Here is a 56,292-nt window from a genome sequence, read left to right as displayed (position 1 = left end):
TCGCCGTTTGGGCATTTATTAGCTCAGGACAACAGATACGCCTGCACACCAATCCCCGGGAAAACCCGAGCAGCATCTGGCGCAATCTTGCCTACATTGCTTGTATGCAAGATTACTGACTGCTTGCATGCAACCAATCACGGAGACTCCCATGCCCCGTTTCGCCAAATCGCTCTTCGGTCAGGTGGTCATCGCGCTGGTGCTCGGCGTGGTGGCGGGCCTGTTCTTTCCCGAGTTCGCCGCCAAGCTCAAGCCGCTGGGCGACGGCTTCATCAAGCTGATCAAGATGATCATCCCGGTGCTGGTCTTCTGCGTGGTGGTGCACGGGATCGCCGGCGCGGGCGACCTGAAGCGCGTGGGCCGGGTCGGCGTCAAGTCGCTGATCTACTTCGAGGTGCTGACCACCATCGCGCTGGCCATGGGCTTGGTGCTGGGCTTCGTGTTCAAGCCGGGCGTGGGCATGAATGTGGACCCCGGCGCGCTCGACGCCGCGGCCATGAGCGCCTATGCCTCGAACGCCGACAAGCTCACCAGCGGCGGCACGGTGGACTTCCTCATGAAGCTGATCCCGACCACGGTGGTCAACGCCTTCGCCACCGGCGACGTGCTGCAGGTGCTGCTGTTCGCGGTGCTGTTCGGTTGCGCGCTGGCGCTCCTGGGCCCGCGCGGCAAGCCGGTCGGCGATTTCGTCGAGACGCTCTCGCAGGTGCTGTTCAAGATCATGGGCATCATCATCAAGCTGGCGCCGCTGGGCGTGCTGGGCGCCATCGCCTTCACCGTGGGCAAGTACGGCGTCGGCTCGCTCAAGCAACTGGGCATGCTGGTCGCGCTGTTCTACGCGTCCGTCATCGTCTTCGTGTTCGTGGTGCTGGGCTTTGTGATGCGGCTCTCGGGCTTCAGCCTGATCAAGCTGCTGCGCTACCTGCGCGAGGAGCTGACCATCGTGTTCGCCACCACCTCGTCGGACAGCGTGCTGCCGCAGATCATGGCCAAGCTGCGCCACATGGGCATCCGCGACTCGACGGTGGGCCTGGTGATCCCGACCGGCTACTCCTTCAACCTCGACGCCTTCTCGATCTACATCACGCTGGCGGCCGTGTTCATCGCGCAGGCGACCAACACGCCGATCTCGACGGCCGACCTGCTGACCATCCTGGCGATCGCGCTGGTCACTTCCAAGGGTGCGCACGGCGTGCCGGGTTCGGCGATCGTGGTGCTGGCCGCCACCCTGCATGCTATTCCCGCGATCCCGGCGATCGGGCTGGTGCTGGTGCTCTCGGTCGACTGGTTCATGGGCATTGCGCGCGCCCTGGGCAACCTGATCGGCAACTGCGTCGCCACCGTCGCGATCGCGGCCTGGGAAGGCGACATCGACCGCGAGCGCGCCCACGCCGTGCTGAACGGCACCCACTCGCCCGAGGACGAGCCGCTGGCCGAGCCCGGCTCCCCGGTCGCCGCGGCGCATGCCGCCCACGCGGCACACTAGGGCTCCTCCACAAGCCCTCGCCATGACCGACGTCACGCCCACCAACATCGCCGAGCGCGTGGTCGAAGCCATCCTGGCGCAGAAGCTCGCCCCCGGCGATCGCCTCGGCGAGCAGGACCTGGCGGAGAACTTCGGCGTCAGCCGAACGATGGTGCGCGAGGCGCTGATGCAGCTGCAGGCGCGCGGCTTCGTCGAGGTGCAGTCGAGGCGCGGGTGGTACGTGGTGCAGCCTTCGGCCGAAGAGGCGCGCGACGCCTTCGCCGCGCGCCGCATCGTCGAGGCCGGCATCCTGGCCGAGGCGGGGCGGCCGCTCGCGAAGGTGATCCGCAAGCTGCGCGAGCACATCGCCGACGAGAAGCGTGCCATCGCCGGGGCCGACGCCGCGACGCGCGCCTTCCTCCTGGCCGACTTCCACGTCTGCCTGGCCGACCAGATGGGCCACCGCCTGCTGGTCGACGTGCTGCGCGACCTCACGGCCCGCACCACGCTCGCGGCCACGCTGTTCCAGTCGAAGCACGAGGCCGGGCAATCGTGCGCCGAGCATGCGGCCATCGTTGCCGCGCTGGAGGCCGGCGACACGAAGCGTGCGCGGCAGCTGATGCTCGACCACATCGGCAACGTCGAGGAGGCGCTGCAGGTCGAGGCTGAGGCCGCACCGGGCGCCGACGAGCGCCTGCGCGCCACGCTGGCGCCGGTCGCGTTGCCGCGCGCATCGCGCTGAGGGAACGCAAAAGCCGGTCGGCTACAGTAGCCGGCGTATGAATTCACCCGAACTCCAGCGCGGCGTCTTCCTGTTTCTGCTGGCCGTCGTCACGGCCGCCTTTCTCTTGGTCCTGGCGCCCTTCTCCGGCGCCGTGCTCTGGGGCGTGGCGCTCGCCATCCTGTTCACGCCGCTCTACAAGCGGCTGCTTCGCAAGATGCCCAAGCGGCGCAACCTCGCGGCGCTCGCCACGCTCGCGATCTGCCTGGTGATCGTGATCATCCCGCTGTCGATGGTCACCGTCTCGCTGGTGCAGGAGATCTCGGTGGTGACGCAGAAGATCCGCTCGGGCGAAATCAGCTTCGTGCGCTACTTCCAGCAGATCGTGGCCGCTCTGCCGCAATGGCTGCTCAACCTGCTGGACCGCTTCGGCCTCGGCAACATGGAGGCGCTGCTCGGCAGGCTTTCGCAGGGGGCGGCCCAGACCAGCCAGATGATCGCCACCCAGGCCGTCAACATCGGGCAGAACACTTTCGAGTTCTTGGTCAGCTTCGCGGTCATGCTGTATCTGCTGTACTTCCTCTTGCGCGACGGTACCGAGCTGTCGAAGACGGTGCGCGAGGCGCTGCCGATGGCGCGGCCGCACACGCACTACCTGCTCAACAAGTTCACCACCGTGATCCGCGCCACCATCAAGGGCAACGTGGCGGTCGCGGTCGTGCAGGGCGCGCTGGGCGGCATCGCCTTCTGGTTCCTCGACGTGCAGGGGGCGCTGCTCTGGGCCGTGCTGATGGCTTTTCTCTCGCTGCTGCCTGCCGTGGGCGCAGCGCTGATCTGGCTGCCGGTGGCGCTCTATTTCCTGGCCACCGGCGCGATCTGGCAAGGCGTGTTCCTGATCGGCTTCGGCGTGGTCGTGATCGGGCTGGTCGACAACGTCCTGCGCCCGGTGCTGGTCGGCAAGGACACGCAGATGCCGGACTACATCGTGCTGATGTCCACCATCGGCGGCATGGCGCTGTTCGGCGTCAACGGCTTCGTGATCGGGCCGGTGATCGCCGCGCTGTTCATGGCCTCCTGGGACCTGTTCGCCTCGTCGAACAAGGAGCAGGACGAGCCGCCGGCCTGATCCGGGGCCGGTGCGCTTCGCCCGGCGGCGGCTAGCGCGCCCACCACCCCTCCCCGAAGCGCCCCTGCAGAAAGGCCACGAAGCTCGAGACCTTCCCCGGCACCAGCTTGGGCGAAGGGAACACGGCGTGGATCTCCTGCTCGGGCAGCGCATGGCCCGGCAGCACTTCCACCACCTTGCCCGCGGCCAGCGAATCGCTCGCCACGTAGCGCGGCATCAGCGCGATGCCGAGACCCTCGCGCGCCGCGGCGAGCACGGCCGAAAGGTTGTTGGAGCGCAGCCGGCCCGTGACCGGCACCGTGACCGGTTCCCCCTTGGGCGTGTGCATACGCCAGACGTCGTCGCCCACCACGCTGCTGTAGATCAGCGCCACGTGTCCGCTCAGGTCCTGCGCGCGCTTCGGCGTGCCGTGCTTCTTGAGGTAGCCCGGCGCCGCCACCATGACCCACGGGTTCATGCCGAGGAAGCGCGCGCCCAGCGATGAATCGGCCAGCTTGCCCATGCGCACCGCGACGTCGATGCCCTGCGCGATCAGGTCGACATAGCGGTCCTCGAAGCTGAGGTCCACCTGCACCTGCGGGTTGCGCGCCATGTATTCCAGCGCCAGCGGCACCACCACGCGCCGGCCGAAGGCGACCGAGGTGCCGACGCGCAGCAGCCCCTGCGCCTGCGACTCGCGCCGCCGCACCACGTTCTCGGCCTCCTCGGTCTCGCGCACGATGCTCTTGCACTTCTCGTAGTAGAGCGCGCCCGATTCGGTGAGGCTAACGCCGCGCGTGTTGCGGTTGAGCAGGCGCACCTTGAGCCGCGCCTCGGTGGCCGCGACCTGCTTGGTCACGGTGGGCTGGGTGGTGTTGAACTCGCGCGCCGCCTTGGAGAAGCTGCCGGTCTCCACCACGCGCACGAACATCTCCATCGCAAGCAATCGGTCCATGCCCCTGATCGTAGCCAGTTATTCCCCCATGGAATAGCTTTTATAGCCCCGCGCCGCCTTCTGCCCGAGGCCTCGAATTCCTACAGTCGAGGCCTCTGAAGGAGACAACCAACATGGCAAAGATGACCGCGGCCCAGGCCGCCGTTCTGGTGATGGAGAAAGAAGGCGTCACGCAGGCCTTCGGCGTGCCCGGCGCCGCCATCAATCCGCTCTACTCGGCGCTGCGCAAGCACGGCAGCATCGCCCACATCCTGGCGCGCCACGTCGAGGGCGCCTCGCACATGGCCGAGGGCTACACCCGCGCCATCGCCGGCAACATCGGCGTGTGCATCGGCACCTCGGGGCCGGCCGGCACCGACATGATCACCGGGCTCTACTCGGCCTGGGCCGATTCGATCCCGATCCTGTGCATCACCGGCCAGGCGCCGCGCGCACGGCTCTACAAGGAAGACTTCCAGGCGGTGGACATCGAATCGATCTCCAAGCCGGTCACCAAGTGGTCGGTCACGGTGCGCGAGCCGGGCCAGGTGCCGCAGGTGTTCCAGCAGGCCTTCCACCTCATGCGCTCGGGCCGCCCCGGCCCGGTGCTGATCGACCTGCCCTTCGACGTGCAGATGGCGCAGATCGAATTCGACATCGACACCTACCAGCCGCTCACGCCCTACAAGCCGGCGGCCACGCGCGCGCAGATCGAGAAGGCGATCGCGATGCTCAACGCCGCCGAGCGCCCGCTGATCGTGGCCGGCGGCGGCATCATCAACGCCGACGCCAGCGACTTGCTGGTGCGCTTCGCCGAGGCCACCGGCGTGCCGGTGATCCCGACGCTGATGGGCTGGGGCACGATCCCCGACGACCATCCGCTGATGGCCGGCATGTGCGGCCTGCAGACCAGCCACCGCTACGGCAACGCGACCATGCTCGCCTCCGACTTCGTGCTCGGCATCGGCAACCGCTGGGCCAACCGCCACACCGGCTCGGTCGATGTCTACACCAAGGGCCGCACCTTCGTGCACATCGACATCGAGCCGACGCAGATCGGCCGCGTGTTCACGCCCGACTTCGGCATCGTGTCGGACGCCAAGGCCGCGCTCGAGCTCTTCGTCGAAGTGGCCGAGGAGATGAAGGCCAAGGGCCAGCTGCCGAACCGCGGCCAATGGGCCGGCGAGTGCCTCGAGCGCAAGAAGACGATGCTGCGCAAGACCAACTTCGGCGACGTGCCGATGAAGCCGCAGCGCGTCTACCAGTGCATGAACCGCAACTTCAGCCGCGACACCTGCTACGTGAGCACGATCGGGCTGTCGCAGATCGCCGGCGCGCAGTTCCTGCACGTCTACAACCCGCGCAACTGGATCAACTGCGGCCAGGCCGGCCCGCTGGGCTGGACCATTCCCGCCGCGCTCGGCGTGCGCGCCGCGGACCCGACGCGCAAGATCGTCGCGCTCTCGGGCGACTACGACTTCCAGTTCATGATCGAGGAGCTGGCCGTGGGCGCGCAGTTCAAGCTGCCGTACATCCACATCGTGGTCAACAACTCCTATCTCGGCCTGATCCGCCAGGCGCAGCGCGGCTTCGAGATGGACTACTGCGTGCAGCTCGGCTTCGAGAACATCAACGCGGGCGAAGACAGCGGCGTCGAGCGCAGCTACGGCGTGGACCATCTCAAGGTGATCGAGGGCCTGGGCTGCAAGGCGATCCGCGTCTACAAGCAGGAAGAGATGAAGCCCGCCATCCAGCGCGCCGAAGAGCTCATGGCCGAGTTCAGCGTGCCGGTGGTGATCGAGGTGATGCTGGAACGCGTGACCAACATCTCGATGGGCACCGAGATCGACGCCATCAACGAATTCGAGCCGCTGGCCGAAAGCCGCGAAGACGCACCGACCGCAGTCGCCGTCGCAATGCTGGATTGAACCCACCCCCAGGCTTCGCGCACTTCGTGTCGCGCGCGCCTTCCCCCTCACCGGGGGCGACACCAGCGGCCCGGCGAAGCCGGTTCCGCGGTGTCCCCCGAACAGACATAAGGAAACCCGCATGCCCAGATTCGCAGCGAATCTCACGATGCTCTTCACCGAGCTGCCTTTCATGGAACGCTTCGAGGCCGCCGCCAAGGTCGGCTTCAAGGCCGTCGAATACCTGTTCCCCTATGCCTACGACAAGAAGGAGCTGACCGCCGCCCTGCGCGCCAACGGCCTGCAGCAGGTGCTGCACAACCTGCCCGCCGGCAACTGGGACGGCGGCGAGCGCGGCATCGCCTGCCATCCCGACCGGGTGAGCGAGTTCCGCGAAGGCGTGGGCATGGCCATCGACTACGCGACGGCGCTGGGTTGCCCCAAGCTCAACTGCCTGCTCGGCAAGCTGCCGCAAGGCGTGAGCGCCGAAGAAGCACGCAAGGTCGCGGTCGAGAACCTGCGTTTCGCGGCCCGCGAACTGCAGGCGGCCGGCATCATGCTGCTGATCGAGCCGATCAACCACTTCGACATTCCCGGCTTCTTCCTGACCCGCACCGACCAGGCGCTCGCGCTGATCGAGGAGGTCGGCTCCACCAACCTGCTGCTGCAGTACGACATCTATCACGCGCAGCGCATGGAAGGCGAGCTCGGCGCGACGATCGCGAAGAACATGGCCAGGATCGGCCACATCCAGCTGGCCGACAACCCCGGCCGCGGCGAGCCCGGCACCGGCGAGATCAACTATCCGTGGCTCTTCAAGCACATCGATGCGGCCGGCTACACGGGCTGGATCGGCTGCGAATACAAGCCGAAGAGCGACACCGTCAACGGCCTCGGCTGGCGCGCCGCCCTCACCCAATAACGACCTACAGACAAGACATCAAGGAACTCGACGCATGTCCAACACGGCACCCCAGAGAATCGGTTTCATCGGCCTCGGCATCATGGGCGCGCCCATGGCCGGCCACCTGCTCGACGCCGGCCATCAGCTCTTCGTCAACACCCAAGGCCCGGTGCCGGAGCTCTTCGTCGCCAAGGCCACGGTGTGCGCCTCGGCGGCCGAGGTGACGAGGCAGGCCGACATCGTCTTCATCATGGTGCCGGACACGCCCGACGTGGAGAAGGTGCTGTTCGGCGAGAACGGCGTGGCTTCGGCGTTGACCAAGGGCAAGACGGTGGTCGACTGCAGCTCGATCGATCCGATCGCGACCAAGGGCTTCGCGCAAAAGATCACCGACCTCGGCTGCGGCTGGATCGACGCGCCGGTCTCCGGCGGCGAGGTGGGCGCCAAGGCGGCGAGCCTTACCATCATGTGCGGCGGCGACGAAGGCACCTTCGGCCGCGTGCGGCCGCTGCTCGAGAAGATGGGCAAGAACGTCACGCTGGTCGGCGCAGCGGGCGACGGCCAGGTCTGCAAGGTGGCCAACCAGATCATCGTCGCGCTCAACATCGCGGCCGTCGGCGAGGCGCTGGTGTTCGCCAGCAAGGCCGGCGCCGATCCGGCCAAGGTGCGGCAGGCGCTGATGGGCGGGTTCGCCTCCTCGCGCATTCTCGAAGTGCATGGCGAGCGCATGATCAAGCGCACCTTCGCGCCGGGCTTCCGCATCGCGCTGCACCAGAAGGATCTGAACCTGGCGATGCAGAGCGCGCGTTCGCTTGGTGTCGCGCTGCCGCAGACTGCTGGCGCGGCTCAGCTGATGAACGCCTGCGCCGCCTTAGGCCACGGCCAGTCCGACCATTCGGCGCTCGTGAAGGCGCTGGAGGCGCTGGCGCAGCATCCCGTTCAGCCCGACTGATACCAATCTGCGTTCGAACGTGGCGCGCTGCAAAGGCGCCCACGGGTCCGGCGCGGGCGCCTTTGCGGGATGCGTTGTGGCGGTTTCCGGCTTCCCCAAACCACCCCCGACGCCTCCTCCGCGGAAGGTGATCTGCGGACCGGGCGACTTCTGGGGCGGCGAGGAGCGCAGCCTGGGGACGGGCGCGTGCGCAGCACGCGCTTCGTGACTGACTCGCCGCGGCTGTTTGAGCGCAGCGCCCCGCAGGGGCGCGTAGCGAGTTCCGCGGCGCCGTCCCCAAGCGAGCACCGCAGCGGAGTCGGCGCAACGCGCCGACCGCCCCAGCAGGAGCCCGGGCCGCAGACCGCCTTGCGCGGCGCGCAGACTTGCATCACGGCCTTCCGCGGCGCGCAGCGACACCGACGCAGCTTTCGTCCCTCGTGGTTCCACTACACGAAGTGCCCGCGCTTTTGGAGTAGCCTCGTTGGTCGTCAGAAACAAAGGAGACTTCCATGGCCGCCTCCCTGTCACCGGCAGAAGAAGCATTGCGCGACGCCGCGCGCGAATACCACCGCTCCCCGGCCAAAGGCAAGATCTCGATATCCCCGACCAAGCCGCTCCTGAACCAGCGCGACCTCTCGCTGGCCTACTCGCCCGGCGTGGCCTATCCCTGCCTCGACATCGAAGCCGACCCGTCGATGGCGGCCGAGTTCACCTCGCGCGGCAACCTGGTCGGCGTGGTCACCAACGGCACCGCGGTGCTGGGCCTGGGCAACATCGGGCCGCTGGCCGCCAAACCGGTGATGGAAGGCAAGGGCTGCCTGTTCAAGAAGTTCGCCGGCATCGACGTGTTCGACATCGAGCTCGCCGAGACCGACCCCGACAAGCTGGTCGAGATCATCGCCGCGCTCGAGCCGACGCTGGGCGGCATCAACCTCGAGGACATCAAGGCGCCCGAGTGCTTCTACATCGAGCGCAAGCTGCGCGAGCGCATGAACATCCCGGTGTTCCATGACGACCAGCACGGCACGGCCATCATCTCGGCCGCGGCGCTGATGAACGGGCTCGAACTGGTCGGCAAGAAGATCGAGGAGGTGAAGATCGCCGTCTCGGGCGCCGGGGCGGCCGCGATCGCTTGCCTGGATGTGATGATCGGCCTCGGCGCGAAGCCGGCCAACATCTACGCGGTCGACTCCAAGGGCCTGATCTACATCGGCCGCCCGGGCGGCTTCGACGATTCGAAATCGCGCTACGCGCAGAAGGACACCGGCGACCGCACCCTGGCCGACGTGATGAAGAACGCCGACGTGTTCCTCGGCTGCTCGGCGCCCGGGGTGGTCACGCAGGACATGGTCAAGAGCATGGCGAGCCAGCCGATCATCCTGGCGCTGGCCAACCCCGAGCCGGAGATCCGGCCCGAACTCGCCAAGGCAGTCCGCCCCGACTGCATCATCGCGACGGGCCGCTCGGACTACCCGAACCAGGTCAACAACGTCCTCTGCTTTCCCTACATCTTCCGCGGCGCGCTCGACTGCGGCGCGAGCAAGATCACGGAAGAGATGAAGCTGGCCTGCGTGCGCGAGATCGCGGATCTCACCAAGGCCGACATCAGCGAGGAAGTGGCCAACGCCTATGCCGGCCAGGAGCTCGCCTTCGGCCCCGACTACATCATCCCCAAGCCCTTCGACTCGCGCCTGATCCTGCGCATCGCTCCGGCGGTGGCCAAGGCCGCGGCCGACTCGGGCGTGGCCGCGCGGCCGATCGAGGACCTCGAGACCTACCGCCAGAACCTGGCGCGCTTCGTCTACCAGACCGGCATGTTCATGCGCCCGGTGTTCAGCGCCGCCAAGCTCGCGAGCGCCAAGCGCGTGGCCTACTGCGAGGGCGAGGACGACCGCGTGCTGCGCGCCGCGCAACTGGCGGTGGACGAAGGCCTGGCCAAGCCCATCCTGATCGGACGCCCGGCGGTGATCGAGACGCGCATCAAGAAGGCGGGCCTGCGCATCAAGCTCGGCGCGGACGTGGACGTCGTCGACCCCGAGGACGACCCGCGCTTCCGTACCTACTGGGAGAGTTATCACAAGATCATGGGACGCCGCGGCATCACGCCCGAGGCCTCGAAGGCGATGGTGCGGCGCTCCAACACCACCATCGGCTCGCTGATGGTGCACCTGGGCGACGCCGACGCGATGCTGTGCGGGCTGGTGGGCCGCTTCGACAGCCATCTGCGCATCCTGCACAACGTGCTGGGTCTGAAGCGCGGCGCGCCGGGCTTCGCGACCCTCAATGCGCTGACGCTCGAGAAGTACACGCTCTTCATCGCCGATACCAACGTGCACGAAGACCCGAGCGCCGAGACGCTGGCCGAGATCGCGCTCATGGCGGCAGAGGAAGTGCGCCGTTTCGGCCTGCCGCCCAAGGTGGCCTTCCTGTCGCACTCCAACTTCGGCTCCTCCGAGCGCGCTTCGGCGCGCAAGATGCGGCTGGCGCGCGAGCTGTTCGCAAAGATGGCGCCCGATATCGAGTGCGACGGCGAGATGCACGGCGATGCGGCGCTGTCGGACACCGTGCGGCACAACGCCTTGCCCGAGACTTCGCTGACCGGCGAGGCCAACCTCCTGATCTGCCCCAACCTCGATGCCGCCAACATCCTGTTCAACGTGCTGAAGATGACCGGCGGCAACGGCGTGACGGTCGGCCCCATCCTCATGGGCGCGGCCGGCTCGGCCCACATCCTGACGCCCTCGGCCACCGTGCGCCGCGTGCTCAACATGACGGCACTCGCCGTGGCCAATGCCACCTCCCCCAAGTAGGCCGTGCACCAGGATCGACGCCCCGCCGCAGTGCATGCGGCGGGGCGTTTTTCCCGCCCCTCCCGAATGGCGACCGCCATTGACCATGCACTCCATTGGCTCATCGGGAGGGTTCGCACCAAGTGCGTGCCGGCACCGTTTTTGCTTGAATCCCGTGCATTCACCCTCTTACGGAATCTCATGAACAAGCGCCAACTGATCCAGTCCTTTCTTGCCGCCTCGGCGCTCAGCTTCGGCCTCGGCGCCGCCCACGCCCAGGCGCTCACGCCGATCAAGTTCCAGCTCGACTGGCGCTTCGAAGGTCCCGGCGCCTTCTTCACCCATCCGGCCGCCAAAGGCTATTTCAAGGCCAGCGGCCTCGACGTCACGGTCGATGCGGGCAACGGCTCCGGCGGCGCGGTCACGCGTGTCGCCTCCGGTGCCTACGACATGGGCTTCGCCGACCTCGCGGCGCTGATGGAATTCCACGCCAACAATCCTGACAGCCCGAACAAGCCGATCGCGGTGATGATGGTCTACAACAACACGCCGGCCTCGGTCATGACACTCAAGAAGAGCGGCATCGCCAAGCCCGCCGACCTGACCGGCAAGAAGCTCGGCGCACCCGTGTTCGACGCCGGCCGCCGCGCCTTCCCGATCTTCGCCAAGGCCAACAATATCGGCGCGGTCAACTGGACCGCGATGGACCCGACGCTGCGCGAGACCATGCTGATCCGCGGCGACATCGACGCCATCACCGGCTTCACCTTCACTTCGCTGCTCAACCTCGAGGCGCGCGGCGCCAAGGCGGCCGACATCGTGGTGCTGCCCTACCCCGACTACGGCGTGAAGCTCTACGGCAACGCGATCATCGCGTCGCCCAAGCTCGTCAAGGAGAACCCGGCCGCGGTGAAGGCCTTCCTCTCGGCTTTCGCCAAGGGCGCCCGCGAAGTGATCGCCAATCCCGCCGTCGCCATCGAATCGATCAAGGCACGCGATGGCATCGTCAACAGCCAGCTCGAAACGCGCCGCCTCAAGCTCGCGATCGACACCGTGATCAACACGCCCGATGCGCATGCCGAAGGCTTCGGCCAGATCAATGCCGGCCGCCTGGCGCTCATGGCTTCGCAGGTGTCGGACGCCTTCGCAACCAAGACGCGCGTCAACCCCGACGCGATCTGGAACGGCTCCATGCTGCCGCCTGCGGCAGAGCTCAACATCCTGAAGAAATAGGCTCACCCCAGGCTCCCCACTTCGTGGGGTCGCGCGCCCCCTTCGAGGGGGCAATGCCAGCCGACCGGCAAAGCCGGATCGGCGGCCTTCCTGGCGGCGCGTCCCTGCCGCCTTTGCATTGAATCGAACCGCCCGCATGTCGGATACCCACACATCTACCACAGCGCCCTTCGTCGACTTCCAGGACGTCTGGCTCGCCTACAACGAGGAACTGCTCGCAGCCAACCACTTCGCGGTCGAAGCCATCGACCTGAAGGTGAAGCAGGGCGAATTCATCGCCATCGTCGGGCCCTCGGGCTGCGGCAAGTCGACCTTCATGAAGCTCACCACGGGCCTGAAGATGCCCTCGATGGGCAAGATCCGCATCGACGGCCAGCCCGTGACAGGGCCGGTCAAGATCTCGGGCATGGCCTTCCAGGCGCCCTCGCTCCTGCCCTGGCGCACCACGGTCGACAACGTGCTCTTGCCGCTGGAGATCGTCGAGCCCTACCGCTCCACCTTCAAGTCGAAGCGCAAGGAATACGTCGAACGCGCGCGCAAGCTGCTGCAGAAGGTGGGCCTCGGCGGCTATGAAGACAAGTTCCCGTGGCAGCTCTCGGGCGGGATGCAGCAGCGCGCCAGCATCTGCCGCGCGCTGATCCACGAGCCCAAGATGCTGCTGCTCGACGAGCCTTTCGGCGCGCTCGACGCCTTCACGCGCGAGGAGCTCTGGTGCATCCTGCGCGACCTGTGGACCGAGCAGCGCTTCAACGTGATTCTGGTCACGCACGACCTGCGCGAATCGGTGTTCCTGGCCGACACGGTGTACGTGATGAGCAAGAGCCCGGGCCGCTTCGTGGTCAGGCGCGAGATCGAGCTGCCGCGCCCGCGCGAGCTGGAACTGACCTACACCAAGGAATTCACCGACATCGTGCTGGAGCTGCGCGGCCACATCGGCGCCATCCGGAGCAATGCCATCGCGGCCGCCGCCGCAGCGAGCCACGCATGAAGAACGGCAAGCAGATCGAACGCTGGTCGCCCTGGCTGCTGCTCATCGCAGTGATCGTGCTGTGGCAGATCATCTGCGCAGGCTTCGGCGTCTCGGAGTTCATCTTTCCGAGCCCGTGGCGCATCTGGACCCAGTTCTGGGAATTCAAGGAGATCATCGCGGGCCACGCCTGGCGCACCTTCTGGGTGACGATGGCAGGCTTCGGCCTCGCGATCGTGGTCGGCGTGCTGCTGGGCTTCGTGATCGGCAGTTCGCGGCTGGCCTACGCGGCCGTGTATCCGCTGATGACGGCTTTCAACGCGCTGCCCAAGGCCGCCTTCGTGCCCATCCTCGTAGTGTGGTTCGGCATCGGCATCGGCCCGGCGATCCTCACGGCTTTCCTGATCAGCTTCTTCCCGATCATGGTCAACATCGCGACCGGCCTGGCCACGCTCGAGCCCGAGCTGGAGGATGTGCTGCGCGTGCTGGGCGCCAAGCGCTGGGACGTGCTGGTGAAGATCGGCCTGCCGCGCTCCATGCCCTACTTCTACGGCTCGCTCAAGGTCGCGATCACGCTGGCTTTCGTCGGCACCACGGTGAGCGAGATGACGGCCGCCAACGAAGGCATCGGCTACCTGCTGATCTCCGCCGGCTCGGCCATGCAGATGGGCCTGGCCTTCGCGGGCCTGATGGTGGTGGGCGCGATGGCGATGGGGATGTACGAGCTCTTCAGCGCGATCGAGAAGCACACGACGGGCTGGGCGCACCGCGGATCGCAAAATGAATAGGGAGCAGGTCCTTCGCGCCCTGCGCCGCGCGAACGAGGTGGCGCGGCGCGCGATGGCGATGGGCCGCCATCCTTTCGGCGCGCTGCTCGTCGCGCCCGACGGCGAAACGGTGCTCACCGAGCAGGGCAACATCGACACCGTGCAGCACGCCGAGGCCACGCTGGCGCGCAACGCCTCGCTCACCTACCCGGCCGAGTACCTCGCGCAGTGCACGCTCGTCACCACCTTCGAGCCCTGCGCGATGTGCGCCGGCACCATCTACTGGGCGAACATCGGGCGCGTGGCGTACGGCGCCGAAGAGAGTGCGCTTCTCGCGCTCACCGGGGCCCATCCCGAGAACCCGACGCTCTCGCTGGGCTGCCGCGAAGTCTTCGCACGCGGGCAAAAGAAGATCGAGGTCATCGGGCCGGTGCCGGAAGTGGCGGACGAGATGATCGCCACGCACCGCGGCTTCTGGGAAAGCCGGGGGCCACGCGCGGCGGGCGGGTAGCAGGCCATACAGCCGGGTTGTTTCCCGCCGCGCCTTCTCCTATGCTGGCGACCCCCCAACAAGGAGATAAGCAATGATCAAGGTCAGCGTGATGTACCCCCACACGCCCGGAGCGCGATTCGACCACGACTACTACCGCGACAAGCACATGCCGCTGCTCAAGAGCAGGATGGGCGACGCCTGCAAGTCCTACACGATCGACAAGGGGCTGGCCGGCGGCGCACCGGGCGAGCCGCCTACCTATGTCGCGTCCTGCCACATCTTCTGCGACTCGGTGGAAGCTTTCCAGGCGGCCTTCGGCCCGCACGCCAAGGAAATCCTCGGCGACATCCGCAACTACACCGACCTGAAGCCGGTGATGCAGACCAGCGAGGTGGTGGTGGGCTGAGGCGCGCCCATCACGCGCCGCCGATGCCGGCGGTGATCTTGCCGGTGCCGCCGCACTCCGGACATGGCTTGCCGTCGTCGCTGCGGCCGGTGCCGCCGCAGCTGCGGCACAGGGTTTCGCCGGTTCCGGGCGTGCCGGCAGGCGCCTCGTCGCCGGGCTGCATGGGCGGAACCTCGACGGCGGCGCCGGGATCCTCTTCGCCCGCGACCGATTGGTTAGAGAGCTCCGGCGGCTCCGGCTTCGGCCCGGTCTGGGAAGAGGCTGTGTTCTCTTGCGGCTTCATGGCGTACTCCTTCTGCATGGAGAAGCCAGCTTTGCCGTCGCCGAGAGGACTTGGGGCGGGTTGCGTTCTCGATCCGGGGTCGGACGGCGCCTCTTGCCGCCGCCTCAAGCCAGCCGCGTCTCGATCTCCGTCTTGACCTCGGTCATCAGCCGATGCAGCGGGCACTTGCCCGCCACGCGCAGCAGCTCGGCGCGCTGTTCGTCGCTGAGCGGGCCGGTGACGCGCAAGGTGGAATCCAGCCGGTAGACGCCCTTGCGTTCCTCGCTGTCGTCGCGGTTCACCACGACTTCGATGTCTTCCACCGGGATGCCCTTGCGCTTGGCGTAGACCAGCACGGTCAGTGCCTTGCAGGCGGCCAGCGCGGAATCGTAGAGGTCGTGCGGCGTGGGGCCCGCATCCTGGCCGCCCGCATCGGGCGACGGGTCGACCGCGATCTCGTGAGCGCGGACCTTGAGGATGTGACGGGTGCCGGTGGTGCCGTCGCGTCTGACCGCGATGCTCATGGAATTTCCTTTGAAAGCCAGGGATTCAATCGGCGCCGCCGTAGCGCCCGGTGCGGGCGTCGTCCTGTGAATCCACGCGTTGCCATCGGGCGCTCCTGCTGGCGAGAGCGCCCGATGGTGTCACATCTCGAAGGCCTCGACCTGGCGACCGTCGATGTCGGTGAAGCCGTATTCGCGCGCCAGGTCTGCGACGCGGTGCACCGCGCCGCTCTTGTCCAGCATCTTCGGGTCGCCCGCCAGTGCCGCGACTGCGCGGCCCAGGTAGCGCGGCGATTCGGTGCGCGCCAATGCCGGGCGCTCGGTCCAGTGCGCCTCGTCGGTCTTGTGGCCGGTCAGGACGAATTCGGTGCGCATCCAGCCCGGCGACACGGCCAGCGAAGCGACGCCGTGCGGACGCAGCTCCTGCGCCATGCCGAAGGCCAGGCGGTTCATCGCGGCCTTGGCCAGATCGTAGAAAAGGTTGCCGCGCAGGTAGCGATCGCGGTCCCAGAAGGTGGTGGTCACGATCAGCCCGCGGCCCTGCGCGACCATCATCGGTGCGGCAAAGCGGCTGGCCAGCAGGTGGTTGCGCACGCCGCGGTCGAACATCGAATCCCATTGCGCGAGCGAATGCTCCCAGAACGGCGCCTCGAACACGCCGTTGAAGGTCTCGTGGCCGCCCCAGGCGTTGTTCACGAGCAGGTCGAGATGGCCCTCGTCGCGCTGCACCTGCGCGAAGAGCGCAGCCACGTCGTCTTCGCGCGTGTGATCGCAGCGCACCGCGATGCCGCGGCCGCCGGCCCGCGTGACCTCCTCGGCGGTCGCATCGATGCTGCCCGGCACCGCGTCGAGCCCGGAGAGCGCGAGGATGTCGCCATAGGTGTCGGCGGGCTGCGCGCGCGTGCTGCGCCCGGTGACATACACCGTGGCCCCCGCCGCGCCCAACTCGACGGCGATGCCGCGCCCGGCGCCTCGGCTGGCGCCCGTGACCACGGCGATGCAGTTCTTCAGCGTCGGGGCCATTCGTCTCCTTTCGTTCTCTTCAGCCGATGCCCGAAGCTAGCGCCCGCTCAGCCCGCCGTCTTGAAGAAACCGAAACGCAGTGGCGTCTCGCGGCACAGTCGTCGGGCGGAGATAGAGGCGCTCGCCCATCTGCCAATGCTAAGCGTTCGAGATCGAGCCAGAGCGAGGCGCGGGAAGCTCGCACTTGAGTTTTTCGCAATCGAGGCTAGGCTGGCGGCATGGACCGCCTGCCCCCGCTGAATGCGTTGCGCGCCTTCGAGGCCGCAGCGCGGCACCTGAGCATCACCGTCGCTGCGGGCGAACTGCATGTCACGCCCGGCGCGGTGAGCCGCCAGATCAAGCTGCTGGAGGACACGCTGGGCCTGCAGCTGCTGCACCGCGGGCACCGCCAGATCTCGCTGACGCGGGCCGGCGCGGATTACTTCCGTGCCGTGACCAAGGCCGTCGATGCGCTGCGCGAGGCCACCAGGCGCCTCACGCGACGCACGCAGCGCAAGCAGCTCAAGGTGCGTTCGTACACGACCTTCGCGATGCGCTGGCTCATCCCGCGGCTTTCCGGATTCCACCAAGCCCATCCCGACATCGAGGTCCTCCTGACCGCCTCGCTGGACGAAGTCGACTTCCGCAAGGAGGACCTCGACGCGGCGATCCGCCTTGGCGACGGCAAGTGGCCCGGCGCGAACAGCCATATGCTGGTCGCCAACATCCTCGCGCCCGTGTGCAGCCCCGCACTCCTGAAAGGCCGCACCAAGCTGCGCAAGCCGGCAGACCTGCGCCACTTCACCTTGCTGCACTCGATCGCCCGTCCTGACGACTGGGCTTACTGGCTGGACGCCAACGGCGTGGCGCAGCAGGTCGACAGCGCCGCGGGCATGACCTACCAAAGCTCCGCGATGGCCTACGCCGCCGCGATCGAAGGGCAAGGGCTGGCCATGGCGCAGCTCTTCCTGGTCGAGGACGACCTGCGCGACGGCAAGCTCGTCATGCCCTTCAAGAAGACGCTCGACATGGGCAGCCATACCTACTACCTGCTGACGCCGGCCGGGCGGCCGGAGAGCGCATCGATGAAGCAGTTCCGGACCTGGATGCTCGCGCAGTTCGCGCTGCGGCCATAGTCGCTTTCGGCAGGGCAGGAACGAAGATCTATTCAACCTTCGACGAGGAAGCTCGGCAGCAACCTGGCTGCACCCTGCAGAAGCTCGAACTCGTCATCGGAGAGCGGCAGGGGTGCCGTGTCGAAATGGCTCAGCGTGCCCCAAAGCTCGCCGGCATTGCTCACCAGCGGAACGCTGTGATACGAGACGACCACGCCTCGGTAAGGGTGACCTTCAAGCCTTGGGTCAGCCGCCGAGTCGTCGGTACGGAACGAACTATCCCGAAGAACGAACTGACAGAAGCTCTTGTCGAAGGGCACTGCCGCAAGGTATTCGGGCCGCATCTCTCCCGCCTTGTCGTGCAGCAGGACGTTTCGCAGCATGGGGCCGGCGAAGCGATAGACGGCGCTGAACCGGTGCGGGACGCCTTCGTTCAGATAGGCAAGTGCCGCAGCCGTGCCCTCGGCATGCAGGATGGCCGAGAGCGTCTCCAGATTGCGGGGCAATGCCATCCCTCGATTTTTTCGCCTCGAGGGAGGTGGCGGACATGATGGATACCCGAAGTCCAGCGCCCTGCCGCTGAGGCTTGGCAGTTCCGGCAGGACGACTTCGCGCGCGTCTACTGCCCCACGACCGACCAGCCCGCTTGCTGGTTCGTCTTGTCGTTCTCGTATTCCCACCGCGTACCGCAGGCGTCGCACCTGTAGCTGGTGACATTGACGGTGCGGCCGCCGCGGTCGCCATCGCTGCGCTCGGCCTTGCGGCTGGACACCTGCACGAGTTCGGCGTGCCCGGCTGCGCGGCGCCAGTTCCTCTGGATGCCCGCGCACGAGGCGCACAGCGTCATCCTCTTCAATTCGTCTCTTCGGTTGGACTCGTTCGCCATGCGGCTTCTGCTCCCTATCGATTGGCTTTCAGCCGGGCATGTTAGCAATACGGGCCTCCTCGGAGGACACGACGCGCTCCGCGAGCAGGCGCTCGATGTGCATCGCGTCGTAGCCCGCCGCCGCCAGGATCTCGCGCGTGTGCTGCCCTCGGCGCGGCGCCGGCGCGTGCGGCAGGCGGTTGGTTTCGGCGCTGTTGATCGGGAAGCCCGGCGTCCGGACCGCGCCTGCGGCCGGATCGTCGAGCGTGGCGATCATCTGGTTGGCAGCCACCTGCGGATGCCGCTCGACATCGCCGTAGTCGGCGACGCGCGCACACAGGATGTCGGCGGCGTTGAGCTCGGCGAGCCAATGGTCGGTCGAGCGGGCGCGGAATGCCCCGGCCAGGACGTCACGCATCGCTCCCCGGTGGACCACGCGCAGGGGCGAGCTGGCGAAGCGTTCGTCGCCGATCAACTGCGGGAGTGCCAGCGCTTCGCACAGCCGGTCCCAGCGCCCGCCGTTGTACGCGGCCACCATGATCCAGCCGTCGGCGGTTTCGAAAGCCTCGTTGGGCGCGGAGTACGGCGCCGCACTGCCCATGCGCTGCGGGAGCTCGCCATCCGAGAGGTAGCTGGTGAACGAAGACTGCTGCAACGCCAGCGCCGCGTTCATCAGGTTCACATCGAGATAGCCGCCCTGCCCGCTTTGCGTGCGCTGCTGCAGCTGCGCCAGCACGCCCACGCAGGCGACGTAGCCGGTGACGACATCGACCACCGGCGCCTGCACCTTGCCCGGCTCGGCGCCCGGCGATCCGATCAGGCTCATCAGTCCGCTGTCGGCCTGCAGGATGCCGTCGACGCCGGCGCGATCGGCATACGGGCCGTTCTGCCCGTAGGCGGAGATGGAGCAGTACACCAGGCGCGGATGGTCGACCGCGAGCTGTGCATAGCCGAGGCCGAGCCGCTCCATGACGCCGGGCCGCATGCTTTCGATCACGACGTCGGCTTGCGCGATCAGGGTGCGAGCGACGGCCATGCCTTCGGGGGCCTTGAGGTCCAGGCACAGCCCGAGCTTGTTGCGGTTGAAGGCGTGGAACAGCGCGCTGTCGTCGCCGATCCACGGCGGGCCGAGCGTTCGTCCGAGTTCGCCCTCGGGGGCCTCGACCTTGATCACGCGGGCGCCCATGTCGGCCAGCAGCATCGAGCAGGTGGGCCCGGCGCCGATCTGCGTGAAGTCGACGACCTTCAGGTTCTCGAGTGCAGTGCGCAGCATGGCGATGTCTCCTTCATGGTTCAGTTCGACTGGCGCCTGAAAGCCCCTTGGGCCGTGGCGATGACGGCGCCGTCGTCGTCGACCAGCTCGGCGCTAGCGAAGTAGACGCGTCTGCCGCCGCCCGTCACCCGCCCGCGCGCCTGGACTTCGCCCCGGCTGGCCCGAGCGAGATAGCTGACCGACAGCGTCAAGGTCAGCGCATTGACCGGCGCCTCATCACCCTGCGTCATCAGTCCGGCGTAGCCGCAGGCGGCATCGAGCAGCGTGGCGGTCACGCCGCCCTGAAGGCTGGCCTGGCGGTTGAGATGCCGGGCTTCGAGCGCAAGCGCCAGGGCGCATCGGCCGGGGCGCCATTCGACAAGCCGGATGCCCAGGTGCTCGAGCAGCGGGTTATCGAGCCGCAACGCAGGACCGGCGCTCATTGCTCGATCTTCAACTTGAGTTCGCTGACCAGGCGCGCCCAGCGAAGCAGGTCTTTGTCGAGCAGCTGCCTGGCCTCTGCGGGACTGGAAGAGCGGGTCTCGAAACCCTGCTTGGCCAGGCGCGCCTGGACCTCGGGGTTCTTGAGCGCTTCCACCACCGCGGCATTGAGCTTGTCGATGACCGGCTTCGGCGTCTGCGCCGGGGCGAGCAGGCTGTACCAGAGCGAGGCTTCGTAGTTCTTGAAACCGACCTCGCCGAAGGTCGGAAGCTGCGGCAAGGCCGCCGATTTGGCCTGTCCCGCGATGCCGAGCGCGCGCAGCTTGCCGCTCTCGATGAAGGGGAGCACCGAGGCCATGGTGCCGAAGGCCAGCTGCACCTGCCCGCCGATCACGTCGGCGATGGCGGGCGCGGTACCGCGGTAAGGCACGTGAACCAGCTGCGTCTTCGCCATGTTGGCGAACACCTCGCCTGCCAGGTGCTGCGGCGTGCCGTTGCCGGGGCTGCTGTACGTCAGCTTGCCGCTGTGGGCCTTGGCGTACTGCACGAACTCGGCAAGCGTCCGATAGGGCTCGGCCGGATGGGCCACCAGCACGATCGGCACCGAAGCCAGCAGGCTGATCGGCGCGAAGTCTTTTTCCAGCTTGAAGGGCGTCTTGACGCCGATGGCCGGATTGATCGTCACCTGGTTGGAAGCCAGCAGCAAGGTATAGCCATCGGCCGGCGCACGCGCCACGATGTCGGTGCCGAGGTTGCCGCCGGCTCCCGGCCGGTTGTCGACCACCACGGTCTGGCCGAGGATTTCCGCGATGCGCGGGCCGATGGCGCGCGCCAGGATGTCGTTGCCGCCGCCGGGCGCGAACGGCACCACGAGCGTGATCGCCTTCGCCGGATACGCAGGCTGCTGCGCATGGGCGAGCGGCCAGCTGCAGAGCGCGGCGGCCGCAAGCGCCAGCAACGAACGGCGGTGGGTGGAATGGGTGTTCATGCGTGTCTCCTTGGATCGATGTTCAGCGGCCCGCATAGCAGGGCGTGCGTTTCTCGGCGAAAGCCCTGCGGCCCTCGATGCGGTCTTGCGTATCCCGCAGCACGCCCCAGTACAGCTCGGTGAGCTGCTGCGCGTCGGCTTCGCCGAGGTGCGCCGTCTGGCGCGACAGCTTCTTCACGGCCTGCACCGCCAGCGGCGCGTTGCCGGCGATGCGCCGCGCCAGGGCCAAGGCGCGGTCGAGCAGCGCGGCGGGTTCTTCCACCAGCTCCGACACCAGACCGATGCGCTGGGCGGTGCTCGCATCGATGCGCTGCGCCGTCAGCACCATCTGCATCGCATGCGCCGACGGCACGGCCTTGAGCAGGCGGTGCAGGCCGGACACGGCGGGAATCGAGCCGACGGCCGTCTCCGGCAAGCCGAAGCTTGCATTCGCCGAGGCGATGCGCAGGTCGCACTGGAGCGCCAGCTCCAGCCCGGCGCCGAGGCAATGGCCATTGACGGCCGCGATGAGCGGCTTGAACAGGCAGAGCTCGCCCAGGTCCATGAGCCGGATGTACAGGCCCATGTCGGCTGCCGGCGCGGACGCGCGGAACAATGCTTCGGCATAAGGTGCAGGCGACATCTGCGTGCCCTTGAGATCGGCGCCGGCGCAGAAGGCCTTGTTCCCTGCGCCGGTGAGGACGGCCACGCGCAGGTCGTCGCGGTCGCGCACCTCGACCAGGCAGCGGCGCAGTTCGCGCAGCGCCGAAAGGTCCAGCGCATTCAGCGCTTCGGGACGGTCCAGCGTGATCAGCGCCACCTGGTCCTCGATATCCAGACGAACGGTCATGCGGTGCTCCTAGACGCTGGGCGATGACAGGCTGCGGCCGCCGCAGACGTAAAGGGTCTGGCCGGTCACATAGGACGCCGCCGGATCGAGGAAGAACTCGACCGCCAGCGCGATGTCGTCCGCCGTGCCGATGCGCCGCACCGGCACCGAATCCTTGAGCCGCGCCTGCACCTCCGGCGCGAAGTTGCGGAACAGCGGCGTGTCGACGATGCCGGGCGCTACCGCGTTGACGGTCACGCCCTTGGCGGCGAACTCGATCGCCAGGCTGCGCGTCAGGCTCACCACGCCGCCCTTGGCCGCCGAGTAGTTGGCCTGGCCGAAGCCGCCGAGCCAGGCGCGCGAGGAGAGGTTGACGATGCGGCCGAAGCCGCGCTCCACCATGCCGGGCAGCGCTGCGCGGCAGCAGACGAACTGCGAGCGCAGGTTGGAGTCGATGACGACGTCCCAGTCCTCGTCGGTCATCTTCAGGAAGCGCGTGTCGCGCACCGCGCCCGCGTTGTTGACGAGGAAGTCGACGCGGCCGGCGCTGGCGAGAATCCTGTCGAAGGCCGCATCGACGGCCTTGGAGTCGGTCAGGTCCACCGCAACGCCCATGGCCTTTCGCCCGTTCTGTTGCAAGACGGTTACCGCAGCGTCGAGTGCCGCACCATCGCGGTCGAGCAAGGCGACGCTGAGGCCTTGTGCGGAGAGCCGCGTCGCGATGCCGAGGCCGATGCCGCGGGCGGCGCCGGTGACCACGGCCACGTGTTCGGGGTTGAATCTGCTTTCGCTCATCTCACACTCCCAGCAGGTGGACGGAGGACGCTGCATGGTCGACGCCGGCAATGCCGCCGCCGGTGCATTGGGTCAGGCCGACCTTCGCGCCCTCGACCTGGCGCGCACCGGCGCGGCCTTGCAGCTGCCACATCAGCTCGACCATCTGCGCGACGCCAGTGGCGCCGAGGGGGTGGCCCTTGGCAAGCAGCCCGCCGCTGGGGTTCACCGGCACCCGGCCACCCAATCGCGTGGCGCCGGATTGCAGCAAGGCGACAGCCTCTCCGCGCGGCGCGAGACCCAAGGCCTCGTAGTACAGCAGTTCGGCGATGGTGAAGGCGTCGTGCAGCTCCACCACGTCGAGATCCTGCGGGCCGAGGTCGGCTTGCTCGTAGGCCTGGCGTGCCGCGCGTGCGGTGATCTCGGCATCGAGGATGTCGTCGTCGGCCCGTTCGCGAATGCCCGACACCACCACGGAGGACAGCAGCTTCACGGCCCTTCCCTGCGCCGGACGGCGCGTGCGCAGCACCACGGCGGCCGCGCCGTCGACCTGCGAAGGGCAGCACTGCAGCAGCGTCAGCGGGTCGGCGATCATGCGCGAGGCCAGCACCTCCTCGACGGTGGCCTCGGTGCGCTGCTGGGCGTATTCGTTCAGCGAACCGTGGCGGCGGTTCTTCACCGCGACGGCCGCCAGATCGGCCGGCGTGGCAGACCGTTCGTGCAGGAAGCGCGTGCCGCGCATCGCATACACGGCCGGCAGCACCATGCCCGCCTTCGCGTAGAGCTCGGTCTTGTGGTCGTTGCGCTGCAGCGGGATGGTGCCGCCGCCGAGCGCGGTGAGCTGCTCGATGCCGAACACCAGCACCGTGTCGTACTGCTCGGCCATCATCGCGTGCCGCGCCAGATGCACCGCCGTGGCGCCGCTGGCGCAGGCGTTCTCGACGTTGTAGACCGGAATCCCGCCGAAGCCGAGGTCGCGGACGATGAGCTGGCCCAGGATCATGCCGCCGAGCACGTTGGCGCAGTAGATGGCCTGGATGTCGCGCGCCTCGACGCCCGCGTCGTTCATGGCCTCCAGGATGGCCCGCTGCGCAAGCTCGGGCGCGAGCACGCCGGCGTGGCGGCCGAAGGGCGTCATGGCGCCGCCGGTGACGAAGATGTTTTTCATGCCGAGGCTCCTTCGACCGCCTCGAACACGTAGCCGAACTGCTCGTCCGGCACGGCGCGATAGCGCTCCCCGATGGCCGGGCGTGCCCTGCCCTGCAGCCGGCCGAAGATGCGCACGGGACCCGGCAGGTCCACGTAGCCGAGCGCGTACGGCGCCAGCCCGCTCTTGGCGCCGGGGTGGATGACGGTGAAGCTGTAGACCTCGCCGATCGAGGGCAGCGCGACCGGCGCATGACGTACTGCCAGCGGCGAGGCATCCGGCAGTGCAGGAAAAATCAGTTCGCCGGAATCGACGGCGCGCGATGCAAGCAGGCTGGGATCGGGGTCAGGGCTCCACAGCGGGAAGAGGGCGGTGTACATAGGTCTCCTTGTGACCGACGCCGCGGAGATGGCATCGGGATGGAGCTATGGTTGTCCTTCCGGCGCTCGCCGACAAACGAGTTCTGCGGCGCCTTGGCTTGAGAAAAAATCAACCGACCGACGCCCCGGCCTCAGGCCGCCCGAGTGAGAGGCACCACCGGCGTCCCGCGGTGCACCTCCGATTCGCCGTGCTTCGCCAGCAGCTGCATCAGGTGCTTGCGGATCAGCATGCCGGGCCGGTCGGACTCCATCGAATACTCGACGCCGCGCCGGCGCGTGTCGACCAGCGCATCGGGGTCGGTCGATTCGAGGACGTCCTTGTCCTCGCGCGTGATCTCGGCGTCGAAGTCGATCAGCATCTGCGCCGCGCAGTCGGCCTCGGTGTCGTTGCGGAACAGCCATTGGCACAGCTGCATGCGGCCGTCGTCGATGGGCGTGAAGCAGTTGATGATGATGTGGCGGATGCCCGAGGGGTATTCGATGTCGAGCCGGCGCGAGAAGGGCACGAAGTAGGCGTTGCGCATATGGCGCGTGGTGATCGGGTCGGCGACGCCACTGATGGCGTGGAACCTGGGCGGATTGATCGCCTCGATCAGGGTCTCGGCATGAAAGCCGCTCTCGTTCTCGACCAGCTCGTACCTGCTCGGCTTCGGACTCGCGGCCACGCCGAAGGTGGCGCGGTGCACGAAGCTGAAGTGCGAGTTGTCGAAGGAGTTCTCGAGCGCGCGCATCGGGCTGGTCTGCCACTCGTCGTGGAACTGGAAGATGGTGCGGTAGCTCGGATCGTCGAACTCGGGAACGTGCGGGATCTCCGCGATGGGATCTTCCAGCGCGACCCAGGCATAGCCGTAGCGCGCGCTGCAGTGGTAGGCCGTGGTCCGGTATTCGGGCGAGATCTTGCGATCGGCTTCGTACTGCGGAATGCGGATCACCTGGCCGCTGCGGTCGTAGGTCCAGCCGTGGTAGCCGCACTGGATGGCGCCCTGCGCGCAGGCCTTGCCTCCGGCGTCGACGCACCACCCTTTCGACAACCGGGCGGTGCGGTGGCAGCAGCGGTCTCGCAAGGCAGCGGGTTGCCCGTCGGCATCGAGAAAAAGAACGATGTTCTCGCCCAGCAGCGTGAAGGGCCTGGGCCCCCGTTGCAGATCGGCCAGCGGCATGACGGCATGCCAGAACTTGCGGAAAACGGGTTGCTGCGTGACGAGCATGAGAGCGACTCCTTCGGTTGCGTGAGGACCAACGTGAAAGAGCAATTTCCCGCCTCGGGCGCCGAGGCTGAACGCTTCTACTCTGCGTGTTCGCTTTGCAATTTGCGGGCCTGCCGGCTTGGCATGCGTCCTGCATGAACACCGGCAAGAGTAGAAGCGTTCAGCAGCGCACGCACGAATGCCGTGCGCCCGCCCGGAAATTGCTCTTGGAGTTCCCGGCCGCCCTGGCCGGGTGTTCAAGCCCCGCGATCTCCAGGAGAAGATTCCATGCAACGCCGTTCCTTCATTGCATCCACCGCCGCAGCTGCAACCGCGCTCGCGGCGCCCGCCATCTTCGCGCAGGGCGGCAAGCCCACGCCGCTGAAGTTCACTCTCGACTTCCGCATCAACGGCCAGACCGCGCCCTTCTTCCTGGCCGAGAGCAAGGGCTACTACAGGGACGAAGGGCTGGACGTGGCGATCGACACCGGCGCCGGCTCGGTGGCCTCGATCACGCGCGTTGCAAGCGGCGTGTACCAGGTGGGGCTGGGCGACATCAGCTCGCTGATCGAGTTCAATGCACAGAATCCGGGCACGCCCGTGGTGCAGGCGGTCTATCAGTACTACAACCGTGCACCGTTCGTGATCATCGGCCGCAAGGACCGCGGCATCAACGGCGACTTCAGGAGCCTGCAAGGCAAGAAGGTCGCGGCCGCGGCGGTGGAGTCCACGCGCCGCGCCTGGCCGATGGTGGCGCGCAAGCAAGGCATGCAGGGCGATGCCTTCCAATGGCAGACGACCGACTTCAGCGCGCGCGACAACGTCATGGTGCGTGGCGACGTCGATGCCGCGACCTACTTCCACGATTCCGCGGTCTCGCTCTTCGCGCGGATGAAGCCCGAGGAGCTCTCGGTGCTGAAGTACGCCGATGCAGGCGTCAGCCTCTACGGCAACGCCATCCTGGCGAGCAGCAACCTGATTGCGCAGAACCCGAAAGTCGTGGCGGCCTTTCTGCGTGCCACCAACCGCGCGATCGTCGAGACCTTTGCCAACCCGGGTCCGAGCATCGCGGCGATGCGGCAGCGCGAGCCCATTCTCGATGACAAGGTCGAGCGCGAGCGCTGGGCGATCACGGCGCAGTACGTCGGGGCCGCGGACGTCGCATCGCACGGGCTGGGGGACATCCGCAAGCTCACGCTGGAACAGCAGGTCGACGAGGTGGCCGAGGTCTTCGGGCTGAAGCGCAAACCCTCGGCCGACGCGATCTTCAACGGCTCGATGCTGCCGGCGCGCGGGGAACGTACCATCAAGGCATGAGCCCTCTCTCCCTCCCCAACGAGACTGAACTCGACGAGCAAGACGGCCGCTACCTGCGCAAGGCCATCGTCTGGTCGCATGCGGCGCGCCGCCGCGGCAACCGGCCTTTCGGCGCGGTGGTGGTGTCGGCCGCCGGCGAGGTGCTGGCCGAGGCCTACTGCAACACGGCCGAGACCGGCGACGTCACCGGCCATGCCGAAACCAACGCCGTGCGCGCGCTCGGCGAACGCGGGCTGTCGCGCGAAGAGCTGGCCGGCGCCACGCTCTATTCGTCGGCCGAGCCCTGCGTGATGTGCGCCGGCGCGATCTTCTGGTCGAACATCGGCCGCGTGGTGTTCGGCCTCGACGCCGAGCGGCTGCGCGTGTTCCGCGGCGAACATGCCGACCAGCGCGATGCCGAGCTCTCATGCCGCGACGTGTTCCGCGCCTCGCCGCATGCGATCGAATGCATCGGGCCGGCACTGGTCGACGAAGCGGCCGCGGCGCATGTGGGGGCGTGGAAGGACTGAGCGACCAGGACGCCATCGAACTCCTGTCCAATAGCGGCATGGAAACCCTACAAGACGCAGAACACCGCCTGAACGAGCTGGAGATCAAGGCCAGTTTCACCGAAGACCTGCTGGACCAGTTGAACCTGACCCTCTACAGGCAACAGCAGCAGATCGACAGCCTGATCCTTCAGGTCACGCAGCTTCGGCAGCAGAGTCCTGATTCCGGAGCCGGCGCGACGCGCAATCCGCGCGACGAGCTGCCGCCCCACTACTGAAGCCACAGCCCGATCCGGACCCCTACGCCCATGCCATGGCACGCGCGACTAGCCCTCGCCTACAACCTAGAACATCAGCGCAGCGTCGCACGCTTTCGCCATGAAGGCCCGCTGCGCATCCTGCAAAGCCTCTACCCCGAAGGCGACGCGGTCTGCCACAACGTCCTGGTGCATCCGCCCGGCGGGCTGGTGGGCGGCGACACGCTAGACATCGCGGTGCGCGCCGCGGCGGGCAGCCACGGGCTCATCACCACGCCGGGCGCCACGCGCTTCTACCGCTCCGAGGGCGAGCTCTCGTTGCAGCGCACCGAGCTCGCGCTCGAGGCCGGCGCGCGGCTCGAATGGCTGCCGCTCGAAGCGATCTGCTATAGCGGCTGCCGCGCCGAGAACCGGCTGACCCTGCGCGTTGCCGAAGGCGCCGAGCTGATCGGCTGGGACGTGACGGCGCTGGGCCTGCCCAACGCCGGCAAGCCCTTCGAGCTCGGCAGCCTGCAGCAGCACATCGAGGTGCCGGACGTGTGGCTGGAGCGCGGGCGAATCGATGCATCCGACCGGCGCCTGCTGCAGAGCCCGATCGGCCTGGCGGGCCACCGCTGCCTGGCCTCGATCTTCTTCGTCGCCGGCTCGCCGATCGCGCGTGCGCGGCGCGAAGCGGCGCTCGAAGCCGCGCGTGCCCTGATCGATGCGCACGGCCTGCGCGAGAGCGCCGGTGCGACCAGCCCGCATGCCGAAATCATCGTGCTGCGCGCGCTCGCGCCGGTGGTCGAGCCGGCCATGCAGCTGCTGCGGCAGGTATGGAAGGCATGGCGTGCCGAGCTCTGGCAGATGACGGGTACGCCGCCGCGCATCTGGGCGATGTAGGGGCCGTCAACAGGCCCGAAGCCCCTCCGAACAGGCGCTCGTCCGACGAACCGCGGCCGCGGCGCTGCCTAGACTGCGCCATGCGAAGAAGAAGCTTTCTCGCTGCCGGCGCGGTCGCAAGCACAGGCTGCACGAGCCTTGCGGTGGCACCCGCAGCCTGGGCAGCCGGACCCCAGCCGCTGGGCAGCCCCGGAAAATTCGATTACGCCTGGCTCAAGGGCGTGGCGCGCGAACTCGCTCACCGGCCCTATCGGCCGCACGGCAGGGCGCTGCCCCGCGATGTCGCGGCGCTCGACTGGGACCAGTACCAAGCCATCCGCTTCATGCCCGACCATGCGCTGTGGGCCGACGACAGGCTGCGCTTCCGGATTCGCCTGTTTCATCTGGGGCTGTTCTTCAAGCGGCCGGTGCGCATGTTCGAGCTCGCCGGCGGCCAGGCGCAGGAGCTGGCCTACGACCCTGCGATGTTCGACTACGGCCGAAGCGGCCTCGACGGCGCGCGGCAGCCGCGCGACCTCGGCTTCGCCGGTTTTCGCATCCACGTCGCACCCGACTTCGACAGGGATGTCGCCGCCTTCCTCGGTGCCAGCTACTTCCGCGCGGTGGGCGCCGAGAGACAGTACGGCCTGTCGGCACGCGGCCTCGCAGTCGACACGGCGCTGGGCCGCGACGAGGAGTTTCCGGACTTCACCGACTTCTGGTTCGAGCGGCCGGCGCCGGGTGCAAACACGGTGGTGGTCTACGCAATGCTGGACTCGCCCAGCATCACTGGCGCCTACCGCTTCGCGATCATGCCGGGCGAGCTGCTGATGATGGACGTCGATGCCGCGCTCTACCCACGCAGGCAGATCGAGCGCCTCGGCATCGCCGCCTGCACGAGCATGTTCCAGGTCGGCGAGAACGACCGCCGCATGGCGCGCGACTGGCGTCCCGAGATCCACGACTCCGACGGTTTGGCGATGCACAGCGGCAACGGCGAATGGATCTGGCGCCCGCTCGCGAACCCGGCCACGCTGCGCTTCAGCTCCTTCGTCGACAAGGACCCCAAGGGCTTCGGCCTGATGCAGCGCGACCGCAACTTCGATCACTACCAGGACGACGGCGCCTTCTACGAGAAGCGCCCTTCGCTCTGGGTCCAGCCCAAGGCCGCCTGGGGCGAAGGCGCGATCCAGCTGGCTGAGATACCGACGATGGACGAGACCTTCGACAACATCGTGGCCTTCTGGAACCCGGCGCAGAAGCCGAAGCGCGGGCAGGAGCTGCTGTACGGCTATCGCCTCTACTGGGGCGCCACCGCGCCGGTGCGCCCGGCGCTCGCCACCTGCGTGGCCACGCGCACCGGCATCGGCGGCACGGTCGGGCGCAAGCGGCGGCACTGGTCCTGGCGCTTCGTGGTCGACTTCGCAGGCGGCCAGCTGGCGCGGATCGACCCGAAGACGACGACGGTCGAGCCCGTCATCACCGCGTCGAGCGGGAGTATCGAGCTCAAGTCGACACGCCCGCTCGCATCGGTGAACGGCGTCCGCGCCACCTTCGACGCGGTGCCGCCGCCGCGCAGCGGGCCGGTCACGCTGCGGCTCTTCCTGCGTGCCGACGGCCAGGCCTTGAGCGAAACCTGGCTGTACGAATGGACGCCGCCGGCGCCGGCCGATCGAAAGCTCGCGCCCGCATGACGCCTCTTCACAGCGACATCCCGGCCCGCCTCGACCGCCTGCCCTGGTCGCGCTGGCACTGGCGCGTGGTGCTCGCGCTCGGCGTGGCCTGGGTGCTCGACGGTCTCGAGGTCACGCTGGTGGGCTCGATCGGCGGCGTGCTGGAGCGGCCCGACACGCTGGGCTTGAACGCGGCGCAGATCGGCTGGTCGGGCTCGCTCTACGTCGGCGGCGCGGTGATCGGCGCGCTGCTGTTCGGCCGGCTCACCGACCGGCTGGGCCGCAAGAAGCTGTTCCTGATCACGCTCGCGGTCTATGCGCTGGCCACGCTAGCGACCGCCTTCTCGCCCGACTTCGCCTTTTTCGCGCTGTGCCGCTTTGTCACCGGCCTGGGCATCGGCGGCGAGTACGCGGCCATCAACTCGGCCATCGACGAGCTGATTCCGGCGCGCGTGCGCGGGCGCGTGAACCTGGCCATCAACGGCAGCTTCTGGATCGGCGCGGCGCTCGGCGCCGGGCTGAGCCTGTGGCTGCTCGACCCGCAGGTGCTGGGCCCGGTGTGGGGCTGGCGCGCCGGCTTCGGACTCGGCGCGCTGCTGGCCGTGGCGATCCTGCTGGTGCGGCGCAACGTGCCCGAAAGCCCGCGCTGGCTGATCGCGCATGGCCGGGCCGAAGAGGCCGAGCTCATCGTTGCGGGCATCGAGGCCGAGATCGCTGCGCAGCAGGGGCCGCTCGCACCCGCCGTCGGCAGCGTGCACTTCGGCGACCGCGCGAGCCCGAGCTGGCGCGAAGTCGCGCAGGTGCTGCTCGCGCGCTACCCGCAACGCAGCATGGTGGCGGTGGCGCTGATGCTCTCGCAGGCCTTCTTCTACAACGCGATCTTCTTCACCTACGCGCTGGTGCTGACGCGCTTCCATGGCGTGGCCGAGGGCAAGGTGGCGCTCTACATCTTTCCGTTCGCGCTCGGCAATGTGCTCGGGCCGCTGCTCTTGGGCCCGCTGTTCGACCGCGTGGGCCGGCGCCGCATGATCGCGCTGACCTATGTGCTCTCGGGCGTGGGGCTGGCATTGACCGGCTGGGCCTTCATGCAGGGCTGGCTCGATGCGCGCAGCCAGGCGCTGTGCTGGTCGGCCGTCTTCTTTCTCGCATCGGCGGCGGCCAGCTCGGCCTACCTCACGGTGAGCGAGGTGTTCCCGCTCGAGATGCGCGCGATCGCGATCGCGATCTTCTATGCCGTGGGCACCGGTGCCGGCGGCTTCGTGGCGCCGGTGCTGTTCGGCGCCTTGATCGAAACCGGCAGCCGCGGCGCGGTCGCCATCGGCTATGCGATCGGCGCGGTGCTCGTCATCGTGGCCGGGCTGCTCGCGCTGCGCTGGGCGGTGGACGCGGAGCGCAGGCCGCTCGAGGACGTGGCGCCACCGCTGGGCTCAATGCCCGGCAGGGGCGACGGCTGAGAGCGGCGGCTTGGCCTGGTCGTGCGACAAGGTCGGATGGCCGGCCTCGATCCACGCTTCGAGCCCGCCGGCGAGCGGCCGCGCCCGCACGAAGCCGCGCGTCATCAAGGCCTGCGCGGCCAACGCGGCCGACACCTCGTTGGGGCAGCTGCAGTACAGGATGATCTCGCGCCCCCTGTCCTCGAAGGGCAGTTCCCCTCGCCGCTGCTGCAAGGCCTTCAGCGGAATCGGCAGCGCGCCCGGGATGCGTCGCGGATCGACCTGGATGCCGGCCTCGCCGCGCACGTCGACGACGAGCGGTGGTGCCTCGCCGTCCATCAGGGCAAGCAGTTCGTCGATGGTTGCGCGCGGCATCCTGGTGATGCGGAGCATGGCGCGGCGGCGCCACCAGCGCAGCGCCAGCATGGCCGCCAGCACGACCACCAGCGCCGCGGTCGCGGCGCTGCCGGCATTGGCCAGCGCCTCCAGCACCGCCTCGATCTGCTCGCGGAACAGCCAGCCCAGGCCCAGGAACACGCCGGCCCACAGCAGCGCGGCCGCCGTCTCGAAGACCAGGAAGCGCGGCGTGGACATGCCCAGCGCACCGGCCATCGGCGGCGCCACCACCGAGACGCCGGGCACGAACTTGGCGGCCACCAGCGACAGGCCGCCCCAGCGGCCGATCAGCGTTTCACTGCGCCGCACGCAGGAGTCCGGCGAGATCGAGATCTTGCAGAGCAGCCGCATGAAGCGGTAGCCGTAGGTGCGGCCGGTGTAGAACCAGACGCCGTCGCCCAGCACGTTGGCGAGCACCGCGGCCAGCACCATGCCGACCAGCAGCCCCGGCTCTGCCACGGCCGCGAGGCCGCCCGCCACCACCAGCACCGGGGCGGCCGGCACCGGCAGACCGAGGCGGGCGGCGAAGCTCACGACGAATACCACCGCGATTGCGTGGTCGACCATCAGCGCGATCAGTTGCTGCATGCCCGGAGCGTAGCGCCAACCGGGCGCCGCCGTGGCCGCGCTCAGATCGCGACCAGCTGCCGCACGCCCTGCGCTTCCATGTCCTTGCCGAGGCCGCGCGCGATCACCTCGCCGCGCTCCATCACGAGGTAGTCGTCGGCCAGTTCCTGCGCGAAGTCGTAGTACTGTTCGCACAGCACGATGGCCATGTCGCCGCGCTCGGCCAGCATGCGGATCACGCGGCCGATGTCCTTGATGATGCTGGGCTGAATGCCTTCTGTCGGCTCGTCGAGGATCAGCAGCTTGGGGTTGGGCGCCAGCGCGCGCGCGATCGCCAGCTGCTGCTGCTGCCCGCCCGAGAGATCGCCGCCGCGGCGCTTGAGCATCTGCTTGAGCACCGGGAAGACTTCGTAGAGCTCGGGCGGCACGGGCGTCGAGCCCGGCCTGTAGGCCAGGCCCATGCGCAGGTTCTCCTCGACCGTGAGGCGCGCAAAGATCTCGCGGCCCTGCGGCACGAAGCCCATGCCGGCGCGGGCGCGGTCGTAGGGCGTCTTCTTGTGGATCGGCACGCCGTCGAATTCGATGCTGCCGCTCTTGATCGGCACCAGGCCCATCAAGGCCTTGAGCAGCGTGGTCTTGCCGACGCCGTTGCGGCCGAGCAGCACGGTGACCTTGCCTGCGGTGGCTTCGAAGCTCACGTCGCGAAGGATGTGGGAGCCGCCGTAGTACTGGTGGATATTTTTTACCTTGAGCATGCGTGGGGTCTCGGTATTACTCCCTCTGGGGGGTGAGGGTGAGGGCACTTCGGCGTCTGGTTTGCACGTTGCGCTTGATTTCGAGGCTGGAGCCGGGAATTCGCCCCGGCGGGCGACCTACTTTCTTTGTCTCGCCAAAGAAAGTAGGCAAAGAAAGGCGACCCCACTGTGCGTGTCCCTCCGCTTCGCTGCGGGCAACCTGCGGTGCTCGCTTCAGGCGGGGTCCGCGCAAACTCGCCTGCGGCTCAAACACGCGCGGCCCTTTATCCGCCTGAAGCTGCGCTCCTCGGCACGCCCAGAGGGGATTGAACTCCAACGCGCCATGGCGCGTACTTGGGCTTTTGGTTGTTGGATGTTCGGGCCGCCGAGCGAAGCGAAGGCCTGTCCCCGTTCCCCTCCCCTCTGGCCGCGCCGAGGAGCGCAGCTTTTCGCGGATCAGGGCTCGCGATTGTCTGAGCCGAAGGCGAGTTCGAGCGAGACCCCGCGAAAAGCGAGCACCGCAGGTTGCCCGGAACGAAGTGGAGGGTCGCAGACAGTGGGGTCGCCTTTCTTTGGTTACTTTCTTTGGCGAAGCAAAGAAAGTGACTCGCCCGCCGGGGCGAATTCCCGGCTCCGGCGCCCAACAAAGCGCAGCGCACAAATCAAGGGCCGGAGGGCCCCCACCCCAACCCTCCCCCAGCGGGGGAGGGAGCAAGACCGCGCTACCGGCCAAGATAGACCTCGATCACCCGTTCATCGGCTTGAACTTCGTCGAGTGTGCCCTGCGCCAGCACCGACCCGTCGCACAGCACCGTCACGATCTCGGAGATGGTGCGGATGAAGCTCATGTCGTGCTCCACCACCATCAGCGAGTGCTGGCCTTTGAGCTTGAGGAAGAGCTCCGCCGTGCGCGCGGTCTCCTCGTCGGTCATGCCCGCCACCGGCTCGTCCAAGAGCAGCAGCTTCGGGTCCTGCATCAGGAGCATGCCGATCTCGAGCCACTGCTTCTGCCCGTGGCTCAGGTTGCCCGCCAGGCGCAGCACGCTGCCTTCGAGATGGATGGTGTGCAGCACCTCGGCCAGCCGGTCGCTTTGCGCCGAATCGAGCTTGAACAGCATCGAAGCCTTCACGCCTTTGTCGGTCTTGAGCGCGAGCTCGAGGTTCTCGAACACGGTGAGGTGCTCGAACACCGTCGGCTTCTGGAACTTGCGGCCGATGCCGAGCTGCGCGATCTCGGCCTCCTTGTGGCGCAGCAGGTCGATGGTGCTGCCGAAGAACACCGTGCCTTCGTCGGGCCGGGTCTTGCCGGTGATGATGTCCATCATCGTGGTCTTGCCGGCGCCGTTGGGGCCGATGATGCAGCGCAGCTCGCCCGGCGCGATGTCGAGCGAGAGCTTGTTGATGGCCTTGAAGCCGTCGAAGCTCACGCTCACGTCCTCGAGGTAGAGGATGCGGCCGTGCGTGATGTCGACCTCGCCCGCCGCGGCATGGCGGCCATAGCCGGCTTCGCGTCCGCCCGATTCGGTCAGGCTGGCGTGCGCGCCGTGGCTGTGCCGCGCGATGCGCTCCGCGCCTGCGTCCATCAGGTCGGGCGTCACGCGCGGGCTCCCTTCGTTTCCACCGCCAGCGGCGCGAGCGCAGAGGGCTCGACGCCCTGACCGGCGGCCATGGCGCGCTGCGCCTCGCGCCGGCCTTCGCCCGGCGTCTTCTCCCTGGACGCCCATTTCCTGACCAGGCCCACGATGCCGTTCGGCAGGAACAGCGTGACAGCAATGAAGAGGGCCCCGAGGAAGTAGAGCCAGTACTCGGGGTAGGCCACCGTGAGCCAGCTCTTGGCGCCGTTGACGATGAAGGCGCCGATGATCGGGCCGATCAGCGTGGCGCGGCCGCCGACCGCGGCCCAGATCGCGATCTCGATCGAGTTGGCGGCGCTCATCTCGCCGGGATTGATGATGCCCACCTGCGGCACATAGAGCGCGCCGGCCACGCCGCACATGACGGCCGAGATGACCCAGATCGTGAGCTTGTAGGGCAGCGGGTTGTAGCCCGAGAACATCACGCGCGACTCGGCATCGCGAATCGCCTGCAGCACGCGACCGAACTTGCTCGCGACCAGCCACTTGGCGAACAGGAAGAAGCCGACCAGCGTGAGGCCGGTGAGCGCGAAGAGCGTCATGCGCATCTCCTGCGTCGCGATCGGCACGCCGAGGATGCGCTTGAAGTCGGTGAAGCCGTTGTTGCCGCCGAAGCCGGTCTCATTGCGGAAGAACAGCAGCATCGCGGCGAAGGTCATGGCCTGCGTGATGATCGAGAAGTACACGCCCTTGATGCGCGAGCGGAAGGCGAAGAAGCCGAACACGAAGGCGATCAGGCCCGGCACCGCGACGATCAGCACCAGCGTGGCGACGAAGCTGTCGCTGAAGGTCCAGTGCCAGGGCAGCGTCTTCCAGTCGAGGAAGACCATGAAGTCCGGCAGATCGCTCTTGTAGTTGCCATCGCGGCCGATCTGGCGCATGAGGTACATGCCCATCATGTAGCCGCCGAGCGCGAAGAAGAGCCCGTGGCCCAGCGAAAGGATGCCGGTGTAGCCCCAGATCAGGTCCATGGCCAGCGCGCAGATGGCGTAGCACATGATCTTGCCGACGAGCGCCACCGCGTAGTCGCTCATGTGCAGCGGGCTGCCCGCGGGCACCAGCAGGTTGAGCACCGGCGCCAGCGCGCAGACGGCGATCAGCGCGACGAAGAAGGCGGTCCAGCCCTTGCCGCTGAGAAGCGGGCCCTTGGGGGGGAGAGTCACGGAGTTCATAGCGGCAGCAAACAAAACGCACGCGCGGGCCAGTCGGGGAACACGGCGGAGCCGGCTTTGCCGGGCCGCTGGTTTTGCCCCCTCGAGGGGGTGCAGAGCCACATGAAGTGGGCGAGGCTGGGAGTGGTCATGCCTCGGCGCTCCGCCCTTTCATTGCGAAGATGCCCTGCGGCCGCTTCTGGATGAAGATGATGATGAAAACGAGCACTGCGATCTTCGCGAGCACCGCGCCGGCCCAGCCTTCGATGAACTTGTTGAGCACGCCCAGCCCCATGGCCGCGTACACGGTGCCGGCAAGCTGGCCGACACCGCCCATCACCACCACCATGAACGAATCGACGATGTAGCTCTGGCCGAGGTCGGGGCCGACGTTGCCGATCTGCGAGAGCGCGCAGCCCGCGAGCCCCGCGATGCCCGAGCCGAGCGCGAAGGCATAGGTGTCGATACGTGCCGTGTTCACCCCCATGCAGGAGGCGATCGGCCGGTTCTGGGTGACGCCGCGCACGAAGAGGCCCAGACGCGTGCGACCGATGAGCCAGCCCATCGCGAGCAAAACCAGCCCCGCGAAGATGACGATGCAGATGCGGTTCCAGGGCAGCGTCACGTTGCTCAGCATGGTGAAGCCGCCGCTCATCCAGGCCGGGTTCTCGACGCCGACGTTCTGCGCGCCGAAGAGCGAGCGCACCAGCTGCTGCAGCATCAGGCTGATGCCCCAGGTGGCGAGCAGGGTTTCGAGCGGGCGGCCGTAGAGGAAGCGGATCACGCCGCGCTCCAGCACCGCGCCGACCAGCGCCGAGGCCAGGAAGGCAACCGGAATCGCGGCCACCAGGTACCAGCCGAATGCGGCTTCGGGCATGTAGCGCTGGAAGATGCCCTGCATCACATAAGTCGCGTAGGCGCCGATCATCATCAGCTCGCCGTGCGCCATGTTGATCACGCCCATCAGCCCGTAGGTGATGGCGAGGCCGAGCGCGGCCAGCAATAGCACCGAGCCCAGGCTGATGCCGCTGAAGACCGCATTGATGCGGTCGCCCCAGACCAGCGCGCCGTCGATGCTGCGGATCGAAGCGTCGATGACCGCCTTGACCTCGGCGTCGGTCTCGTCGGCAAGCCGCTGGTTGAGCAGCAGCTTGGTGTCGGGATTGCGGCTCTCGCCGAGCGCCTTGGCCGCGGCGATGCGCTTGGCCTTGTCGGCGCTGCTCAGCATGCTGGCGGCGCGCACCAGCTCGAGCCGGGCCTTGATCCCTGCGTTGGTCTCGGCGGCCAGCGCCTTCTCGACCAATGGCAGGCGCGACTCGTCGGGCTCCTTGAAGAGCGCCTGCGCCGCCTCGGCGCGCACCGCTTCGTCCGCGCTCGTGAGCTTGAGCGCGGCCTGCGCAGCATCGAGTGCGCCGCGCATCAGGTTGTTGTTGATCACGTCTTCGGCGTTCTCGGGCAGCTTCTGCTCGGCGCCGCTCACGGGGTCGTAGGCCTTGTCGTCCTTGATGACGAACACCTTGTCCTCGGTGTACTTGACCGCATCGTCGGCCATGGCCTGAATGAAGGCCGAGGTCTTCTCGTCGGCCGTGGCGACGGCCTTGTTGAGCGCGGCGATGCGGGATTCGGAATCGCCCGAAGCGATGGCCTTCGCTTCGTCGGCGGTCAGTGCGTGAGCGGGGAGCGCAGCCAGCAGGAAGACCGCCGCCACGCATGAATAGATAGAGCGCATAGAAAAGTGCACGGCGTTCTCGATTCCAGGAACACCGCGGATCCGGCTTTGCCGGTCCGCTGGTGTTGCCCCCGGTAGGGGGTTGGCGTAGCGACACGAAGTGCGCGCAGCCTGGGGGCGAGCCTATTACAGAGATTTCCCTGCCGGCTGGTCCGGCTTCTTGTCGTTGCCTTCGATGTACGGGCTCCACGGCTTGGCCTTGACCGGGCCGGGCGTCTTCCACACCACGTTGAACTGGCCGTCGGCCTTGATCTCGCCGATGAACACGCTCTTGTGCAGGTGATGGTTCTTCTCATCCATCTTCGAGACGATGCCCGAAGGCGCGGTGAAGGTCTGGCCCGCCATCGCCGCGATGACCTTGTCGGTGTCGGTGCTCTTGGCCTTCTCGACCGCCTGCTTCCACATGTGGATGCCGATGTAGGTGGCTTCCATCGGGTCGTTGGTGAGCGGCTTGTCCTTGTGGCCGGCGATGTTCTTGGCCTTGGCGTAGTCGCTCCACTGCTTGATGAAGGCCGTGTTGGTCGGGTTCTTGATCGACATGAAGTAGTTCCATGCGGCCAGGTGGCCCACCAGCGGCTTGGTGTCGACGCCGCGCAGTTCCTCTTCGCCGACCGAGAAGGCGACCACCGGCACGTCCTTGGCCTTCAGGCCGGCGTTGCCGAGCTCCTTGTAGAAGGGCACGTTGGAGTCGCCGTTGATGGTCGACACCACCGCCGTCTTGCCGCCCGCGGAGAACTTCTTGATGTCCGCCACGATGGTTTGGTAGTCGCTGTGGCCGAAGGGCGTGTACTTCTCGTCGATGTCGCTGTCCTTCACGCCCTTGCTCTTGAGGTAGGCGCGCAGGATCTTGTTGGTGGTGCGCGGATAGACATAGTCGGTGCCCAGCAGCACCCAGCGGCGGGCGCCGCCGCCGTCCTTGCTCATCAGGTAGTCGACCGCCGGAATGGCCTGCTGGTTGGGCGCGGCGCCGGTGTAGAACACGTTCTTGCTGAGCTCTTCACCCTCGTACTGCACGGGGTAGAACAGGAGGCCGTTCATTTCCTCGACCACCGGCAGCACCGACTTGCGCGACACCGAGGTCCAGCAGCCGAAGATCACGGAGACCTTGTCCTGCCCGAGCAGCTGCTTGGTCTTCTCGGCGAAGAGCGGCCAGTTGGAGGCCGGGTCCACCACCACGGGCTCGAGCTTCTTGCCGAGCACGCCGCCCTTGGCGTTGATCTCGTCGATCGCCATGAGCACGGTGTCCTTGAGCACGGTTTCCGAGATCGCCATCGTGCCCGACAGCGAATGCAGCACGCCGACCTTGATGGTGTCGGCCGCGAAGGCCGGCACGGCGGAAAGGCTGGCAAGCGCCACGGCGGCGGTGAGCGCCTTGAGGGTGAAACGACGTTGTTGCATGAAGACTCCTTCTCCTGGTGGTTGGAACGATGGAGGGGAGTCTGCGGAATCGGCCACGCAGCGGGAATACGCCGGGTGGCGTACGGGGCTCAGCTGAAGAACGCCCTCCCGTAATTGATCGGCGCATGATCCGCCAGGTCGCGCAGCAGCACGGCGCCGCGCCGCCAGGCATGGTCGATGACGTAGCGGGCGCGGCCCTGCCTGCGGTCGGCTTCGATGAAGCCGGCGTCGGGCTCGGGCATCAACTCGCCGGCGCAGCTGATGTAGCTGGTGGGCCCTGCATGCGCATAGATCGAGAAGGCAGGCGGCAGCTGGGTCACCAGGTCGCAGCCGTCGACCAGGCGCACGATCTCGACGCCGGCGAGCGCCGCGACGAATCCGGCGTTGCCCACGCGCGGCGAGCCCAGCGTGACCAGCAGGGCCGGCGGCAGAAGGCTCGCGATCAGCGTCGCGAGTGCGCCGCCGAGGCTGTGGCCGGCGAGGATCAAGGCGCTGCGGCCGGCAGCCTCGTCTTCGGCCCACGCGCGCACCGCTGGCCACAGGGCGCGCGCGGTACGCGCAAAGCCTGCGTGCACGCGGCCACCGGCTTCGGGCCAGTCGACCTGGTGCGCCTGCAGGTTGGTCGCGAGGTGGCGGATCTCGTCGGGCTGCGTGCCGCGGATTGCGAGCAGCGCGCTGCCATCGGCATGCAGGGCGCCGAAGGCGAAGCCATGGCTCTCCGCGTGAACGATGAGCTTCGGTGCGCCGAAGCCGGCGTGGCGCAGCGCAGCGCTCAGACGTTGCCGCTCGGCTTCCGAAGTCTCGGCGCGGTAATAGGCGAGCCGCGCCGCCTCGACGGCCCATTGCGTGGGCGTGTAGCTCCCGCCGGGCTCGAACAGCGTCTCGCGCCGCTCGGGCGAATAGAGCGCGGTGCGATTGGGGTCGTACGGAACGGCGGGCATGGCGTCAGGCCGTCGCGGCCGCCCTGAACTGCTTGGCCGCAAAGGCCCAGATCAGGCGCGTGGCGTTCGGCCCGGCCGCATCGCTGAAGGGCAGCCGCGGCGCACCGCCGCTCCATGCATGGCCCAGCCCGGCCACCTCGCACAGCATCACGAAGGTGCGGCCGCTGCGCTTGAACTCGGTCACCCGCATCGCATGCCGCTTGCCGCGCTGCAGCGTGCGCTCGGCGCCGCGCTTGGCGCCGGTGGCCGTGCCCCAGACCTCGGCCGTGCTTCCCGCATTGCTGGCCGAGACCACGGCGTCGGCGTCGCCGTGCAGCACCAGCAGGGGCGGCAGCGTGGTGAAGACGGCGGCAGCGCCCATGGCCTTGCCGACTGCGGTCGCGGGCATCGGCGGCACGTGGCGCCCGCGCATGGCGCCGAGCGCGGTTGCCGGGGAGCGGGCGGCGCCGGGCGCCACGCCGGAATGCATGGCCAGCGCCTTGAAGCGCACCGGGTAGCGCGTCGCCAGCAGGGCGGCCATGCTGGCGCCGGCGGAGAGGCCGGCCACGGCGACGCGCTCGCGGTCCACCGGATAGAGCATGCAGGCCTGGTCGACCGCGGCCATCAGGGTGGCGGCTTCGGCATCGGCCTTGCCGGAGCGCCTGTCGTACCAGTTCCAGCAGCCCTGCGGATGGGCGAGCCGGTCCTGCTCGGGGTAGAGCACGAAGAAGCGCTCGCGTGCGGCGAGCAGGTTCATGCGCGTGCTGACCGCGAAGTCGCGCCCGGTCTGTCCACAGCCATGCAGCATCACCAGCAGCGGCAAGCGTTCACCGCTCTGGAGATCGGGCGGCCGGTACAAGTGATAGCGGCGCGCACCGCCGGGGCCGATGGCCATGCCGGAAAGCCAGTCGCCGGGACCGCGCGGCGGCTTGAGCTGCTTGGCGGCGGCGCGCGTCACCTCTCCAGCGATGCGCGTGCCGCTGCGCAGCGTTGCCTTGGTGAGCGCCTTCAGGCCGCGCTGGTAGGCGCGCGTGAATGCCGAAGAGGCGAAGGTCGGGGAGCGACGGGCCATGGTGCATGCATAGGCCGGATCCGCCGGCCCCGGCACACCTTAGCAGCTTCTGCGCCTAGCCTAGTACACCTCGGGCACGTACATCGACTCCGGCACCGGCTGGCGCAGGTAGTCGGCATTGCGCACGCGCGCCGGCAGGTCGATGGGCGGGTGCGGCACCTCGTGATAGGGCAGCTGGCCCAGCAGGTGGGCGATGCAGTTCAGGCGCGCCTTCTTCTTGTCGACCGCCTGCACCACCCACCAGGGCGCCTCTGGGATGTGGGTGCGTTCCAGCATGGTTTCCTTGGCCTTGGTGTATTCCTCCCAGCGGCGGCGGGATTCCAGGTCCATCGGGCTCAGTTTCCACTGCTTGAGCGGATCGTGGATGCGGCCCAGGAAGCGCATGTGCTGCTCCTCGTCGGTGATCGAGAACCAGTACTTGATGAGCTTGATGCCCGAGCGCACCAGCATGCGCTCGAAGTCGGGCACGGTGCGGAAGAATTCCTCGTACTCGTCGTCGGTGCAGAAGCCCATCACGCGCTCGACGCCGGCGCGGTTGTACCAGCTGCGGTCGAACAGCACGATCTCGCCCGCGGCCGGAAGATGGGCCACGTAGCGCTGGAAATACCACTGCGTGCGTTCGCGGTCATTGGGCGCCGGCAGCGCCGCCACGCGGGCCACGCGCGGATTGAGCCGCTGGGTGATGCGCTTGATCACGCCGCCCTTGCCCGCCGCATCGCGGCCCTCGAACAGGATCACGACCTTCTGCCGGCTGTGCTGCACCCAGTCCTGCAGCTTGACCAGCTCGCCCTGCAGGCGGAAGAGCTCCTTGAAATAGGCCTGGCGCGCAGCCTTGTCGGCGCTGCGGCCCGACTCGAGCTCCTCGAGGCTGCGATCCTCGATCTCGAGCTCGAACTCCTCGTCGTAGCTGTCGACGAGGTCGCGGGCAATGCGCTCCATCAGATCGTTGTGGTCGCTGAGGGTGCTGGGCAGCGTCATGGTCGGCTCAAAACGGGAAAACCCCATGCTGCCGCGCCTGCATGACGGACACGTGACAGAAAAGGCGCTTTCGGCGTGTCGTCACGACACTGACATATGAGATGCACAGCATCGAAAGATTCGCTTGCCTTCCGACCCTTAGACGTTCTGAACCGCTCCGCCTTGCCCTCACCCCGGGATATCGCCGCCGCATCGTATGGCGGAGACGAAGCAGGCCTGATCTGCGGCTATCTCTTCGACGCAGCGGCCGAAGAGCCGGCGCGCGCCGTCGATTCGGCCGCCGCGGCCGCCTGGCTGCAGCAGGCCCAGCAGCCGTCCGGGGCCTTCCTGTGGCTGCACTTCAACCTGAGCCACGCGCAGGCCGAGCGCTGGCTGCAGCGGCACGCCGACCTGTCCGACACCTTCTTCGAGACGCTGAAGGACGGCCTGCACTCGACCCGCATCGAGCGCGCCGACGATTCGCTGATCGCGGTCATCAACGATGTGCATTTCGAATTCAGCTTCGAGCCCTCGGACATCTCCACGCTGTGGATCAGCGTCGGCCCGCGCCTGGTGGTGACGGCGCGCGCGAAGCCGCTGCGCTCGGTCGATGCGCTGCGCACGGCGGTAAAGGCCGGCGATGCGCCGCGCTCCACCACCGAGCTGCTCGAACACCTGCTGCGCGCGCAGGCCGAGGTGCTGGTGAACATCGTGCGCGGCGTGACGGCGCGCATCGACACGATCGAGGACGAACTCCTGGCCGGCCGTCTCGACCACAAGCGCGCCCGGCTCGGCGCGATGCGCCGCCTGCTGGTGCGGCTGCAGCGCCTCTTGGCGCCCGAGCCGGCGGCGCTGTTCCGGCTGCTGCAGCGCCCGCCTGCCTGGATGGCCGAGGCCGATGCCCAGGAACTGCGCGGCTCGACCGAGGAGTTCTCGGTGGTGCTGCGCGACATGGGAGCGCTGCAGGAGCGCATCGAGCTGCTGCAGGAAGAGATCGCGGCCAATGTCAACGAGGACAACAACCGCAGCCTGTTCGTGCTGACGGTGGTGACCGTGCTGGCGCTGCCGATCAACATCCTGGCCGGCCTGTTCGGCATGAACGTGGGCGGCATTCCGCTGGCAGAGGACAAGCACGGTTTCTGGGTGGTGGTGGCGATCGTGCTGAGCTTCACCGTGGTCGCGGCCTGGGTCGCGTTCCGCAAGAAACGCTGAAAAGACGAAAAGAATAAGATCGTGGCGTGTCTTCCATCCTCAATGCAGACCTGCACTGCCACTCCGTGGTGTCCGACGGCACCCTGACCCCCGAAGAGCTGGCCGCCCGGGCCGCCGCCAACGGCGTCGAACTCTGGGCCTTGACCGACCATGACGAAATCGGCGGCCAGCACCGCGCAGCCGCGGCCGCCAGCGCGCATGGCATGAAGTACCTCACCGGCACCGAGATCTCGGTCACTTTCGCCAACGAAACGGTGCACATCGTGGGCTTGGGCTTCGACCCCGACGACGCGGCGATGAGCGAGGGCCTCTACGACACGCGCGGCGGCCGCGGCAAGCGCGCGATGGAGATGTCCGAAGGCCTGGCCAAGGCCGGCATCCATGGCGCCTACGAAGGTGCGCTCAAGTTCGTCGGCAATCCCGATCTCATCTCGCGCACGCATTTCGCCCGCTTCCTGGTCGAGCAGGGCCACTGCCGCGACACCAACGAGGTGTTCCGCAAGTTCCTCACCGAAGGCAAGCCCGGCTACGTGCCGCACCGCTGGGCCGCGCTGAAGGATGCAGTGCGGTGGATCACCGGCGCGAAGGGACTGGCCGTCATCGCGCATCCCGGGCGCTACAAGTTCACGGCCAACGAGGAGTACGCCCTGTTCCTCGAATTCAAGGAGCACGGCGGGCGGGCGATCGAGGTCGTCACCGGCAGCCACTCGCCGGCGGAATACGTCGAATACGCCGACAAGGCGCTGGAGTTCGGCTTCGCCGCCTCGCGCGGCAGCGACTTCCACAGCCCCGACGAGAGTCATTGCGACCTGGGCAAACTTCCCTGGCTCCCCGGCAAACTGACGCCGGTGTGGGAGCTGCTGGAGCACCGCATCCGGTGACAGGGCCGTCCACGAGCGGCGGCCTGCCTGCCCGCAAGAGCACGCGCGACATCGCGTCCGAGCGCATCCTGGCCGGCATCGGTCTCGTGATCCTGGCCGTCGCCTGCTTCGCGACGCTGGACACCGCCACCAAGCTCTCGACCGCCAGCGTGCCGATCCTCATGGGCGTGTGGTTCCGCTACGCCTTCCAGGCAGTGGCAACCACGGTCGTGCTGCTGCCCAGGTACGGCCCTGCGCTGCTGCGCACCCGGCACCCCAAGTACCAGCTGCTGCGCGGCGCCCTGCTGCTCGCATCGAGCACGCTGGCCTTCCTCAGCCTGCGCTACATGCCACTGGCCGAATTCACCTCGGTGGTGTTGATCGCGCCGCTGGTCATCACGCTCCTGGCCGCCACCACGCTCAAGGAACAGGTCTCGCCGCTGCGCTGGACGCTGGTGGCGGGCGGCTTCGCCGGCACGCTGGTCATCCTGCGGCCGGGCGGCGAGGCCTTCAGCTGGGCCGTGCTGCTGCCGATCGGCCTGGTGCTTACCAACGCCTGCTTCCAGGTGCTGACCAGCAAGCTGGCGCAGACCGAGAACCCGCTCACGATGCACTTCTATACCGGCTGGGTCGGCACGCTGATCGCTTCGGTCGCCGTGCCCTTCGCCTGGACGGCGCTGCCCGGATGGCAATGGTGGGCGCTGCTGTGCCTGATGGGCTTCATGGGCACGGTCGGCCATTTCATCCTGATCCTGGCCTACCAGCGCGCGCCCGCTTCCACGCTCACGCCCTATCTCTACGCGCAGATCGCGTTTGCGATGCTCGGCGGCTGGCTGATGTTCTCGCAGGTGCCGGACCGGCTGTCGCTGATCGGCATCTCGATGATCGCGATCTGCGGCGCGGCCGGCGCCTGGCTCACGGTGCGCGAGCGCCGCGTGCCTATAGAGCCGGCGGAATCTTGAACCGGCAGAATGAAGCATGGCCCAGTACTTCGAACTCCACCCCGACAACCCGCAGCAACGCCTTCTCAAGCAGGCGGCAGCCTTGCTGGCGCGCGGAGAAATCGTCGCGGTGCCGACCGATTCGAGCTATGCGCTGGCCTGCCACCTGGACGACAAGGACGCGGTCGACCAGCTGCGCCGCATCCGCCAGGTCGACGAGAAGCATCACCTGACGCTGATCTGCCGCGACCTGAGCGAGCTCGCCGCCTATGCGCGGGTCGACAACAAGCAGTACCGGCTGCTCAAGGCGGCCACGCCGGGGCCCTACACCTTCCTGCTGGAGGCCACCAAGGAAGTGCCGCGGCGCGTGAGCCATCCGCAGCGCAAGACCATCGGCCTGCGCGTGCCCGACCACCGGGTGCTGGGCGAACTGCTCCTGCTGCATGGCGAGCCGCTGCTGGCCACCACATTGATCCCGCCCGGCGAGACCGAGGCGCTCAACGATGCGCAGCTGATCCGCGAGCGCTTCGAGAAGCAGATCGGCGCCGTGATCGACGCCGGCGCCTGCCCTTCGGAGCCGACCACGGTGGTCGACCTCACGCCCATGGGCACGGGCGGCGACCCGGTCCTGGTGCGGCAGGGCCGCGGCGCGCTGGCGGTGCTGGGTCTATAGCCGGGGCCCCGAGGCCGGTCTGAGACAATTCGTCGGTGGATATTTCAAACCTGATTCAAACCGTGCTGATCTACGCACTGCCCGTGGTCTTCGCGATCACGGTGCACGAGGCGGCCCACGGCTACGTGGCCCGCTACCTCGGCGACAACACGGCCTATGTGATGGGGCGCGTGACGCTCAACCCGGTCAAGCACATCGACCCCATCGGCACCATCCTGATGCCGATCCTGCTGTACTTCGCGACCTCCGGCGCCTTCCTGTTCGGCTATGCCAAGCCGGTCCCGGTCAATTTCGGGCAGCTGCGCAATCCCAAGCGCGACATGATCTGGGTGGCGCTCGCCGGGCCGGCCTCGAATTTCATCCAGGCCATCATGTGGGCGCTGTTGCTGGTCGGCCTGGTCGCGGCCGGCGTCGATGAGACCTTTTTCATCAAGATGGCGCAAGGCGGCGTGCTGGTCAATCTCGTGATGTGGGCCTTCAACCTGTTTCCGCTTCCGCCCCTGGACGGTGGCCGGGTGTTGGCCGGCCTCTTGCCGCGCGGCGGCGCGCAGGACTTCCTCGAGCGCATCGAGCCCTATGGCTTCTTCATCGTGATGGGCCTGGTCATCGCCGGCATCGTCAGCACCTGGTGGCTGCGCCCGCTGATGGGCTTCGGCTACCAGGCCATCAACCTGCTGATCTCGCCCCTCACGGCCCTGCTGCGCTGAGCTTTCTTCCATGGCAACGTCTTCCACCGCTCCCGTCCGCTTCCTCACCGGCATCACCACCAGCGGCACGCCGCATCTGGGCAACTACGTCGGCTCGGTGCGCCATTCGGTGCGCTTCAGCCGCCAGGCCCACGTGCAGAGCTTCTACTTCCTGGCCGACTATCACGCGCTGATCAAGGTCGACGAGCCGGCGCGCATCCAGCGCTCGACCCTCGAGATCGCGGCCACCTGGCTGGCCTGCGGGCTCGATCCGGAGCGCGTCACCTTCTACCGCCAGTCCGACATCGTCGAGATCCCCGAGCTCACCTGGCTCCTGACCTGCGTCACCGGCAAGGGCATGCTGAACCGCGCCCATGCCTACAAGGCGCAGATGGACAAGAACATCGCGCGCGGCGAGGACCCGGATGCCGACGTGAGCGCCGGCCTCTTCATGTACCCGGTGCTGATGGGCGCCGACATCCTGCTGTTCAACGCCCACAAGGTACCGGTGGGCCGCGACCAGGTGCAGCACATCGAGATGGCGCGCGACATGGCGCAGCGCTTCAACCACCTGTACGGCGAGCACTTCACGCTGCCCGAGGCCGAGATCGACGACGCGGTGGCCACGCTGCCCGGCCTCGACGGCCGCAAGATGAGCAAGAGCTACGACAACACGATCCCGCTCTTCACCCCGCGCGCCCAGCTGCAGAAACTCATCTCGGGCATCGTGACCGACTCGCGCGCGCCCGGCGAGCCCAAGGACACCGAGGGCTCCGCGCTGTTCCAGATCTACCAGGCCTTCGCCGACAGCGAGGAAACAGAGGCGCTGCGCCGGGCCTACGCCGACGGCATCGGCTGGGGCGACGCCAAGCAGATCCTGTTCGAGCGCATCGACCGCGAGGTCGCACCGATGCGCGAACACTACGATGCCCTGCTCAACGACCCGGCGCAGATCGAGAAGATCCTGCTGGCCGGCGCCGACAAGGCGCGCGCGCTCTCCCGCCCCTTCATGGCCGAGCTGCGCCACGCCGTGGGCCTGCGCAATCTCGGGGCCCGGGGCCAGGGTGCGGCCCGCAAGGCGGCCAAGGCGGCGCGGCCGAGCTTCAAGCAATACCGCGAAAAAGATGGGCTTTTTTATTTCAAGCTGCTCGACGCGACCGGCGTACAACTGATACAAAGTCTGGGTTTCGCGTCGCCGCAGGAGGCGGGCCGGGCCATCGCCATGCTGCGCGAGCAGCGCGGCGCCGGACTGGCCCTGATCGCCTCACAGCTCGAACCCATCGACAATGCGGGCATGCGAACGGCAACGGAGGCCCTGGATGCGCTTGCATCCGAGGCTGCAAACGAGAAGAACTAGGGAAGATCCCGCGCATAGACGACCGGCACCGCCGGCCAGCGCGCACACAGTGAGAAAAAAGTTATGAGTATTTATGTCATCGACGATCATCCCCTGATGCGCGACGCCATCGTGATGGTGCTGCGGCGCCTGCGGCCGGCCGAGAACATCGTGGAGCTGGAACGGCTCGACAAGCTGGCCAGCGCCGTCAAACAGCACGGCGCGCCGGGGCTGTTCTGCCTCGACCTGAAACTGCCCGATGTGACGGGCGTTTCAGGCGTGATCGCGGTGAAGCAGCTCTATCCCGACGTCCCGGTCGCGGTCTACTCGGCCTCGCCCGCAGCCGACATGGAAGAGGCCTGCATCGAGGCCGGCGCCGACACCTACATCGAGAAGTCGGCCAGTTCCGCGGAACTCACGGCCGCCTTGCGCGGCCTCCTCATGGCCGACACCGACGCCGAGGAACCGGTGGCCGCCGCCAACAGCAAGCTCTCGAAGCGCCAGACCCAGCTGATCGCCATGCTCGACCAGGGCATGAGCAACCGCGACATCGCGACCGAGCTCGACATCAGCGAGCACACGGTGAAGGTGCACCTGTGGCGCCTGTTCCGCCGCCTCGGCGTGAAGAGCCGGACGCAGGCGCTGCACCACGCCCGAACCAACGGCCTGCTTTCCAGCAACAGTTAGCTCTCCCCCAGGCTTGCTCACTTCGTGTACCCGCCACCCCCTTCACCGGGGGCAACACCAGCGGGCCGGCAAAGCCGGTTCCGCGGTGTTCCTGGAACAAAAAGGCCGCTGAACGCGGCCTTTTTTACTAGCCCACAGCGCCCGAGATGCGGGTCTGAGCCTGCGATTCGTCCGCGTCGTGCAACGCGACCCGGAAAACGCTCCCCCGGCCCAGCCTGGAACGCACGCTGACCGGATGCCCGAGCGCATGCGACAGCCGCGCCACGATGGCCAGGCCCAGGCCGAAGCCGTCGGAGGTGCCGGCATGGTCGGCCACCTTGTAGAACTCCAGGAACACGTCGCGCAAGTGCTCGCGCGCGATGCCGATGCCGGTGTCCCATACCTCCACGCGCAGGCCGTCGCGCGTGTGCCGCGAGGCCAGCAGGACGCCGCCCTCGGCGGTGTACTTGATCGCGTTGGCCAGCAGGTTGCCGATCATGCGGCGCACGCGGATCGGGTCGGTCAGCACGGTGCCGGAGCTCACGTGCATGCGAAAGGTCAATCCCTTGGCCTCGGCCACCGGCCGGTACTGCAGCTCGAGGTCGTGCAGCAGCTGAGCGACGTCCACCCGCTCGATGTGCAGCCGAACCTGGCCCGAATCGATGCGCGCGAGGTCGAACAGCGAATCGAAGAGCGCATTGACCGCGTGGGTGGCACGCACGATCTTGGGTGCGATCTCGGCCACCAGCTCGGGCTCGTTGCGCAGCCAGTCGGCGTAGAGGGAGAGCGCCAGTACGGGCTGGCGCATGTCGTGCGCGGCGCTCGCCAGAAAGCGGTTCTTCATCGCCACCGCCGACACCGCCGCCTGCCGCTGCTGGGTGAGCGAGTTGATCAGGATGTGGTTGTGAAACAGCAGCTCGAAGCTGTTGCGCGCCGTCTCGTGGATGCGCCGCCCCGCGCGCAGCAGCAGCCACCAGTGCAGGCCCGGCAGCAGCAGGAAGCCGTAGTGGAAGTGCGGCCGTTCGAACTTGAGCTCGATCACGCGGAAGATGATCGCCAGCAGCATGGTGACGAACAGCGTGTTGACGTAGCGCTTGAGCAGCGGCGGATGCAGCGCGAGTCCGTTGAGCGGAAAGGTCGCCACGCCGGCGACGATCAGCCAGCTCATGAACTGGTTTACCAGCGGCGTGCGCTCGAAGAAGATCAGGATCGACAGGCCCCAGGCGAAGGCGCTGGCGCTCCAGAGAAAGCGGTAGCGCTCGACGAAGTATTGCTGGGCGGCCGAGTCGCGGTCGGCGTAGTGCCGGCCGTAGAGCTGCTCGCCCCAGATGCGGCAAGCGGTGGCGCCGATGCCGATGGCGAGCCAGGCGAACAGCTGCCAGGGCGGCACGTGGCCCCAGCTCAGGCCGACCATGGCCGGCATCAGGGCCGCAGCCAGCAAGTAGGAGCCGCGCGACGCCCGCATCAGGCTGCGGATCAGCTCGCCGCGCACCCACGGTTCGGCCTCGTCGGCAGATGCCGGTGCCGGCGTGAGGCTCGCAAAGGACGAGTTGCCCAAGCCTGCGAATGACGAATTACCCATCATGGCTTACTGCCCTCTCCCACTGCCAGTTCGGCCATTAAAAAGCCCCTCGCGAGGGGCCCTGCATCCCACCGCGCCTGCGGCGGCGACGAGCGATCTTAACTGCGCACGAAGGAGGATCCGCTATTCGCCGCCGAAGTAGCGCATCGCCGTGCGCCCCAGCGACGTGACCGCGTTGGCGACTGCGGCCGCGCCGTCGTCTAACGGAATGTCCGCCTTGACGTAACCCGCGTCGCGCAGGATGCGCAAGTGTTCGATGTCCTCCTCGTGCGTGAACGTCATCGGCAATGCGCCGGCGATGATCCGCCTCAGCAACTCGTACGCCATCTCTCCTCCTCGCCCGCTTGTGTTTGTCTTCTTCCGGAGATTGTGGCGTATGGCAAGGCATGAACGGCACGGGCAGGATCGGGCCTTACCCTGAGCAGCAAGGCCCGAAGCACGGCTATCCGAGCGCCCGCAATTCCCGCAGCGCCACCGCCAGCATCGCCGCGTCGGGCGCCGCCACGGCGCGCAGCTCGCCCAGCAGCTGCGCCGCGCGCTCGAGCGTGCGGCCGTTGCTGGACTGCCAGGCCTCGACCAGCGCCGCGGGCGACTCGCGCTCGCCGCCGCCGGCCAGCACCGCGCCGGTGATCGAGCGCTGCAGGCCCGACAGATCGTCCTGCATCGCACCCTTGGCCAAGGCCTGCCAGTGCTGGTCGCCCGGCAGCGCAGCGATCCGGTCGCGCAGCCAGGGCATGCCGAGCCGGTTGGCGAGGTCGAAGTAGATGGCCGCCACCAGTTCCACCGGCCAGCGCGCGCTTCCGGCGATCTCGGCGATGTCGAGCGTGGCGTAGAGCGTGCCGAAGGTGACCACGCGCTCGGCCAGTTCGCGCGGCACGCCCTTGGCGACGTAGTGCGCCATCGCCGCATCGACGCGGCTGCGCTCTTCGGTATCGAGCAGCTGGGGCAGCCGCGCCGACAGCGCATCGACGTTGGGCTTGAAGTGCTCGATCGTCGCGGCCATGTCCTCGGTCAAGCGGCGCGAGCGCAGGAACCACATGGTGCCGCGCTCGAGCTGCCGGCTGGTGTCGATCAGCATGCTCGACTGCACCTCGTCATCGACCTGGTTGTCCAGCGCCTCGATCGCCAGCCACAGCGGCACCATGCCGAAGATCTCGCGGCTCATCAGGTAGGCGCGCACGATCTCGAAGGCACGTGCGCCGGTGGTCTCGACCAGGCGATGCACGAAGGTGCTGCCGACGCGGTTGATCATGCTGTTGGTCACGTGCGTGGCGATGATCTCGCGCTTGAGCGGATGGCGCGGCATGTAGCTTGCGAACTTTTCGCCCAGCAGTGCTGGGAAGTAGCGCGCGAGCGCCGTCGCGACCCAGCGGTCGTCGGGCAGCGGCGATGCCAGCAGCTCGTCGTAGAGCCAGATCTTGCTGTAGGCGAGCAGCACCGCGCGCTCGGGGCTGGTCAGCCCCCGGCCTTGCGCGCGGCGCTCGGCCAGTTCCTCGTCGGAAGGCAGGTACTCGATCGCGCGGTTCAGCCGTCCGGCCTTCTCGAGGTACTGCATGAAGCGCGTCTGCGCATCGAGCAGCTGCGGCGCGATGCGGCCGGTGACCGACAGCACCTGGGTCTGGAAGATGTTGTCGCGCAGCACCAGCGCGGCCACGTCGTCGGTCATCTCCGGCAGCAGCGTGTTGCGCTGCTTCTCGGTGAGCTCGCCCTCGGTGAGCGGCAGGCCGAGCAGGATCTTGATGTTGACTTCGTGGTCGGAGGTGTCGACGCCGGCCGAGTTGTCGATCGCATCGGTGTTGATGCGCCCGCCGGCGAGCGCGTACTCGATGCGCCCGAGCTGCGTGCAGCCGAGGTTGCCGCCCTCGGCGAAGACCTTGCATCGCAGCTCGCGGCCGTTGACGCGCAGCGCGTCGTTGGCACGGTCGCCGACCTGCGCGTGGCTCTCGCTCGTCGCCTTCACGTAGGTGCCGATGCCGCCGTTGTAGATCAGCGCCACCGGTGCCTTGAGGATCGCGTTGACGAGCTCGGTGGGCGTGAGGGCGTCGGCCTTGATGTCGAGCACCTGCTTCACCTCGCGCGTGATCGGGATCGACTTGGCGCTGCGGGCATGGATGCCGCCGCCTCCGGAGATCAGCTTGGCGTCGTAGTCGGCCCACGAGGAGCGCGGCAGCTTGAACAGGCGCTCGCGTTCGGCGAAGCTCTTCGCCGCATCGGGGCTCGGGTCGAGAAAGATGTGCCGGTGATCGAAAGCCGCCACCAGCAGGATGTGCGGCGACAGCAGCATGCCGTTGCCGAACACGTCGCCCGACATGTCGCCGATGCCGGCGACGGTGAACTCGGTCGACTGGGTGTCGATGCCCATCTCGCGGAAGTGCCGCTTCACCGACTCCCAGGCACCGCGCGCGGTGATGCCCATGACCTTGTGGTCGTAGCCCACCGAGCCGCCGGAAGCGAAGGCGTCGCCGAGCCAGAAGCCGTATTCCTTGCTGATGCCGTTGGCGAAGTCGCTGAAGGTGGCTGTGCCCTTGTCCGCGGCGACCACCAGGTAGGGATCGTCCTCATCGTGCCGCTTGACCTGCGGCGGCGGCACGATCGCATCGCCGACGCGGTTGTCGGTGATGTCCAGCAGCCCGCGCAGGTAATCCTGGTAGCAGGCCACGCCTTCGCGCATGTAGGCCTCGCGATCGCTGGCCGCCGGCGCACGTTTGAGCACGAAGCCGCCCTTGGAGCCCACCGGCACGATCACCGTGTTCTTGACCATCTGCGCCTTCACCAGGCCCAGCACCTCGGTGCGGAAGTCTTCCGGCCGGTCGGACCAGCGCAGCCCGCCGCGCGCGACGCGGCCGCCGCGCAAGTGCACGCCCTCGAAGCGCGTCGAGTAGACGAAGATCTCGAACATCGGCTTCGGCGCCGGCAGGTCGGGCACCTTCGCCGAGTCGAACTTGAACGAGACGAAGCTGCGCCGCTTGCCTGCCGCGTCGCGGCGCCAGAAGTTGGTGCGCGTGGTAGCCAGGATCAGCGCCAGGTACTGGCGCAGCACGCGGTCTTCCGAGAGATTGGCCACCTGCTCGAGCGCGGCCTCGATCTCGCGCACCTTGTCGTCGGTGCCGGCGGCCTGCGCCGGATCGAAGCGCAGCTTGAACAGCTCGAGCAGCGCGCGCGCGATCGGCCCATTGCCGACCAGCGTGTTTTCGATGAAGGATTGCGAGAGCGCGAAGCCGATCTGCCGCATGTACTTGGCGTAGGCGCGCAGCACCACGATCTCGTGCGCCGGCAGGCGCGCCGCGAGCACCAGGCGGTTGAAGTCGTCGTTCTCGACCTCGCCGCCCAGCACCGCGCCGAAGGCTTCCTCGAACACCGGACGCAGCGCATCGAGCTCGATGTCGGCATCGCCGATCGCGCTCTGCAATCCGAAGTCATGGATCCAGATCGGCGCCGCACCCCGCAGCGCGAGCCGGTGCGGGTGCTCGTCGAGCACCTTCATGCCGAGGTGTTCGAGCATCGGCAGGCTGGCAGACAGGGTGAGCGGCTCGCCGCGGCAAAGCAGCTTGAAGCGCAGCGTGCCGGGTGGCGCCTCGAGCGGGCGGTAGAGATTCATGCCGAGGGGCTGCGCGTCGCTCAACTGCGCCATCAGCTCGATATCGTGCACCGCGGCGCGCGCTGCGAACTCGTCGCGGTAGCCGGCCGGGAAGGCGCCGCCGAAGCGGCGCAGCAGCTCGTTGCCGCGCGCCTCGCCGGCCGATTCGATCAATGCCGACTTCAGGTCGTCGTCCCAGCGCCGCGCCGCGGCCACCAGCCGCTGCTCGACCTCGCGCACGTCGAAAGGAGGGATGCTGCCGGGCTTGGTGCGCACGGTGATCTGGATGCGTGCCAGCACCGACTCGGACAGATGCACGTTGAACTCGGAGCCGATGCCGTTGAACTCGCGCATCAGGATGTCCTGCCACTTCTGCCGCAGCTCGGTCGTGTAGTTCTCGCGCGGCGCGTAGATCAGGCAGGAGAGAAAGCGCTCGAAGGGATCGCGCCGCACAAAGAGCCGGAAGCGCTGGCGCTCCCCCAGGTGCAGGATGCCGGTCGCGGTGTGCAGCAGCTCGTCGTCGCTGGTCTGGAACAGCTCGTCGCGCGGGTAGGTCTCGAGAATGTTGTTCAGCGCCTTGCCCGAATGGCTGCCCGCGGCCAGGCCGGCGCGCTCGACCACGTTGGCAATCTTGCGCCGCAGGAGCGGAATCTCGGCCGGGTTGGCGCTGTAGGCGGTGGAGGTGAACAGGCCCAGGAAGCGGTCTTCGCCGCACACCTGGCCCGCGTCGTCGAAGCGCTTGACGGCCACGTAATCGAGGTGGCCGGGGCGATGCACGGTGGAGCGCGAGGTGGACTTGGTCACCACCAGCAGATCGGGCCGGCGCGCATGGGCGCGCACCTCGGGCGGCAGTGCGGCGAAGGCGGCGTTGGCGCTCGGCGTAGGGCCGTCGCGCAGGATGCCCAGGCTCGAATCGGGCACGATCCTCAACACGTCCTCGCCGTCGACCTTGTCCAGCTCATGGCTGCGGCAGCCGAGAAAGGTGAAGTGGTTGTCGGCCAGCCAGCGCAGGAAGGCCTGGCCCTCTGCCAGCTCCTGCGGCGGAATCGGCGGCGCGCGCTCGTCGAGGCGGCGGACGATCTCCAGCACGCGCTGCTGCATCTTCTTCCAGTCGACCACGGCCAGCCGCACGTCGCCGAGCACGCGCGCCAGGTCGGCGGCCAGCGCGTCGAGCCGGGCCGGCTCGGGCACGCGGTCGACCTCGACATGGATGAAGGATTCGCGGCGGGCGTCGGACGCCGCGCCGCCCTCGCCCGCCAAGCCCTGCAGGACGCCGTCGTCGCCGCGACGCACCGCCACCAGCGGGTGGATGATCAGGTGCAGCGTGAGCCCGTTGCGGTTGACCTCCATCGTCACCGAATCGACGAGGAAGGGCATGTCGTCGTTGACGATCTCGATGATGGTGTGCGTGGACTGCCAGCCGTGCTCCGCGATCGTCGGGTTGAAGACCCTGAGCTTCGCGCGTCCCGGCTCGCGCTTGCGCGCGAAGCTCCAATGCGAGAGCGCCGCGCCGTACAGGTCCGCCGCGTGGCGCTCGGCCAGATCTTCCGGGTCGACCTGTCCGAAGTACTGGCGCGCGAAGGCGGCGAGTTCGTCCGCCGCCTCGGCCGCGACCTTGGCCCGGATCAGTTGCACCACTTCTTCGAGGCGCTCGTCCCTGCGTCCTGAGTCGACTGTCTGGGTGGTCATCAGCATGCTTGTCTCCGGGTTGGCGTCATAAATCTACATCGCGATACGGTCAAAAGAATGACTTGCGCTGGCGCGGCGGGCGTCGGAGACTGGAAAGCTCGAACGGAGGGCCACGCCATGAGCACCGAACTTCAAGCCACTGTGGACGCCCTGGTCCAGAAGGGCAAGGGCATTCTTGCCGCCGACGAGAGCGGCCCGACGATCGCCAAGCGTTTCAAGGCGATCGGCGTCGAGTCGACCGAGGAGAACCGGCGCGCCTGGCGCAGCCTGATCCTGTCGGCACCAGGGCTGGGCCAATTCATCAGCGGCATCATCCTGTACGAGGAGACGCTAAGCCAACGCAGCGGCGAAGGCGAGGCACTGCCGCAGCTGGCCGCCCGCCAAGGGATCGTGCCGGGCATCAAGGTCGATGCCGGCAAGATTCCCTTGGCGCTGGCACCGGGCGACGAGATCACGCAGGGCCTGGACGGGCTTGCGCAGCGCCTCGACGGCTACAAGCAGCACGGCGCGCGCTTCGCCAAGTGGCGCGCCGTCTACAACGTTTCCGACGTGTTGCCGAGCCGGGCCGCGATCGAGGCCAACGCCGAAGCGCTCGCGCGCTACGCGGCGATCTGCCAGGCCCAGGGCGTGGTGCCGATCGTCGAACCGGAAGTGCTGATCGACGGCGATCACACGCTGGCGCGCTGCGCAGAGGTCACGCAGGCCGTGCTGCACGAAGTCTTCCACGCGCTTCACCGCCACCGGGTGGCGCTCGAGCACATGCTGCTGAAGCCGAGCATGGTGGTGCCGGGCAAGACCCACGCGCAGCAGGCTGCGCCGGCCGAAGTGGCGGCCGAGACGCTTCGCGTGCTGCGGCGCACGGTCCCGGCGGCGGTGCCAGGCATCAACTTCCTGTCGGGGGGCCAGTCGCCGGCCGAAGCGACGGCCAACCTGGATGCAATGAACCGCCTCGGCCCTCATCCATGGTCATTGAGCTTTTCGTACGGACGCGCGCTGCAGGACACGGCGATGCAGGCCTGGCAGGGACAGCTGGCCAACGTGCGGCAGGCTCAGGATGCGCTACAGAAGCGCGCGCGATTGAACGCCGCGGCGTCGATCGGAAAGTACGACGCTTCGATGGAAAGCAGCACCGAA

General features: G+C 67.8%; 53 protein-coding genes. 27 read left to right on the top strand and 26 right to left on the bottom strand.

Annotation, left to right across the window (positions count from 1 at the left end):
• Positions 1–151: 151 nt before the first annotated feature.
• From EJI01_RS24650 to EJI01_RS24640, 3 genes are read left to right on the top strand one after another with little or no spacing between them, the layout of a single operon-like run.
• Positions 152–1,486 (top strand): C4-dicarboxylate transporter DctA, encoded by a 1,335-nt coding sequence (locus EJI01_RS24650; RefSeq protein ID WP_126839761.1) that lies wholly within the window; start codon positions 152–154, stop codon positions 1,484–1,486.
• Positions 1,487–1,508: 22 nt separating this feature from the next.
• Positions 1,509–2,207 (top strand): GntR family transcriptional regulator, encoded by a 699-nt coding sequence (locus EJI01_RS24645; RefSeq protein WP_126839760.1) that lies wholly within the window; start codon positions 1,509–1,511, stop codon positions 2,205–2,207.
• A 37-nt stretch (positions 2,208–2,244) separates the two neighbouring features.
• Positions 2,245–3,312, top strand: a complete 1,068-nt coding sequence (locus EJI01_RS24640) for an AI-2E family transporter (protein ID WP_126839759.1) — start codon at positions 2,245–2,247, stop codon at positions 3,310–3,312.
• Between the two features lie 31 nt (positions 3,313–3,343).
• On the opposite strand, the gene EJI01_RS24635 is transcribed toward EJI01_RS24640, so the two are convergent.
• The gene (locus tag EJI01_RS24635; RefSeq protein WP_126839758.1) at positions 3,344–4,246 is read right to left on the bottom strand and encodes a LysR family transcriptional regulator; all 903 of its coding nucleotides are present in this window, start codon (positions 4,244–4,246) and stop codon (positions 3,344–3,346) included.
• 113 nt (positions 4,247–4,359) lie between these two features.
• On the opposite strand from EJI01_RS24635, the gene gcl reads away from it, so the two are divergent.
• The 9 genes from gcl (at position 4,360) to EJI01_RS24590 (ending at position 14,625) form a co-directional block, all read left to right on the top strand.
• Positions 4,360–6,153 carry a glyoxylate carboligase gene (gene gcl, locus EJI01_RS24630; protein ID WP_126839757.1) on the top strand — a complete coding sequence of 598 codons (1,794 nt, stop codon included), beginning with the start codon at positions 4,360–4,362 and terminating at the stop codon, positions 6,151–6,153.
• A 121-nt stretch (positions 6,154–6,274) separates the two neighbouring features.
• Positions 6,275–7,054 carry a hydroxypyruvate isomerase gene (gene hyi / locus EJI01_RS24625; protein ID WP_126839756.1) on the top strand — a complete coding sequence of 260 codons (780 nt, stop codon included), beginning with the start codon at positions 6,275–6,277 and terminating at the stop codon, positions 7,052–7,054.
• Between the two features lie 34 nt (positions 7,055–7,088).
• Positions 7,089–7,988, top strand: a complete 900-nt coding sequence (locus EJI01_RS24620; RefSeq protein ID WP_126839755.1) for a 2-hydroxy-3-oxopropionate reductase — start codon at positions 7,089–7,091, stop codon at positions 7,986–7,988.
• Positions 7,989–8,479: 491 nt separating this feature from the next.
• Positions 8,480–10,780, top strand: a complete 2,301-nt coding sequence (locus EJI01_RS24615; protein ID WP_126839754.1) for an NADP-dependent malic enzyme — start codon at positions 8,480–8,482, stop codon at positions 10,778–10,780.
• A gap of 180 nt (positions 10,781–10,960) precedes the next feature.
• On the top strand, positions 10,961–11,992 hold the full coding sequence (locus EJI01_RS24610) for an ABC transporter substrate-binding protein (protein ID WP_126839753.1): 1,032 nt from the start codon (positions 10,961–10,963) through the stop codon (positions 11,990–11,992).
• 136 nt (positions 11,993–12,128) lie between these two features.
• Positions 12,129–12,980: an ABC transporter ATP-binding protein gene (locus EJI01_RS24605; RefSeq protein ID WP_126839752.1), complete on the top strand. Its 852-nt coding sequence runs from the start codon at positions 12,129–12,131 to the stop codon at positions 12,978–12,980.
• Positions 12,977–13,747: an ABC transporter permease gene (locus tag EJI01_RS24600; RefSeq protein ID WP_126839751.1), complete on the top strand. Its 771-nt coding sequence runs from the start codon at positions 12,977–12,979 to the stop codon at positions 13,745–13,747. The genes EJI01_RS24605 and EJI01_RS24600 overlap by 4 nt, the downstream gene beginning before the upstream one ends.
• Positions 13,740–14,237: a nucleoside deaminase gene (locus EJI01_RS24595; RefSeq protein WP_126839750.1), complete on the top strand. Its 498-nt coding sequence runs from the start codon at positions 13,740–13,742 to the stop codon at positions 14,235–14,237. Before EJI01_RS24600 ends, EJI01_RS24595 begins: the two co-directional genes overlap by 8 nt.
• A 73-nt stretch (positions 14,238–14,310) precedes the next feature.
• Positions 14,311–14,625: an EthD family reductase gene (locus EJI01_RS24590; protein ID WP_126839749.1), complete on the top strand. Its 315-nt coding sequence runs from the start codon at positions 14,311–14,313 to the stop codon at positions 14,623–14,625.
• A gap of 10 nt (positions 14,626–14,635) precedes the next feature.
• Here the strand turns inward: EJI01_RS24590 and EJI01_RS28885 are convergent, their stop codons facing one another.
• From EJI01_RS28885 to EJI01_RS24575, 3 genes are all read right to left on the bottom strand, one after another.
• On the bottom strand, positions 14,636–14,908 hold the full coding sequence (locus tag EJI01_RS28885) for a hypothetical protein (protein WP_126839748.1): 273 nt from the start codon (positions 14,906–14,908) through the stop codon (positions 14,636–14,638).
• A gap of 104 nt (positions 14,909–15,012) precedes the next feature.
• Positions 15,013–15,411, bottom strand: a complete 399-nt coding sequence (locus EJI01_RS24580) for an OsmC family protein (protein ID WP_126839747.1) — start codon at positions 15,409–15,411, stop codon at positions 15,013–15,015.
• A gap of 120 nt (positions 15,412–15,531) precedes the next feature.
• Positions 15,532–16,413 (bottom strand): SDR family oxidoreductase, encoded by an 882-nt coding sequence (locus EJI01_RS24575; protein WP_126839746.1) that lies wholly within the window; start codon positions 16,411–16,413, stop codon positions 15,532–15,534.
• A 218-nt stretch (positions 16,414–16,631) separates the two neighbouring features.
• On the opposite strand from EJI01_RS24575, the gene gcvA reads away from it, so the two are divergent.
• Positions 16,632–17,528: a transcriptional regulator GcvA gene (gene gcvA, locus EJI01_RS24570; RefSeq protein WP_126839745.1), complete on the top strand. Its 897-nt coding sequence runs from the start codon at positions 16,632–16,634 to the stop codon at positions 17,526–17,528.
• Between the two features lie 32 nt (positions 17,529–17,560).
• On the opposite strand, the gene EJI01_RS24565 is transcribed toward gcvA, so the two are convergent.
• The 10 genes from EJI01_RS24565 to EJI01_RS24520 all read right to left on the bottom strand — a co-directional run bounded on the left by EJI01_RS24565 (position 17,561) and on the right by EJI01_RS24520 (position 25,370).
• Positions 17,561–18,019 (bottom strand): GAF domain-containing protein, encoded by a 459-nt coding sequence (locus tag EJI01_RS24565; protein WP_126839744.1) that lies wholly within the window; start codon positions 18,017–18,019, stop codon positions 17,561–17,563.
• Positions 18,020–18,126: 107 nt separating this feature from the next.
• Positions 18,127–18,393, bottom strand: a complete 267-nt coding sequence (locus EJI01_RS24560; protein WP_126839743.1) for a hypothetical protein — start codon at positions 18,391–18,393, stop codon at positions 18,127–18,129.
• 28 nt (positions 18,394–18,421) lie between these two features.
• Positions 18,422–19,645, bottom strand: a complete 1,224-nt coding sequence (locus EJI01_RS24555; protein WP_126839742.1) for a CaiB/BaiF CoA transferase family protein — start codon at positions 19,643–19,645, stop codon at positions 18,422–18,424.
• A 20-nt stretch (positions 19,646–19,665) separates the two neighbouring features.
• The gene (locus EJI01_RS24550; protein ID WP_126839741.1) at positions 19,666–20,067 is read right to left on the bottom strand and encodes a PaaI family thioesterase; all 402 of its coding nucleotides are present in this window, start codon (positions 20,065–20,067) and stop codon (positions 19,666–19,668) included.
• Positions 20,064–21,053 (bottom strand): tripartite tricarboxylate transporter substrate binding protein, encoded by a 990-nt coding sequence (locus EJI01_RS24545; RefSeq protein WP_126839740.1) that lies wholly within the window; start codon positions 21,051–21,053, stop codon positions 20,064–20,066. The genes EJI01_RS24550 and EJI01_RS24545 overlap by 4 nt, the downstream gene beginning before the upstream one ends.
• 22 nt (positions 21,054–21,075) lie before the next feature.
• Positions 21,076–21,882, bottom strand: coding sequence for an enoyl-CoA hydratase/isomerase family protein (locus EJI01_RS24540; protein WP_126839739.1), 807 nt, complete (start codon positions 21,880–21,882; stop codon positions 21,076–21,078).
• A 9-nt stretch (positions 21,883–21,891) separates the two neighbouring features.
• On the bottom strand, positions 21,892–22,656 hold the full coding sequence (locus tag EJI01_RS24535) for an SDR family NAD(P)-dependent oxidoreductase (protein WP_126839738.1): 765 nt from the start codon (positions 22,654–22,656) through the stop codon (positions 21,892–21,894).
• A 1-nt stretch (position 22,657) separates the two neighbouring features.
• Positions 22,658–23,803: a thiolase family protein gene (locus tag EJI01_RS24530; protein ID WP_126839737.1), complete on the bottom strand. Its 1,146-nt coding sequence runs from the start codon at positions 23,801–23,803 to the stop codon at positions 22,658–22,660.
• Complete coding sequence (locus EJI01_RS24525; protein WP_126839736.1) at positions 23,800–24,162, bottom strand: Zn-ribbon domain-containing OB-fold protein; 363 nt, start codon at positions 24,160–24,162, stop codon at positions 23,800–23,802. The genes EJI01_RS24530 and EJI01_RS24525 overlap by 4 nt, the downstream gene beginning before the upstream one ends.
• 131 nt (positions 24,163–24,293) lie before the next feature.
• On the bottom strand, positions 24,294–25,370 hold the full coding sequence (locus tag EJI01_RS24520) for a Rieske 2Fe-2S domain-containing protein (protein WP_126839735.1): 1,077 nt from the start codon (positions 25,368–25,370) through the stop codon (positions 24,294–24,296).
• 267 nt (positions 25,371–25,637) lie between these two features.
• Here EJI01_RS24520 and EJI01_RS24515 point away from each other — a divergent pair, with 267 nt between their 5' ends.
• The 6 genes from EJI01_RS24515 to EJI01_RS24490 all read left to right on the top strand — a co-directional run bounded on the left by EJI01_RS24515 (position 25,638) and on the right by EJI01_RS24490 (position 31,399).
• A complete protein-coding gene (locus EJI01_RS24515; protein WP_126839734.1) occupies positions 25,638–26,666 on the top strand; it encodes an ABC transporter substrate-binding protein in 1,029 nt (342 codons plus the stop codon).
• Entirely contained in the window at positions 26,663–27,175 is a 513-nt protein-coding gene (locus tag EJI01_RS24510) for a nucleoside deaminase (protein WP_126839733.1), read from the top strand. Before EJI01_RS24515 ends, EJI01_RS24510 begins: the two co-directional genes overlap by 4 nt.
• Positions 27,176–27,213: 38 nt before the next feature.
• Entirely contained in the window at positions 27,214–27,432 is a 219-nt protein-coding gene (locus EJI01_RS24505) for a SlyX family protein (protein ID WP_126839732.1), read from the top strand.
• 30 nt (positions 27,433–27,462) lie between these two features.
• The gene (locus EJI01_RS24500; RefSeq protein ID WP_126839731.1) at positions 27,463–28,293 is read left to right on the top strand and encodes an urease accessory protein UreD; all 831 of its coding nucleotides are present in this window, start codon (positions 27,463–27,465) and stop codon (positions 28,291–28,293) included.
• Positions 28,294–28,373: 80 nt separating this feature from the next.
• A complete protein-coding gene (locus EJI01_RS24495) occupies positions 28,374–29,966 on the top strand; it encodes a glucan biosynthesis protein (protein ID WP_126839730.1) in 1,593 nt (530 codons plus the stop codon).
• Positions 29,963–31,399: an MFS transporter gene (locus tag EJI01_RS24490; protein WP_126839729.1), complete on the top strand. Its 1,437-nt coding sequence runs from the start codon at positions 29,963–29,965 to the stop codon at positions 31,397–31,399. The genes EJI01_RS24495 and EJI01_RS24490 overlap by 4 nt, the downstream gene beginning before the upstream one ends.
• Here the strand turns inward: EJI01_RS24490 and EJI01_RS24485 are convergent.
• The 9 genes from EJI01_RS24485 to ppk2 form a co-directional block, all read right to left on the bottom strand.
• The gene (locus EJI01_RS24485; protein WP_126839728.1) at positions 31,373–32,362 is read right to left on the bottom strand and encodes a VTT domain-containing protein; all 990 of its coding nucleotides are present in this window, start codon (positions 32,360–32,362) and stop codon (positions 31,373–31,375) included. The two genes, EJI01_RS24490 and EJI01_RS24485, sit on opposite strands and share 27 nt — an antisense overlap.
• Positions 32,363–32,403: 41 nt before the next feature.
• Positions 32,404–33,096 (bottom strand): urea ABC transporter ATP-binding subunit UrtE, encoded by a 693-nt coding sequence (urtE, locus tag EJI01_RS24480; RefSeq protein ID WP_126839727.1) that lies wholly within the window; start codon positions 33,094–33,096, stop codon positions 32,404–32,406.
• Between the two features lie 701 nt (positions 33,097–33,797).
• Positions 33,798–34,673, bottom strand: a complete 876-nt coding sequence (urtD, locus tag EJI01_RS24470; protein WP_126839726.1) for an urea ABC transporter ATP-binding protein UrtD — start codon at positions 34,671–34,673, stop codon at positions 33,798–33,800.
• Positions 34,670–35,881: an urea ABC transporter permease subunit UrtC gene (urtC, locus tag EJI01_RS24465; RefSeq protein WP_126839725.1), complete on the bottom strand. Its 1,212-nt coding sequence runs from the start codon at positions 35,879–35,881 to the stop codon at positions 34,670–34,672. Before urtC ends, urtD begins: the two co-directional genes overlap by 4 nt.
• Before the next feature lie 127 nt (positions 35,882–36,008).
• Positions 36,009–37,589 (bottom strand): urea ABC transporter permease subunit UrtB, encoded by a 1,581-nt coding sequence (gene urtB / locus EJI01_RS24460; RefSeq protein ID WP_126839724.1) that lies wholly within the window; start codon positions 37,587–37,589, stop codon positions 36,009–36,011.
• Between the two features lie 126 nt (positions 37,590–37,715).
• Positions 37,716–38,987 (bottom strand): urea ABC transporter substrate-binding protein, encoded by a 1,272-nt coding sequence (gene urtA, locus EJI01_RS24455; RefSeq protein ID WP_126839723.1) that lies wholly within the window; start codon positions 38,985–38,987, stop codon positions 37,716–37,718.
• Positions 38,988–39,076: 89 nt separating this feature from the next.
• A complete protein-coding gene (locus tag EJI01_RS24450; protein ID WP_126839722.1) occupies positions 39,077–39,928 on the bottom strand; it encodes a lipase family protein in 852 nt (283 codons plus the stop codon).
• Positions 39,929–39,932: 4 nt separating this feature from the next.
• A complete protein-coding gene (locus EJI01_RS24445; RefSeq protein WP_126839721.1) occupies positions 39,933–40,979 on the bottom strand; it encodes an alpha/beta hydrolase family esterase in 1,047 nt (348 codons plus the stop codon).
• A gap of 60 nt (positions 40,980–41,039) precedes the next feature.
• Complete coding sequence (gene ppk2 / locus EJI01_RS24440; RefSeq protein WP_126839720.1) at positions 41,040–41,957, bottom strand: polyphosphate kinase 2; 918 nt, start codon at positions 41,955–41,957, stop codon at positions 41,040–41,042.
• 162 nt (positions 41,958–42,119) lie between these two features.
• On the opposite strand from ppk2, the gene EJI01_RS24435 reads away from it, so the two are divergent.
• From EJI01_RS24435 to EJI01_RS24405, 7 genes are all read left to right on the top strand, one after another.
• A complete protein-coding gene (locus EJI01_RS24435) occupies positions 42,120–43,148 on the top strand; it encodes a transporter (RefSeq protein WP_126839719.1) in 1,029 nt (342 codons plus the stop codon).
• Between the two features lie 26 nt (positions 43,149–43,174).
• A complete protein-coding gene (locus tag EJI01_RS24430; protein ID WP_126839718.1) occupies positions 43,175–44,029 on the top strand; it encodes a 3',5'-nucleoside bisphosphate phosphatase in 855 nt (284 codons plus the stop codon).
• A complete protein-coding gene (locus EJI01_RS24425; RefSeq protein ID WP_260602665.1) occupies positions 44,026–44,970 on the top strand; it encodes a DMT family transporter in 945 nt (314 codons plus the stop codon). The genes EJI01_RS24430 and EJI01_RS24425 overlap by 4 nt, the downstream gene beginning before the upstream one ends.
• Before the next feature lie 16 nt (positions 44,971–44,986).
• Positions 44,987–45,622 carry an L-threonylcarbamoyladenylate synthase gene (locus EJI01_RS24420; RefSeq protein ID WP_126839716.1) on the top strand — a complete coding sequence of 212 codons (636 nt, stop codon included), beginning with the start codon at positions 44,987–44,989 and terminating at the stop codon, positions 45,620–45,622.
• A gap of 35 nt (positions 45,623–45,657) precedes the next feature.
• Positions 45,658–46,329 carry a site-2 protease family protein gene (locus EJI01_RS24415; RefSeq protein ID WP_126839715.1) on the top strand — a complete coding sequence of 224 codons (672 nt, stop codon included), beginning with the start codon at positions 45,658–45,660 and terminating at the stop codon, positions 46,327–46,329.
• A 10-nt stretch (positions 46,330–46,339) separates the two neighbouring features.
• Positions 46,340–47,665 carry a tryptophan--tRNA ligase gene (locus EJI01_RS24410; RefSeq protein WP_126839714.1) on the top strand — a complete coding sequence of 442 codons (1,326 nt, stop codon included), beginning with the start codon at positions 46,340–46,342 and terminating at the stop codon, positions 47,663–47,665.
• Positions 47,666–47,728: 63 nt separating this feature from the next.
• Entirely contained in the window at positions 47,729–48,331 is a 603-nt protein-coding gene (locus tag EJI01_RS24405; RefSeq protein ID WP_126839713.1) for a LuxR C-terminal-related transcriptional regulator, read from the top strand.
• Positions 48,332–48,458: 127 nt separating this feature from the next.
• Here EJI01_RS24405 and EJI01_RS24400 read toward each other — a convergent pair whose 3' ends face one another.
• The 3 genes from EJI01_RS24400 to EJI01_RS24390 all read right to left on the bottom strand — a co-directional run bounded on the left by EJI01_RS24400 (position 48,459) and on the right by EJI01_RS24390 (position 55,158).
• On the bottom strand, positions 48,459–49,895 hold the full coding sequence (locus EJI01_RS24400) for a HAMP domain-containing sensor histidine kinase (protein ID WP_260602664.1): 1,437 nt from the start codon (positions 49,893–49,895) through the stop codon (positions 48,459–48,461).
• 120 nt (positions 49,896–50,015) lie between these two features.
• On the bottom strand, positions 50,016–50,219 hold the full coding sequence (locus tag EJI01_RS24395) for a hypothetical protein (RefSeq protein ID WP_126839711.1): 204 nt from the start codon (positions 50,217–50,219) through the stop codon (positions 50,016–50,018).
• A gap of 115 nt (positions 50,220–50,334) precedes the next feature.
• Positions 50,335–55,158, bottom strand: a complete 4,824-nt coding sequence (locus EJI01_RS24390) for an NAD-glutamate dehydrogenase (RefSeq protein ID WP_126839762.1) — start codon at positions 55,156–55,158, stop codon at positions 50,335–50,337.
• 117 nt (positions 55,159–55,275) lie between these two features.
• Between EJI01_RS24390 and EJI01_RS24385 the strand changes: the two genes are divergently transcribed.
• Positions 55,276–56,292 (top strand): class I fructose-bisphosphate aldolase (locus EJI01_RS24385; RefSeq protein WP_126839710.1); only part of this gene is annotated, 1,017 nt, incomplete at its 3' end.

It is taken from the genome of Variovorax sp. MHTC-1, from assembly GCF_003984645.1.
GTDB lineage: Bacteria > Pseudomonadota > Gammaproteobacteria > Burkholderiales > Burkholderiaceae_C > Variovorax.
The sequence above is the reverse complement of the archived record's forward strand: the minus strand, read 5'-3'. Positions and strand labels throughout refer to the sequence as shown.

Excerpts from the sequence above, each read along its gene's own strand:
- urtB (WP_126839724.1), bottom strand. The coding sequence starts at position 37,589 with ATGCGCTCTATCTATTCATGCGTGGCGGCGGTCTTCCTGCTGGCTGCG.
- EJI01_RS24515 (WP_126839734.1), top strand. The coding sequence starts at position 25,638 with ATGCAACGCCGTTCCTTCATTGCATCCACCGCCGCAGCTGCAACCGCG.
- EJI01_RS24540 (WP_126839739.1), bottom strand. The coding sequence starts at position 21,882 with ATGACCGTTCGTCTGGATATCGAGGACCAGGTGGCGCTGATCACGCTG.
- EJI01_RS24445 (WP_126839721.1), bottom strand. The coding sequence starts at position 40,979 with ATGGCCCGTCGCTCCCCGACCTTCGCCTCTTCGGCATTCACGCGCGCC.
- EJI01_RS24420 (WP_126839716.1), top strand. The coding sequence starts at position 44,987 with ATGGCCCAGTACTTCGAACTCCACCCCGACAACCCGCAGCAACGCCTT.
- EJI01_RS24490 (WP_126839729.1), top strand. The coding sequence starts at position 29,963 with ATGACGCCTCTTCACAGCGACATCCCGGCCCGCCTCGACCGCCTGCCC.
- EJI01_RS24640 (WP_126839759.1), top strand. The coding sequence starts at position 2,245 with ATGAATTCACCCGAACTCCAGCGCGGCGTCTTCCTGTTTCTGCTGGCC.
- EJI01_RS24620 (WP_126839755.1), top strand. The coding sequence starts at position 7,089 with ATGTCCAACACGGCACCCCAGAGAATCGGTTTCATCGGCCTCGGCATC.
- EJI01_RS24650 (WP_126839761.1), top strand. The coding sequence starts at position 152 with ATGCCCCGTTTCGCCAAATCGCTCTTCGGTCAGGTGGTCATCGCGCTG.
- EJI01_RS24545 (WP_126839740.1), bottom strand. The coding sequence starts at position 21,053 with ATGAACACCCATTCCACCCACCGCCGTTCGTTGCTGGCGCTTGCGGCC.
- EJI01_RS24575 (WP_126839746.1), bottom strand. The coding sequence starts at position 16,413 with ATGGCCCCGACGCTGAAGAACTGCATCGCCGTGGTCACGGGCGCCAGC.
- EJI01_RS24395 (WP_126839711.1), bottom strand. The coding sequence starts at position 50,219 with ATGGCGTACGAGTTGCTGAGGCGGATCATCGCCGGCGCATTGCCGATG.
- EJI01_RS24565 (WP_126839744.1), bottom strand. The coding sequence starts at position 18,019 with ATGGCATTGCCCCGCAATCTGGAGACGCTCTCGGCCATCCTGCATGCC.
- urtC (WP_126839725.1), bottom strand. The coding sequence starts at position 35,881 with ATGAACTCCGTGACTCTCCCCCCCAAGGGCCCGCTTCTCAGCGGCAAG.
- EJI01_RS24595 (WP_126839750.1), top strand. The coding sequence starts at position 13,740 with ATGAATAGGGAGCAGGTCCTTCGCGCCCTGCGCCGCGCGAACGAGGTG.
- EJI01_RS24525 (WP_126839736.1), bottom strand. The coding sequence starts at position 24,162 with ATGTACACCGCCCTCTTCCCGCTGTGGAGCCCTGACCCCGATCCCAGC.
- gcvA (WP_126839745.1), top strand. The coding sequence starts at position 16,632 with ATGGACCGCCTGCCCCCGCTGAATGCGTTGCGCGCCTTCGAGGCCGCA.
- EJI01_RS24615 (WP_126839754.1), top strand. The coding sequence starts at position 8,480 with ATGGCCGCCTCCCTGTCACCGGCAGAAGAAGCATTGCGCGACGCCGCG.
- EJI01_RS24510 (WP_126839733.1), top strand. The coding sequence starts at position 26,663 with ATGAGCCCTCTCTCCCTCCCCAACGAGACTGAACTCGACGAGCAAGAC.
- EJI01_RS24560 (WP_126839743.1), bottom strand. The coding sequence starts at position 18,393 with ATGGCGAACGAGTCCAACCGAAGAGACGAATTGAAGAGGATGACGCTG.
- EJI01_RS24535 (WP_126839738.1), bottom strand. The coding sequence starts at position 22,656 with ATGAGCGAAAGCAGATTCAACCCCGAACACGTGGCCGTGGTCACCGGC.
- EJI01_RS24610 (WP_126839753.1), top strand. The coding sequence starts at position 10,961 with ATGAACAAGCGCCAACTGATCCAGTCCTTTCTTGCCGCCTCGGCGCTC.
- urtA (WP_126839723.1), bottom strand. The coding sequence starts at position 38,987 with ATGCAACAACGTCGTTTCACCCTCAAGGCGCTCACCGCCGCCGTGGCG.
- urtE (WP_126839727.1), bottom strand. The coding sequence starts at position 33,096 with ATGCTCAAGGTAAAAAATATCCACCAGTACTACGGCGGCTCCCACATC.
- EJI01_RS24605 (WP_126839752.1), top strand. The coding sequence starts at position 12,129 with ATGTCGGATACCCACACATCTACCACAGCGCCCTTCGTCGACTTCCAG.
- EJI01_RS24600 (WP_126839751.1), top strand. The coding sequence starts at position 12,977 with ATGAAGAACGGCAAGCAGATCGAACGCTGGTCGCCCTGGCTGCTGCTC.
- EJI01_RS24450 (WP_126839722.1), bottom strand. The coding sequence starts at position 39,928 with ATGCCCGCCGTTCCGTACGACCCCAATCGCACCGCGCTCTATTCGCCC.
- EJI01_RS24390 (WP_126839762.1), bottom strand. The coding sequence starts at position 55,158 with ATGACCACCCAGACAGTCGACTCAGGACGCAGGGACGAGCGCCTCGAA.
- EJI01_RS24500 (WP_126839731.1), top strand. The coding sequence starts at position 27,463 with ATGCCATGGCACGCGCGACTAGCCCTCGCCTACAACCTAGAACATCAG.
- EJI01_RS24590 (WP_126839749.1), top strand. The coding sequence starts at position 14,311 with ATGATCAAGGTCAGCGTGATGTACCCCCACACGCCCGGAGCGCGATTC.
- EJI01_RS28885 (WP_126839748.1), bottom strand. The coding sequence starts at position 14,908 with ATGAAGCCGCAAGAGAACACAGCCTCTTCCCAGACCGGGCCGAAGCCG.
- hyi (WP_126839756.1), top strand. The coding sequence starts at position 6,275 with ATGCCCAGATTCGCAGCGAATCTCACGATGCTCTTCACCGAGCTGCCT.
- EJI01_RS24635 (WP_126839758.1), bottom strand. The coding sequence starts at position 4,246 with ATGGACCGATTGCTTGCGATGGAGATGTTCGTGCGCGTGGTGGAGACC.
- EJI01_RS24555 (WP_126839742.1), bottom strand. The coding sequence starts at position 19,645 with ATGCTGCGCACTGCACTCGAGAACCTGAAGGTCGTCGACTTCACGCAG.
- EJI01_RS24405 (WP_126839713.1), top strand. The coding sequence starts at position 47,729 with ATGAGTATTTATGTCATCGACGATCATCCCCTGATGCGCGACGCCATC.
- EJI01_RS24645 (WP_126839760.1), top strand. The coding sequence starts at position 1,509 with ATGACCGACGTCACGCCCACCAACATCGCCGAGCGCGTGGTCGAAGCC.
- EJI01_RS24520 (WP_126839735.1), bottom strand. The coding sequence starts at position 25,370 with ATGCTCGTCACGCAGCAACCCGTTTTCCGCAAGTTCTGGCATGCCGTC.
- EJI01_RS24580 (WP_126839747.1), bottom strand. The coding sequence starts at position 15,411 with ATGAGCATCGCGGTCAGACGCGACGGCACCACCGGCACCCGTCACATC.
- EJI01_RS24495 (WP_126839730.1), top strand. The coding sequence starts at position 28,374 with ATGCGAAGAAGAAGCTTTCTCGCTGCCGGCGCGGTCGCAAGCACAGGC.
- ppk2 (WP_126839720.1), bottom strand. The coding sequence starts at position 41,957 with ATGACGCTGCCCAGCACCCTCAGCGACCACAACGATCTGATGGAGCGC.
- EJI01_RS24550 (WP_126839741.1), bottom strand. The coding sequence starts at position 20,067 with ATGAGCGCCGGTCCTGCGTTGCGGCTCGATAACCCGCTGCTCGAGCAC.
- EJI01_RS24410 (WP_126839714.1), top strand. The coding sequence starts at position 46,340 with ATGGCAACGTCTTCCACCGCTCCCGTCCGCTTCCTCACCGGCATCACC.
- gcl (WP_126839757.1), top strand. The coding sequence starts at position 4,360 with ATGGCAAAGATGACCGCGGCCCAGGCCGCCGTTCTGGTGATGGAGAAA.
- EJI01_RS24485 (WP_126839728.1), bottom strand. The coding sequence starts at position 32,362 with ATGCAGCAACTGATCGCGCTGATGGTCGACCACGCAATCGCGGTGGTA.
- EJI01_RS24505 (WP_126839732.1), top strand. The coding sequence starts at position 27,214 with ATGGAAACCCTACAAGACGCAGAACACCGCCTGAACGAGCTGGAGATC.
- EJI01_RS24400 (WP_260602664.1), bottom strand. The coding sequence starts at position 49,895 with ATGATGGGTAATTCGTCATTCGCAGGCTTGGGCAACTCGTCCTTTGCG.
- EJI01_RS24530 (WP_126839737.1), bottom strand. The coding sequence starts at position 23,803 with ATGAAAAACATCTTCGTCACCGGCGGCGCCATGACGCCCTTCGGCCGC.